This is a genomic window from Marinobacter sp. (assembly GCF_014859525.1).
GTDB lineage: Bacteria > Pseudomonadota > Gammaproteobacteria > Pseudomonadales > Oleiphilaceae > Marinobacter.
The window spans coordinates 1-56,339 of record NZ_JACUUB010000009.1 but is presented as its reverse complement, the minus strand read 5'-3'; the positions used below and the strand labels follow the sequence as shown (position 1 = coordinate 56,339).

Here is a 56,339-nt window from a genome sequence, read left to right as displayed (position 1 = left end):
ATCCGAATTGGCCTGGACTGCGGCTTTGGTGCTTGACGGTTTCAATCCCGGATACTGGGTGCCCATGCTTGAGGCCAGCCTTAACGGCGAGGTAAACAGCGAAGGACAGCTCCAGTCTGAGAGCTTGCCCCGGATGTCTGCAGACTGGAATCTGCAGGGTCAATGGCAGGCACACGAGACCCAGGCCCGCGGTCAAATGACCACCGACGGCAACGACTGGACGCTTGATAACCTGGTACTGGCTGTTGGTGAAAACCGATTGGACGGGCAAGGCCGTTATGGTCGCGAACTGAGTGGTCAGCTGTCTGTGTTGGTGCCTGAACCCGGCATGTTCGCGACCGGCCTGGCGGGAGCCTTGAGCGCTGAATTGACGCTGGGTGGGACCGTCGATGACCCTACTGCCGAACTCGCATTCAATGGCGAAAATCTGCGCTGGCAGGATCTTCTGAATATTGAGAATGTTGATCTGAATGCCAATCTGGCCCGTGGGGGCGTGCTTGGTGCTGCGCTGGATGTCCAGGATATTTACGTTGCAGAACAGCAGCTTGATGCAATAACGCTGAGGCTGGATGGAACGCGCGAGGCGCACCAGTTGTCCTTTAACGCGCGCCACCCTGAAGCCACCGTGCAGATGATTTTTGCCGGCGCCCTCGCCGAGGCTGGTGACGCCTGGCAAGGCGCACTGTCTGAGGGTGAGATTGAGATTCCCGGATCGGGCCAGACCTGGCAGCTGCAGTCCCCTGCGGATCTGTCCTATGGCGATGACGGTGCGGTAAGTTTTGGTGCCCATTGCTGGCGCTGGCAAGACAGTTCGGTATGTGCCGGAGATCAGCAACTGTGGCCAGATACCCGTATTGCCTATCAGATTCGCCAATTCCCGACGCTGGCCCTTGAGCCTCTGTTTCCTGAAACCTTCCGTTGGGATGCCTACCTGGATGCAGATGTAGATCTGTCGCTGACGGATGCTGGCCCGGATGGTCGAATCACTCTGGACGCTGGCGCTGGCACCTTTGAATTTTTGGTATTGGATGATTGGGAGCGCCTGACCCATGAGGCCCTGACCCTGGATGCACGCCTGAAACCACACGTTGCCGAATTTTCGGTAGCGATGCGCGGCCCGGAGCTGGGTGCCTTTGCCGCGGATCTTTCGGTGGATCCGGTGGCGGAAGATCGGCCAATACAGGGCAGTTTCAGTTTGCAGTCTCTGGACCTGGCGTTCGCCGCGGCTTTTGCCGGGCTGGAAGAGATCAGCGGACAGGTAAATGGCGAAGGAGTGCTCTCGGGGCCTTTATTGCGGCCACAGATTACCGGGGAGTTGGCTCTTACCGGCGGGCGTTTTTACGATCCTGGTCTGCCACTACCGATGAATGACGTTGTGTTGGTACTCGAGTTTCTTGGCGACTCCGCCGACATCCGTGGCCGCTGGAAAAGTAATGACCGCAGCAGTGGCGAATTGTCTGGTTTGCTGAACTGGCAGCAGCAGCCAGAGCTTGAGTTGTCGATCACCGGTGACCGGCTGCCCGTCAACTTTGAGCCCTATGCTCGGGTAGAAATAGGTCCGGATCTTACCATCGCCTTCCGGGATGGCGAGCTGTCTGTCTCAGGGCGAGTGGAGGTGCCGCGCGGTGGTATCGAGATTAAAGGCCTTCCGCAAACCGCCGTGTCGTTGTCAGAAGACGAAGTAATCGTTGGTGTTGAAGCGGAGGCGCCCGTTATCCGTCGCATGTTGATGGACGTGACGGTGGTGGTTGGGCAAGATCAGGTTACCTTTGATGCCTTTGGTGTTACCGGTAACCTTGAAGGCACTCTGCGGATTGGCAATGACATGGACACTCGTGGTTCGCTGCAGTTGGTGGACGGCCATTACCAGGCGTTTGGTCAGGAGTTGGAACTTCGTCGGGCAAGAATTCTGTTCGTTGGGGCGCTGACTGAGCCGTACCTGGACATCGAAGCGGTCCGACGAGTGGATTCGGTGGTCGCTGGCATCCGGCTTAGCGGGCCGGCCAGTGCACCGGAAACCGAGGTGTTCTCAGAACCATCGATGCCACAAAGCGATGCTCTGTCTTACGTTATTCTAGGGCGTCCGCCACAAGGCCGTGGCGATGATGGTCAGATGAGTCAGGCGGCACTGTCGTTGGGCCTGACTCAGGCCAGTAGGGTGACCCAGGGTATCGGGGACGAGCTGGGTATTCGCAATCTGACCCTGGAGGCCGAGGGGTCTGGCGATGATGCAGCGGTGGTGGCCAGCGGCTACATTACCGATGAGCTAAGCCTTCGTTATGGCGTCGGTATCTTTGAGCCTATTACTACCGTTGCCTTGCGCTACGATCTGGGTCGGTACTTCTATCTGGAGGCTGCCAGTGGTCTGGCATCCTCCCTCGATATCTTCTACACCCGCGATTTCTGAGGCTGGCGGGGGCCTATTCCAGTTTGAAAGTGGCGTTTACGCTGGCCCGTATTTCCCGCGGACCGACGCTCGACACGGTGTCGCTTCGGGCGGTGGATTCTGCCATCATCAGGGGCATGGGTCGGTGCCCGCCATTGACGTTGAGGGTAACCACGTCGCCACAGGATTTGTCCAGTTGCTGGGCAACAAAGGCGCAGCGGCTACGGGCATCGCTAATGGCCCTGGCCAGCGCCTGCTTTTGCAGGCCTTCTTCATCCGAATGGAAGAACTGGTGCTCGCCCAAGTGGTACTGGAGCCCGACTTTTTGGGCCCGCTCAAGCAGCGGATTCAGTAGCTCAAGATCGTTGATCGAGAAACTGACGGTCTGACTGGCCACGGCCACACGCTCGGGTTGCTGGCTCCGGTCCTGGACGGGTAATGTGCGGGTGTAAAGATTAACGTTGGCATCTGAGTAATTCTCCAGATGATCACGCAGACTCTGAATCGATTCACGCCACTGCTCCATGGTCTCTGCCAGTCGCTGTGAGGCCCTCTCCGGCAGGTTATGCTCCGCGTTTGCCGTGAACTGCAATCGGGCGCTGTCTGGGGCGTACTGCACACTGCCTTCACCGCTAAGGCTGACCTCCCCCGCGACCGCAGTCCAGGGTAAAGCGGACGCTGTCAGCACAGTGGCGACCAGCACCATCGCGTTTCTTGTTTGTGACATGATCATTCTCCTTGATGATTGGCCATGGTTGTCTGGCGCTCCAATCGTTCCAGTTTACGGGCTCGGGCTGCGTGCACAAAGTGGCTGAATATCCGCCTGTGCCCGGCGTGGTACAGCAGATATTCCGGGTGCCATTGCACGCCCATCAGCCATTGGTGCCCCGTGCTCTCTATACCCTGTACAAACAGGTCGTTGTCCAGAGCAGTTACTCTCAGATTCTTTCCCAGCTGTTTGATAGCCTGGCTGTGGATACGATTAGCACCGATGGTCGTGCTGTGCATCAGGCGCCCGATGCGGCTGGTGTGCACCAGTTGAACAGTCTGCAACGGCAGTAGCAGGGGGCGATGCCGGGTATTCATCCGCAGGGGGGTGACGTTTTGGCACAAGGAGCCGCCGTGAAACACATTAATGAACTGGGCGCCACGGCAGATTCCGAGGACAGGAATGGCCAGGTCTTCGGCCCGCTCCAGCAGGCGGTAATCGGTTTCATCCCGCTTGAGGTCGTAGTTTGCGGTTACCTGGGGCTGTTGGCCGTAGCGATGGGGATGAACGTGGGTGCCGCCAGACAACACCAATCCGTCCAGCAGCGAGACGTCGGTCTTTGAGCCGGGTCTAATGTAGTGGGTGTGGGCGCCGTGTAGCCTCAACCCCAGGCTGATCAGGCGGTGTGTAGCACTCCGCCTTGCCGGCCCGCTTATACCAATGGTTAGCCCGGGGGGTTCCAGGGCGTCTTGACGCTCAGACATAACCGTGTTGCTGCAGCCATTGGTTTGTGGTCTCTCGCCACGAATGGGTGAGATTATGAAAGCTGAACTTCTGGGATTCCCGGAACGCCTGTCTCAGTGCTTTCAGGTCGTCTGGGTGGTTGGTGAGTTGCTCAAGCACTACCCAGTCATTCCACACCGTTGAAAAGTGCCACCGTGGGTTGTCAATGTCGCAGTCGGGCAAGCGATAATGCAGGGTGGGCCGGCTCTTGATTCTCGGATCGTCCACATATTCTGCCAGTAAGTCCGCATCAATGTGTGCGAACAGGGGGAGCAGGTCAAGAGCCTTGTTCCTGGTCGGGTTGAAGTGGAGATAGTCGCGCATCAGTGTTTGCATGTCCGGATTGTACTCATCAGCCATAAGCTTCTCAGTATAACGGCTGTTCCAGGGCTCGATGTAGGTGGTGAACTTGCGGCTGATGTCGATCTGGTGTCGCGCCTTGAGCCAGTCATACAGTGCTGCAAAGGCTTGCAGATAGCGCACAAGAGTGTCGGGCTGGAGGTCAGGTAGTTCCGGATTGAGTTGTAGGCCAAACGCAAAATAGATGGCTTCACGGCTACCTTCGGCGCCAAGTTCCCGTAGCTCATCGACAAGGTGTTCAATCAGACCAACCTTCGAAAAGGCCAGGGGAGGCCCCACAATTTCCAGTGGAACAATCTTCTCAGCCGCGAAATCAATCACATCCATGGCGTGATTGCCAAGATCCCGAAGCGATTGCGGCATTCGCTCATCGTCCAGATCAAGATCTTTGATCGGATCAGAGTCGAGTTCGATGGTGAAGGTACCGTCGCTTGTGTCGAGCTTGGTCACGTATCGGGAGGTCAGCTTCGGGGGGGCGTCAAGCAAGCGGGCCGCATGGTCAATCAGCTCATTATAGCCGAGCCCTGACAGTTCAATTTCCACCCCAACCTTTCGTTCTTCGCCTTGGTGATTCTGGAGTCGATCCGGCATCTTGCAACGATCGTTTGAGTTCATAGATTGTTGACATCCTTATAGCTCGAAGAACTTCACCTTATCATAGGACGTGGTCGCCTCTTGTGACCATCAAGAAAAATACTGACGAGCCTTTACACTGGATAAAACACTGTATATAGTCAATTTACTGTATATAAAACCAGGATGCCAAAACCGGAGTAACTGCATGAAGCTGACCGCACGACAGTCCCAGGTGCTGGATATTATCCGGCGGTATGTAGATGAGACCGGCTATCCGCCGACAAGGGCGGAGATCGCCGCTGAACTGGGTTTTCGTTCAGCGAACGCAGCCGAGGAGCATCTGCGCGCCCTGGCGAGAAAAGGTGCAATTGAAATGGTGCCTGGTGCCAGTCGCGGGATACGTCTGCCGGAGGTCGAGCCAGATCCAGGGCTGCCGGTTATCGGGCAGGTAGCGGCGGGCAGCCCGATTTTGGCTCAGGAACACATAGAAGATCATTGCGCCTTGCAACCGGGCTTTTTTTCTCCGTCTGCGGATTATCTGCTTCGGGTCCGGGGCATGAGCATGAAAGACATCGGCATTCTGGACGGCGATTTGCTCGCGGTGCATAGCACTCAGGATGTTCATAACGGGCAGGTTGTGGTGGCCAGGGTTGGTGAAGAGGTTACCGTGAAGAGGTTTAAGCGTGAAGGCTCCAAAGTCTGGTTGATCGCAGAGAACGAGGAATTCGCGCCGATTGAAATTGATCTGACCGAACAAGAATTGTTTATCGAAGGCCTGGGCGTAGGTGTGATCCGTCGATCAGATCTGCACTAACCATCAGACATGCGCACTGCAGGTAGGTGAGTAATGGAACAGTTAAGCTTCAATCAGAACATGGCGTTCCAACCGGCGGCCGTTATTCCGGCTCACGGGATGTCTGCCAGCCATCGGCGAGTCAAGGCTCACCGTTCTGTGTCTGGCACCGCACGTGAAGCGAGCCACTTGTGCGGCAATGTGACAGAGATCATTCTGCCAGAAGGCCAGGCAGACAACGTTCAGCTGCTGTTACCAATGTTGACCCAGCTGAATCAGGAAAAGCGCTGGCTCGCTTTGATCGATCCGCCGCAGTCGCTGGTGGGCAAGTGGCAGAAGATGCACAGCATTGCTGTCACCGAAATACTGGTATTGCGATCAACCCCGGATTTTTCGGCTCAACAACTGGCTGAGCGAGCGCTCGGTGTGGGTACGTGCCATGCGGTGGTGCTTTGGACCAACAAGCTGGCTCGTTCGGCCTTTGAGTCCCTTCAAAAGGCGTCAGCGCAAGGTGACAGTCATGGAGTGGTGCTGCGTCACCGGTAAAGTGAGTCAGTGTAAGGTGTGTTGAGGCTGAGGGTCAGCGTAGTCGTTGTCGTCGTCATCCCAGTCGAGATCGTGGGCGATATTGCCGGCAGCTTCGATGCCCGCAGCGATCATGGACTTGGCGACACTCATCTCCCGATCTTCCATCATTTCCCGGGCTTCTTCCGAGAATGAAATGCGAACCAGCGGTGCAGCGTCGTCGTCAATACGGCGCAGTGCATAGTCGCCGTTGGCAAGTTGTACGATTTCAAAAAACGATGGTGACATTCGTTCAACCTTTGTATTGGTAAATTCGGTATTGCGACAAATTGTGGCTTACCACTCGCTGTGTTGATCTTCGATGCTTTTGGCCAGAGTGGTGATGGCCGTAAGCGTTGTCTGTAAGGCTGCGAAAGAACGATCCGGACCTTGATCGACGGAGATCGCAATGATGTTCTCGTCGGTAACGTTTTTGCGCGTCACGGGCGGCTGGCTCAAGGCTGCCTCCAGTTGATCCAGGTGACACCACCAACTCCCGGGCGTCTCAGACAATTGTTTTAGCAACTGGACTTCGTGCACCTCATACGGAAACAGTGCGCCCAACTCGGCCAGCGAGACCGGCTTTGCCGCCTTATGCTGATGGCAGCGGGCAATCATGATCAGCAGTAATTGACGCGCCCTCAAAATCAGCTCCGTCGCCCCTTGGGACAGCGCTTCTCTCTCTGCGGTAGAGTTCTGGCCGGTGTTCCCGCAGTCCGCATCCGGTCCAAGCTTTGCCAGTAAGGTGTTGGCAAGAAAAAGTTTTTGAGAGACCAGAGAATACCATTGTGATGCCATACGCCACCCGCACTGCCCAAGCTCGTGGAAGATCGATCAGATCAGCCGACGGATACTACCATTTTTTCATGCGGACTTCTCGTCCTGTAATTGCTGGCGCCGCCTGGTCGTGTCACAAGAAAATACAAACATTCGCTTGAAACGGTCGTTTGAAACTGGCAAAAAGGCGTTCAGTTTGGATAAGTTTTGATCGTCTTGTGATCTATTTGGAGGTTTTAAGGATGCGGAACCGGCTAATTGCTGCAATAGCAGCGGCGGTAATGGGGTTTTCCGGCCCGGTTATGGCAAAGGTGTCACCGGCGGAAGCTGAGCGCCTGAAGAATGACCTGACGCCGGTTGGTGCAGAGCGTGCGGGTAATGAGGCGGGGACCATTCCGGCATGGACAGGAGGCCTGTCTAAGCCACCGGCTAACTGGCGTGAAGGTACGGTTGAGGTCAACCCGTTTCCTGAGGATGAAGCGCTGTACGTGATTACCCGGGACAACCTGGATCAGCACCGCGACACATTGTCTGACGGCCATATCCAAATGCTCGAGCAGTACGGTCCTGAGTTTTTTATGCCGGTGTACCAGACGCGTCGCACGGCAGCGTTTCCTGAGCATGTGTATGACAAGTTTTATGAGAATGCGTTAACTGCAGAACTTCTGGAAAACGGCAATGGCGTGCGCAACACCATTATGACCAGCCCGTTTCCGATTCCTGAAAATGGCCTTGAAGCAATCTGGAATCATATCCTCCGGTATCGGGGTGAGGAGTTGTCGTTTCGGAGCGCATCAGCGACGCCGCAGCGCGATGGGTCATTCAATCCGGTGGTCAATAACTACGATTACTTTTTTGCTTACAGCCGGCCCGGCGCCGAGCTCGAAGATATTGATAACAAGATTTTCTACCTGAAAACCGAAACCGTGGCACCGTCCAGTCTGGCTGGCACCCTTACGCTGGTCCACGAAACGCTGGATCAGGTTCGTTCACCGAGGCTGGCCTGGCGTTACGACGCTGGCTCACGTCGCCTTCGTCGCTCACCAAACCTGGCGTATGAAACAGACCTGCCGAATTCGTCGTCTTTGAGATCGGTGGATCAGAAGGATATGTACAACGGCGCACCTAACCAGTACGACTGGGAATTGAAAGGTAAGCGGGAGCTGGTCGTTCCCTACAACGCCTACAACCTTCATGATGAGAGTGTGCGCCCGGGTGATGTTATCCGGCCCAATCACATCAATCAGAGCCTGACCCGTTATGAACTGCACCGGGTATGGGTTGTTGAGGCCAAACGGCGCACCGGTATCAGCCACATTTACGATCGGCGCGTGTACTACATTGATGAGGACAGCTGGCAAATTCTGGCCACGGAAGAGTACAGCGGAGACGGTGAGCTGTGGCGTGTCTCAGAAGCCCATAATATCGTCTATTACAGTGTTCCGGTCTTCTGGACAACCATGGAAATGACGTATGATCTGAAAGCTCAGCGTTATTACATTGATGGTCTGGACAACGGTTATTCAGCTTACAACTTTGAGCCTGGGTTCCGTGGTAACGAATTTACCGCCGCTGCGGCCCGTCGGGCAGCCCGCCGGTAACTGGTCAAACAGGGGCGTTGCCAGCAGAGGGTGACGCCCCTGTTTGAGGGTCTGCCAGGCCAGTAATGTTTCATCCACCTGTGGAGAAGACAACATGGCAGACTCTCAAGCCCTCCTTGAAAGCCTTGATCAACTCAGATCCGAACTCGACCAGGCCCTGGCCGACCAGAACTGGGAGCAGCTGGCAGAGCTTAATGCCCGGGTCAAGCCGGCCATAGAGCCGTTGTTGGATGAGCTGGAAGCCGGGCGAATCGAGCCCGCGCTGATACGTGCCCGGCTCGAAGCCCTGAATGAGTTTGTGGAATCGGCTAACAGGGCCGCCGTAAAAGCCCGGGATGAAGCCCGTGAATCGCTCAAGGGCGTGAACGAAAACCGAAATGCTGCACGTGCCTACGAAAACGTTTCAACAACCCCCCGAAGATAGCGTCATAAAATTGACTCTGGCGCCCATACAGTCTTAAATACCGCACAAATTCCCAAAGAGATTTCCGTGAATGTCCAAAAACAACAAAGTGCTGGTGCTGAGTGAGGACGAATCCAGGCGGAAGGATCTGATTACCATTCTCGAATTTGTCGGTGAAGAGCAGATTGTAGCCGGTGACGAAGCTTTGGCGCTTTTGGAATGTGATGGTGCGTTATCGGTTGGCGATATTGGCGCTGTCGTGATCAACGGTGAAGACGCCGCCGGCGCCTGGCATGTCACCAGTACCTGTAAATTCTTGCAGGGCCTGCCTATTTTGCTGGTTGGTGATCCGCAGCTCAAGGGTGTGTCTGAAGATGACGGCGCCAGGATTATCGCCAGAATGGAGTGGCCGCTTAACTACACCAAATTTGTGGATTCGCTATACCGTGCCCAGATCTACCGCGATCAGTTCAGTCGCAGCAAGGAGCGCGGGCAGCAGCGCGGTGTACAGCTTTTTCGCAGCCTGGTCGGTACCAGTCGTAAAGTGCAGCAGGTACGCCAGTTGATGGAGCAAGTGGCCGATAAAGACGTGAGTGTTCTGATCACGGGGGAGTCGGGTACCGGCAAAGAAGTGGTTGCGCGTAATCTGCATTACCACTCGTCCCGTCGTGACAAGCCTTTTGTGCCGGTCAATTGCGGTGCGATTCCTGCCGAGCTGCTTGAAAGCGAACTGTTTGGTCATGAGAAAGGTGCATTCACGGGCGCCATCACTGCCCGCGTGGGCCGTTTTGAGCTGGCCGAAGGCGGCACGCTATTCCTCGATGAAATCGGAGACATGCCGCTGAATATGCAGGTCAAGATTCTCCGGGTCCTGCAGGAGCGCACGTTTGAGCGGGTGGGCAGTAATCGAACCCAGTCGGCGGATGTCCGGGTGATTGCGGCAACCCACAAGCATCTGGAAGAGATGATTGAGTCTGGCGATTTCCGCGAAGATCTGTATTACCGGCTTAACGTGTTTCCGATTGAAATGCCGGCTTTGCGCGAACGGGTAGAAGATATCCCGTTGCTGATCAACGAGCTGATCTCCCGGATGGAGAAAGAAAAACGGGGCTCCTTGCGGATGAACTCTGCCGCGATCATGAGCCTGTGTCGCCACGACTGGCCAGGCAACGTCCGGGAGCTGGCGAATTTGGTTGAGCGTCTTGCCATCATGCACCCGTATGGGGTGATTGGTGTTCAGGAGCTGCCGAAGAAGTTCCGATATATAGATGACTACGATGAAAATCGCCCGGTGGAAGACAGTGGTATGCCGTCGGCTATGCCCGGCCTGATTGGATTGGATGCACCGGCGTTGCTGCCGGTTAACGGTATCGATCTGAAGGATTATTTGTCCAACCTGGAGAAGCAATTGATTCAGCAAGCGTTGGATGAGGCCAGTGGAGTGGTTGCCAGGGCCGCTGAGAAGCTGCGAATCCGGCGAACCACGCTGGTCGAAAAGGTCCGTAAGTACGGCCTGAGAGACGACTCCGAAGAGAGTTAATGGGTTGCGTTGAATGGCGTCAAAGGTTTGTAACCTGTCACGCCGTTTCTGTTTTTGGGTGACGAAAAGCCGTCACTAATGTTGTTCGATATTTGTTTGTCCATTGAAAATAGTAAGAAAAATTAAGTTGGCACAGTGTTGGCTTAACCAAACCTGAACGAAAGTCCGAAGGTCCGTTCCGGATCCGTCAGGGGGAAGGTTATGAGTCATGCACACATTGTCATGGAATCTGCACATCAGAAGACCGGCGCTAATGCCGCCGCCGATGTGAACGACAAAGTGACGGCTTTGTTTCCGCAACAGGATGACGAGGCGGTCGATTCTGCGCTTGAGTTGTTCAATCGCATGTCCCGGCAAATCACCGACTCTTACCGCACCCTCGAATCCCGCGTTAACCAACTCTCGGGTGAACTGTCCCACGAAACCCATCAGCGTCAGCAAGAACTCGAAGCAAAAGAACAGCTGGCCGACCGCCTGTCGACATTGCTTAAAGCGTTGCCTGCAGGTGTGGTGGTTCTCGATCAACAGGGCGTGGTCAGTCAGTGCAACCCCGCTGCTACAGCGCTTCTGGGCGAGCCTCTGGATGGCGAGCGCTGGGTGGATGTGATTCATCGTTGCTTTTCACCTCGCAGTGATGATGGCCATGAGGTGTCTCTGAAAGATGGTCGGCGCGTCAGTATTGAAATTCGTACCATGGAGAATCAGCCCGGCCAGCTCATCTTGCTGACCGATCTGACCGATACCCGGCAGTTGCAATCCCAGCTGGCACACGCTCAGCGATTATCGGCCATGGGCCGCATGGTGGCTTCGCTGGCTCATCAGATCCGCACGCCGCTGTCTGCGGCTATTTTGTACGGTGGTCATCTCAGTCAGCCAGACCTGGATGAAGAATTACGCCAGCGTTGTGCCTCACGTTTGATGTCGCGGCTTACCCATCTTGAACAGCAAGTCCGGGATATGCTGATTTTTGCCCGCGGAGAGACGCGCCTGGCTGAAGAGTTACCTGCCAGTAAGCTCGTGGCGTCTCTTGAAGCCGCGGTGGAAGGCCTGAAGCCCGCAAACGCCGCCACTGTGGTGCTGGACAACCGAATTGATGAGCGGTGTCGGTTGATGTGCAATCGGGATGCCCTGGTGGGTGCCTGTATGAATTTGGTGAACAACAGCCTGGAAGCCGGTGCCACCGACGTTCGGTTGGAGCTTGAGTCTTCCGAGAAGGGGTTGGGCGTGAGGGTGCAGGACAACGGTCCGGGGTTTTCTGCCGAGGAAGCCGGCAGGATCACCGAAGCCTTTTACACCACTAAGTCGCACGGCACTGGGCTCGGTTTGGCCGTTGTACAGGCCGTGGTTAAAGCCCACAAAGGCCGGTTTTCCATTCTCTCACCGGAGCGGGGCGGGGCGGTCGCAGTCATGCAATTGCCTACCCTGGTCGGCAGACTATAACGAATAGACGTTGGAGGCAGATAGCATGGCTAAGGCCCAGATTCTGATAGTTGAAGACGACCGGGACTTGCGGGATGCGCTGGTGACCACACTGGAGCTGGCGAAGTTCCAGGTGCATGAGGCCGCCAACGGGCAAGAAGCGTTACTGAGCCTGGCACGAAATCCTGTGGACATGGTGGTCAGTGACGTCAATATGCCGGGTATGTCTGGTCATGAATTGCTGGCCGAGGTGCAGCGCCACTACCCGGGACTGCCGATGATGCTGATCACCGCCTATGGCCAGATCAGTCACGCAGTGTCTGCCATGCAATCCGGCGCGATTGACTACCTGGTGAAGCCGTTCGAGCCTCAGGTGCTGGTGGATGCAGTGACCAAGGTGGTCGGCGGCTCCCGCCAGAAATCCAGTGATGAGGCCATCGCGGAAGACCCCATCAGTAAGCGGATGTTCCAGTTGGCGGCTAAAGTCGCCGTCAGTGATTCAACCGTGATGATTTCCGGAGAGAGCGGAACCGGTAAAGAAGTGCTGGCCCGGTATATCCATCAGCAGTCACCGCGTGCCGACCGTCCTTTTGTGGCGATCAATTGCGCAGCTATTCCGGAGAACATGCTGGAGGCGATTTTGTTTGGCCATGAAAAGGGCGCGTTCACCGGTGCGGTTGCGTCATCACCTGGTAAATTTGAGCAAGCCAATGGTGGCACCATTCTGCTGGACGAGATTTCCGAAATGGAACTTGGTCTACAGTCCAAGTTGCTGAGAGTGCTCCAGGAGCGTGAAGTGGAGCGAGTGGGTGGCCGAAAGACGATTTCCCTGGATGTCCGGGTTATCGCCACCACAAACCGGGACCTTGGGCATTATGTCCGTGCAGGCAAGTTCCGTGAAGATCTGTACTACCGACTGACTGTGTTCCCGATGCACTGGCAGCCGTTGCGGGAGCGCCCGCTGGACATTCTGCCGCTGGCAAAATATTTGCTTAAAAAACACTGTCGGAAAATGAAACTGACCGGACTGGCCTTGGCTGATGACGCTCGTAAGGCGCTGATCAGCCACGGTTGGCCGGGCAATGTCAGGGAGCTGGATAACGCCATCCAACGGGCCCTGGTGTTGCAACAGGGTAACGTGATTCATGCCGCGGATCTTTGCCTGGAGCTTGGTATCACCGGCCGTTCGGAACTTGGTGGATCCACTGTGCAGGTGGAATCCCGGCCGGTAACACCTCCGCAGGCAAATTTTGCTGAGCCCTTACACACGCCAGCGGAGGCTTCGGCTGAGTTGCCGGAGGAAGAATTCTGTGAGCCAGGGTCGCTCGGTGATGATCTGCGTCAACAAGAGTTCCGTATCATCATTCAGACGCTCAGGAAAGAACGTGGTCGTCGCAACAGGGCCGCCGAGCAGCTGGGTATCAGTCCCAGAACGCTCCGGTACAAATTGGCTCAGATGCGTGAGGCAGGTATCGATCTTGAGTCTGAACTGGCCATGGCATAGTTCTTGTCTGTTATCGTGCAACATACTCCTTCTGGCACCCTTCGGGGTGTCATTTTTTTTAGCTGCCCTCAATCTCCTCTGCGTTGTCGTCAAATCTCTGGCACCTGAGCGCGCCTGCCGACATTAATAATCTTCAATATATTGAAATAAATAGATAAAACTGTTGTGGCCTGGTGTTTGCTTTATCTCCTGTAAGTACAGATCAAGTGACACCCCATGGGGTAGCCTGGAGAGAAATATGGTTCAGCGTGCCGACATCAACAGTGTTTTGTCTGACATTCGTTCCCTGCGTTCCCAGATGATGCAGAATCAGCGTGTCGAACAGGATCAATCGGTTCGTGGCCGGGTTGACGGACCGCGCACGGTTCAGGAACCCCGGGAAGTCACCAGCTTCAGTGATATGTTGGGCAATGCCGTCAACAGTGTGAATGACGCTCAAAAGCAGGCCAACGACCTGCGAACCGCCTACGACATGGGTGATCCGAATGTCGATATCACCAGGGTTATGATTGCAGCCCAGAAATCTACCGTGTCCTTCGAGGCTCTCACCCAGGTACGTAACCGGGTGGTGCGGGCTTATGAAGACATCATGAATATGCCGATCTGATAACGGAGCACTCGCATGGCAAGCGTACCAGCACAAACCACTGCCTCTGACGTGCCGGCAACCCAGGACACAGGCGCACCCGAAAGCACCAATGCCCTGCTAATGGGGTTCAATCGACTGAACCTGTTACGGCAGGTCGGGCTTATGGTCGGTCTGGCGGCGAGTGTTGCTCTCGGTTTTGCCGTGGTGCTCTGGGCGCAGGAGCCGAATTACCAACCCGTGGTTGGGGATTTGTCGGCCTACAACCCGCAAGACGTTACCAGTATTCTTGACAGCAATGGCATCAAGTACCGGATGGATCAACGCACGGGTGCACTGTTGGTGCCTTCTGATCAGGTTCACAATGCCCGCCTGCGGCTCGCCGCTGAGGGCGTAACCGATCGGAGAACCATCGGTTACGAACTGCTCGATCAGGATCGGGGTCTGGGCACCTCTCAGTTTATGGAAACCATCAGCTATCGCCGTGGCCTGGAAGGCGAGTTGGCCCGAACCATCTCCACCATGCGCGGTGTGCGTAATGCCCGGGTACACCTGGCCATTCCCGAGCGCTCGGTCTTTATTCGGGACGCCCGTGAACCCACCGCATCCGTCTTTCTAGAAGTCTTTGCCGGGCGCAGGCCAGAGCAAGAGCAGATCCGCGCTATTGTCAATCTGGTGGCTGGCAGTGTGCCCATGATGAACCGTGAGCAAGTCACCGTGGTCGATCAGAACGGCAATCTGCTGACAGGAGATGAAGCTCGCGGTGACGTAGACCGGATGAAGGACCAGTACGAATATGCCTCGAGAGTGGAAGAACGACTGACCCGGCGGGTGGCGTCGATGATTTCACCGATCGTTGGTAACGGCCGGTATCGGGCCGAAGTCAGCGCCGATCTTGATTTCTCGGCGGTGGAACGTGCTGAGGAATTGTACAACCCGGATCAGCAGGCTGTGCGCAGTGAGCGTGAGCTGAGTGAGCAACGGGGTGCTGGTGCCAACGGCGGTATTCCGGGTGCGCTTGCCAATCAGCCCCCGGGTAATGCTGTGGTTCCTGAGCAGGTAGGTGCCGGCAACGGAGACGGAGCGCCCGCTGCGCCGCCGGTCAATGTTCGCCGGGAATCTACCCGTAACTATGAGATCGACCGCACCGTGAGTTACACCCGTCAGGAAATGGGCGGCATCAAGCGTGTAACGGTCGCGCTGGCAGTCGATGACATGAGAGTGGTCAATCCGGAAACCGGCGCAGTCACCTTTGAGCCCTGGCCAGAAGCAGAGTTGCAGCGCCTGAGTATGCTGGTGCGTGACGCAGTCGGCTATTCAGCAGCTCGCGGTGACAGTGTGACCGTAATGAACACCGCCTTTGCCCAGGAAGAAGCCCTGGAGTTTGACACACCGGGCTTTTGGGAGCAGCCCTGGTTCTGGGATCTGATGAAGCAGGTGCTGGCTGGTCTGGTTATTCTGATTCTGGTGCTTGGGCTGCTGCGACCGACGTTGAAGAGTCTGTCTGGTGCCGGCAACAGAGATCGTGGCGAAGATTCGGACAGTGGCAGTTATGGCGGGCTTGACGGCATTGAAGGTGGCGATGCACTCAGAGAGGCCATGTCCGCGCAGGATGATCTCCTTTTGCCTGGGGCCACAGACGGCTATGATAGACAGGTGAATGCACTCAAAGGCCTGATTGCAGAAGATCCCGCCAGGGTTGCACAGGTCATGCGCCAATGGGTAAACGTTGATGACTGAAGAGAGCGGCCTGTCGCAAGGGGGTAACGCCCCCAAAAAACCGCAGCGCAAAATTCCGAGAGTGGAACAGGCGGCCATTTTGCTGATGTCTCTGGGCGAGGCTGATGCTGCCGAAATACTCAAGCACATGGGCCCGAAAGAGGTTCAGCGGGTTGGTGTGGCGATGGCCCAGATGCAAGACGTCAGTAAAGATGACGTCACCTACGTTCTCAATCAGTTTGTTGAGGCTGTAGGCGGGCAAACCGGGCTGGGCGTTGGTAACGACGACTACATCCGGGCCATGCTGACCCAGGCCCTGGGCGATGACAAGGCCGCAAGCCTGATCGACCGCATCCTGGTGGGTGGCAACACCACGGGCCTGGATACTCTGAAATGGATGGAGCCCAGAGCGGTGGGCGACATCATCCGCTATGAGCACCCCCAGATTCAGGCCATTGTCATTTCTTACCTTGATCCGGATCAGGCCGCCGAAATTCTGGCAACCCTGGATGATAAAGTCCGGCTTGATGTGATGATGCGGGTTGCCTCACTGGAAAGCATCCAGCCCCAGGCCTTGCAAGAACTCAACGATATTCTGGAGAAACAGTTCTCCGGTGGCTCCGCCGCCCAGACCAGTCGTATTGGCGGTATCAAGCGGGCAGCCGACATCATGAACTTCATGGATCGAGGCATCGAAGGCAATCTGATGGATTCCATCAAAGATATGGACCCGGATCTTGCCTCCACCATTGAAGACCTGATGTTTGTTTTCGATAACCTCAAAGAGGTAGACGATAGAGGCATTCAGGCGCTGCTCAGAGAAGTGTCTTCAGAAGTTCTGGTTGTGGCTCTCAAAGGCTCGGATGAGGCCGTTAAGGACAAAATCTTCAAAAACATGTCGAAGCGGGCAGCAGAGCTTCTGCAAGACGACCTGGAGGCCAAAGGCCCGGTTAAGGTCAGCGAAGTGGAATCAGCCCAGAAGGACATCATCAGCGTGGCAAGGCGCATGGCCGAGGCCGGCGAGATTTCGCTCGGCGGCGCCGGTGAAGAAATGATGTGATGAAAGATTCCGACCAGAACGCCAAGCGCACTCCAAAAGAACAGTTGACCGCGTGGGAACGGTGGGAATTGCCGCTGCTTGATGAGCGCGGCAATCAGGTGATTCATGAGCAAGAGGTAAAGCCTCTGACCGCCGCTGATCTGGAAGAGATCCGACAGGCCGCCAGAGAAGATGGTTTTCAGGAAGGCCGGCAAGCAGGTCACCAGGAAGGCTTTGAGAAAGGCCGTGCTGAGGGCCACAAAGAAGGTTATAGCGCCGGTGAAGCGGAGGGTCGGGAGCAGGGCAGTCAGCGGGCGGCGGAAGAAACTCGCAAGGAACTTGAGTCTCGCACAGACCGCCTCGAACACTTGCTGGGTGAGCTGGTACTGCCGATAAAACGCCATGAGGAAGAGCTGGAAACCGTGCTGGTTAACCTCACAACCGTATTGGCTCGCGCTGTGGTTTACCGGGAGCTGAGCATGGACTCCTCCCAGATCCGACAGGTCGTGCGCAAAGCGCTGGCCGCGCTACCCTCGACCGCCGACAACCTGCGCATTCATATTCATCCAGATGATCTGGAGCCGGTCCGCGAAGTGGCCGAGAGGCTCGAGGTGAGCCCTTCAATTATTGAAGATGACACCGTCTTGCCGGGCGGCTGTCGGGTCGAGTCCCGGCAAAGCCTGGTGGACTACACCGTTGAGAAGCGGTTTCAGCGTGCGGTGCAAGGCATGCTGGAAGAACAGTTGAGTGACAGCCCCAGCGCAGAAACGGAAGAGCTGGACACCCTGATGGGCGAACTGAGTGACTTCCACCGTGATGTCCTGAGCGAATCCGGCATGAACGCCCCGAACACCGCACACCTCGCCTCTGAAGCGCCTGAGGCCAGCCCTGACCAAGCACCAAGCGCACAGGATGAGGACGATGACGTCACGCCTGGCTGATCGCCTGCGGCAGCTGCAGGGTGCCATTGCGGCCGAGCCAACGCCGGAATTGTCTGGCCGCCTGACCCGCATGGTAGGCCTTACCCTTGAGTGCGTTGGCTGCCCCATGGTGGTGGGTGATCGTTGCGTGATTGAAGGCGAAGGCGCCGGCAGTGTGGAAGCGGAAGTGGTCGGTTTTGAAGAAGACAAAGTCTACCTGATGCCGCTGACCGCCATTGAGGGTCTGAAACCCGGTGCCCGGGTGGTGCCCTTGTCGTCGGCCAGCCGGGTACCGGTGGGCCCACAGATGCTTGGCCGGGTAGTGAATGGCGCCGGCGATCCACTCGATGGGAAGGGGCCGTTGCAGGCCGAGGCCCGGGTCCAGTTGACCGGAGACATTATCAATCCGCTCAACCGCGCTCCGGTTCGGCAGTCCATGGACGTCGGTATTCGCGCGATCAATGCGCTGCTGACGGTTGGTCAGGGCCAGCGTCTGGGCCTGTTTGCCGGCAGTGGTGTCGGCAAAAGCATGTTGCTGGGCATGATGACCCGGTTTACCGATGCCGACATCACCGTGGTCGGGCTGATTGGTGAGCGGGGCCGGGAGGTCAAGGAATTCATCGAGGACATCCTGGGCGAAGAAGGCCTGGCCAGGTCGGTGGTGGTGGCGTCTCCGGCCGACGATTCGCCGTTGATGCGCCTGCGCGCGGCCATGTTGACCACCCGCATCGCCGAATATTACCGGGATCAGGGCAAGCGCGTACTGCTGTTGATGGACTCGCTTACCCGTTATGCCCAGGCCCAGCGGGAGATTGCCCTGGCCGTGGGTGAGCCGCCCGCAACCAAGGGTTACCCGCCGTCGGTATTTGCCAAACTGCCCCAGCTTGTTGAGCGCACCGGCAATGGTCGCCCTGGCGGCGGCTCCATCACCGCGTTTTATACCGTCCTGACCGAAGGTGACGATCAGCAGGACCCGATCGCCGACGCCGCTCGGGCCATTCTGGATGGCCATATCGTGCTTTCGCGACGTTTGGCGGAAGAAGGGCACTACCCAGCCATTGACGTGGAGGCATCGATCAGCCGAGTTATGCCGCAGGTCACCGCGCCCGAACATTTTTCCCGCGCGCAGCGCTTCAAACAAGTCTATTCCCGTTACCAGCAAGCCCGGGACCTGATCAGCGTGGGCGCTTATGTCAAAGGCTCGGACCCGGAAACCGATTTTGCCATTCAGCACATCGGCAACATGCGGCAATTCTTGCAACAGGACCTCAACGCCAGTTCGCCGTTGACCGAAAGCATCGCGCAGTTGCTGGAGGTGGTGCCCGAACGTCGCTCCCCGGACCGCTTGAAGTCGGCGGTGCCAGGCGCTGCCGCCGAGCGGGGTGATGGCTGATGTTGCGCTCGACACGGCTGCAGACTGTGCTGAACCTGGAACAGCGTAAAGAACAAGCGGCCATGGAGCGCTTGGGCGAGGCCCGAACGCAGGTCGAAGCCCATCGTGAGCAGGTGGCCAACCTTGAGCGCTACCAGCAGGAATACCGCGACCAGATTCGGGCCAGCCAGCAAGGTGTGGTGCCGGTCACCCGGCTGCAGGCCTGGGCTGCCTTTATTGCCCAGCTGGACCAGGTGATTGTTCAGCAGACTCGCCAGTTAGAGCAGGCCGAGCAGGTGTTCGAGGCCCGCCGCCAGGAGTGGCTGCAGGCCTGGGAGCGCCGCCGGGGCATGGAAAAGTATATCGAGACCTGTCGGCAGCAAGAGCAGCGAGAGCGAGATCTGACTGAGCAAAAGCTGGCGGATGAGGCGGCGGGCCGCGCTTTTGCCCGAAAGCATCGGTAACGGTTTGCGATGATCTGAATCAGATGCAACAGATGCATTTTTTGGTAACTTGGCTATGCTTAATCAGATAAGGCTATACACTGGAAAAGGGGCGTTGCCATGTTGTTTGACGCACAGCTCAGGGAGGTTACGGAATGCCAATAGAAGCGCGCCGGAGTGATGACGGTCAAACCCTGACCATCCGGGTCGAGGGCCGGTTCGATTTCAGCACTCACCAGGCCTTTCGCGATGCCTACGAACACAGTGATCCTGCCATTAACCGCTATGTGGTCGATCTTTCCGATACGACCTACCTCGATAGCTCCGCGCTCGGCATGCTGCTGTTGTTAAGGGATCACGCCGGTGGCGACAGCGCGCGTATTTCCGTCGAGAACTGCAACAGTGATGTCCGCCGCATCCTCGCAATATCCAATTTTGAGCAGCTTTTCAACATCCGCTGAGGTCGGCGGCTTGAAAGTACTGATCGCTGAAGACAGCGACAGTGATCGCCTGATCCTCTCAGCTCTTGTCCGAAGGTTGGGGCATGATGTCTTCGAGGCCAGGGATGGCATTGAAGCAGTAGCGCTATACGCGCAGTTGCAGCCCGATATTGTCTTACTCGATGCGCTGATGCCAAGAATGGATGGCATGGAGGCCGCCAGGCAAATCAAAGCGTTGGCGGGCGAGCGGCTGGTTCCGCTGATTTTTCTGAGCTCTCTCTCGGATGCCAGTGAGCTGGCCCGTTGCCTGGAGGCGGGAGGCGATGACTTTCTGGTCAAGCCATACAACCGCGTTATTCTCGAAGCAAAGATCAATGCCTTCAACCGGATGCGCTCGATGCATCAGGTGCTCTCGGATCAGCGTGACCAGATCCGCCGGCAGAATGAAAGCCTGGTGGAGGAGCAAGAATTAGCACGGCGAGTCTTTGACAACGTTGCTCATACCGGTTGTCTGAATGCGGATAATATCAGCTACCACGCATCTCCTATGTCGGTGTTCAATGGCGACGTGCTGTTTGCCGCGGACAGGCCCGGTGGCGGCACCCTGATTTTTCTCGGGGATTTCATCGGGCATGGTTTGCCGGCTGCTATTGGAGCCATGCCAGTGGCTGAAATTTTCTACGGTATGGCCACAAAAGGATTCGGCGCAGCCGACATCCTGCGGGAGATCAACCGCAAACTGTGCAGGATTCTCCCGGTCGGTATGTTCTGTTGTGGAGCGATGGTAGAGGCAGACTTCAAAATTGGTCAGCTGCGCGCCTGGAACGGCGGCTTGCCTGATGGTTGGCTGGTAAGAGCTAATGGTGAACGCGTTGCCATTCCGTCCAGGCATTTGCCGCTGGGCGTGCAAAATACTGAACAGTTCAGTGCTTCTATGACCGTGCTGCCGGCGGCCCCGGGTGATCAGGTGATCATCATGACCGATGGTTTTCCCGAGTCCAGCAACAGGCAGGGCCAGCAGTTTGGTGAAGCGGGCGTTCGAAAGGTGCTGGAGCAACTTCAGCCGGGCGAAGCGCCCTTTCACGCGTTGATGACCCGCATTCGACAGTTTACCGATAAGCCGGAAGCGACAGACGACATCACGCTGTGCGTTCTGACAATCATTCATCAGGAACAGCACCAGGCTCAGAATGACCGCCTGACAGAATCTGCTCTGGCGGGGCCGGTAGACTGGCACTGTGTCTACGAAGTGAGGGAGCAGACACTGGCGGATTTTAATCCGCTGCCATTGTTGTTGCACATTTGCATGGAAGTGCCGGGCCTGCGCAGAAAGAGCGGAGAGGTCTACACGTTGTTGTCCGAACTTTACAATAATGCATTGGAGCATGGGGTGCTGCAGTTGCCGTCAGAGTGGAAGGCGTCGCCCGACGGCTTTGGTCACTATTATCAGGAGCGAAAACGGCGGCTTTCGCAAACTCGTGGACACTACATCCGCTTTTCTCTGGGCCACCAGCCCACCGAGACCGGTGGCCGGCTACAGGTGGTCTGCGAAGACAGCGGTCCGGGCTTTGATTTCGAACGTTATTTTGAGAAAGTGTCTGACACGGGGTTGCCATCAGGGCCTAAATACGCGGGCCGGGGTCTGGCGATGCTGAGGCGAATGGCCCGGCAACTCCGGGTGCACGGCTGCGGCAATCACGTTGAAATTGTTTATGATTGGGAAGCTGTCGATGGTAATGACAGAGCTCAACCCGGTCATAACGAAACGCAGAGGATCGCTGATGACTGATAAACCACATCTTGATGAAGAAGCGTTGGCGGAACTGCAGGATGTTATGGACGATGAGTTTGATGTACTGATCCAGACCTATCTGGCGGACTCCCGAACCCGTCTGGACAGCCTGTGGCAAACGCTGAACGCCGGGGATGCCGACGGATTCGCCAAATCGGCCCACAGTTTTAAAGGCAGCTGTGTCAACATCGGCGCACCCTGCCTTGGAGCGCTCTGTATGGAGGCTGAGCAGTTAGGCAAGGCTGGAAAGCTGGAGGCCGCCCCCGCCGTTGTTAAGGCCATAGAGGCTGAGTTTTCAGAGGTAAGTGCCCGGCTGACAACGTTTGGTGATGTTTCCTGATGGCTGTTTTGGCATTGCTTTTGCTAATACCCTGATAGAGGCCCCAAAATGGCTGACACAGGTGGATACAGCGGCAAGAGGTTGCCATGCAGCAGACAATTCTCCCTCAGGCGCCAACCCCAGGTGCTCAAAAGGATGTAGCGACAGGCCGGCCCTCCGGTAATCGGGAGGCTGGCGGTGACAGCCGGTTTGATCAGGTCTCCCGTGCCGAGCAGAAGCGCCTGGATCAAAAGCAAGCGGATCGTCAGGACCAGCGCAGGGCAGTGCAGGACAGCCAAAAAGCAACGGCTGCAGAGCAAAAAAGTAACAGAGCCATGGATGATGCCGGGCGGGCAGAGCCGTCCGACAAGGCCGGCGAGCCTGTCAGTCAAGGTAAGGAAACACCACCAGACGCGGGCACCCATGCGCAGGCCGATCCTTCCGACGCTCTGCAGGCAGACCATACGCCAATGACCTTTGCCAGTCTGCAGTCCCTGCTGATGCCCGAAGGCAATGCATTGCCGGATGTTGATGCCGGCGAATTGATGTTGCCCGTCCTGGCGCCTATGGCCGGGATGCCCGGGGCGATGAACGGCCAGTCGCCGCAGCAAAATGCCGGTGGTACCGTTTTGACTCCCGGAACCCAGTTAACGGAATTGCTCGCTGGGGCCGGCTCTGGTGAGAGCTTGCGACCTGTGGACCCAGCGAACCTGCTGACGGCACCGACATTCCAAACCACCCTCGAGCAGGTCGCACAACCTGCACGCCTGGCACCTGAGGCTGCGGTGCCCCTGCGAGGCTATGCCACGTCTGTGGATGTTCCGGTTGGACAGGCAGATTGGGGTGACAAGGTTATGGGCAAGCTCAGTTGGCTGACCGCGCGCAATATGTCAGTGGCGGAGATTCATCTGACACCTCCGGATATGGGCCCTATGGAAATCAAGGTTCGGGTTCAGAATGATCAGGCCACGGTTACCGTGCATGCCGCCAATCCGATCGTTCGGGAGCAACTGGAACTGCATTCGCACCGGCTGCGGGATATGTTGAATGAGCAAGGGTTAGCGTTGAGCCAGTTTGATGTATCCGGTCAGGCGAATCAGCAGCAAGGAGATCAGGATGGCAGCGCCGGTGAGGGCGGGCCAAGTGCAGACGGTGCTCGAATGGCTGGCACCGACGCCGACGAGCATCTGCCAGATCCTGGCAGCCTAGATCTGGGCTGGAAAGGCGAGGTGGATATCTTCGCCTGATCCTGTTCTTTTTCTGATCACTGTTGCCCAACCTTCCAAAGCCCTTTGCCCATCCCTGCCGGCAACGCTAAACTGCGATTCTGAACCGGAGGGGTGGGAGTTCTGGCCCGCCCTTTGCATTATTCCTGAATAGTCAGCTGAAGTTGTTCTGACTGACAAAAAACTGACAAAGCGGACATTATGGCTGAGAACAACGTGGCGCAGGCACCCGCCCCAAAAGGTAAGCTGAAGCTCATTATCATGCTGGTGGTGATCATCGTTCTGGCCATTGCGCTGTCGATCGTTGGAACGCTCTGGTTTTTGGGGGACGGTTTCTCCGGGGGCAGTGATCAGGCGGAAGGGCGCAGTGCTTCAGAGCCGGCCTTTGTTGCCAGTACCTACACGAATCTGGAACGGGCGCTGGTTACCACCGTGCAGGCCCAGGGCCGCCAGCGTTACGTCCAGGTTCATGTTTCTTTTGAAGCGACGGATCCCAAGGCGCTGACGGCGGCGGACACGCATATGCCGCTGATCCGCAGCAAGCTGGTCACGGTGCTTGGGAACAGCGAATTCAATGAGTTACAGACACCTGATGGCCGGGTAGATCTGGCTGAACGGATGCTGGTCACGGTCAATGACGTGTTGATTCAGGAAGGCGAGCCGGAGATCAAGCGCGTACTGTTCAGGAACTTTGTAGTGCAATAAGTACCCGATCGGGTAAACGACTGTCAGGGCAGGATCAGGTATGCAGGATTTATTGTCACAGGACGAAATTGATGCGCTCCTCCACGGTGTGGACGACGGCGACATCGATACCTATGAAGAGGCGGACGAGGGTGGCGTAAAAAATTACGATCTGGCCAGTCAGGACCGCATCGTCCGTGGCCGCATGCCCACGCTTGAGATGATCAACGAGCGGTTTGCTCGCTACACCCGAATCAGCTTGTTCAATCTACTGCGCCGAAATGCTGACGTTTCTACCGGTGGCGTTCAGATCATGAAATTCGGTGAGTACATCCACACCCTGTACGTACCCACCAGCCTTAATCTGTGCAAGGTTCGCCCATTGCGTGGCACGGGCCTGTTTGTTCTGGATGCCAAACTGGTGTTCAAGTTGGTTGATAACTTCTTTGGCGGTGAAGGTCGACACGCCAAGATTGAGGGCCGAGAGTTCACACCCACTGAAACCCGCATTGTTCAGATGGTGCTCAACCAGGTTTTCACCGACATGAAAGAAGCCTGGCATGCGGTTCTGAAAGTCGATTTTGAATACCTCAGTTCCGAAGTAAATCCGGCTATGGCCAACATCGTCAGTCCCAGCGAGGTGGTGGTGGTCAGCACCTTTCACATCGAGCTCGACGGCGGTGGCGGCGAGCTGCATTTTGCTCTGCCCTATTCGATGATTGAGCCCATTCGGGATGTACTTGACGCCGGTGTGCAGAGTGACATTGACGACGTTGACGAGCGCTGGGTAAATGCCTTGCAGGAAGATGTCAAAGAGGTGAACGTGCCGATCAATACCACGGTCTGCCGGCGCCGGATATCGCTCAGAGACATCGCCAAGATGAAAGCCGGTGATGTGATCCCTGTAGAAATGTCGGACTTCCTGACGGTGACGGCGAATGGCATTCCAATTTACAAGGCAACCCTGGGCACCCGAGACGGCAAACTGGCACTGAGAATTCATGAGCGGGCGACAACGCCCAAAGTGAAGAAACAACTGAAGGTGGGACGCAATGGCTGAGGATGATAACAAAGACAAGCAGGAGCTCAGCGAAGACGAAAAGCTGGCTGCTGAATGGGAAGCGGCAATGGAAGAGACCGGCGACTCTGGCGACGGTGATTCCGATGGTCGTGAGGATGAATGGGCTGCTGCTATGGCTGAGGCTGACGCTGACGCCTCTGATGACGACACAGGGCAGAGCGTTCGTACGGCACCGATGGAAGAGTTTGGAGAAGACTCCGGTCGCACTGGCGGCGGGGACGCGCCTGATATTGACGTGATCCTGGATATCCCGGTCACCATCTCGATGGAAGTGGGCAATACCCAGATCCCCATCCGTAATCTTCTGCAGCTGAACCAGGGCTCGGTTATTGAACTGGACCGGTTAGCCGGGGAGCCGTTGGATGTGCTGGTCAATGGCACCCTGATTGCCCACGGCGAAGTTGTTATGGTGAACGAGAAATTTGGCATTCGGTTAACGGATGTCATCAGTCCGGGTGAGCGGATCAAGCGGTTGCAGAAATAACATGCTTCGCATCATGACCTGGGTTTTGCCCGCTGTCGTTGCCGTGCCGGCGTTCGCCGAAGAAGTCGCCGGAGCGCCCGCCCGTGAGTCGGCCCGCAATGCGCCAGACACCGTCGCTACCATCATGAGCCTGGGCGTTGGTTTGTTGGCGGTGATTGCGGTTATCTACGGTTGTGCCTGGTTAATCCGGCGTATGAACGGTATGACCGGCATGAACAACAACGCCATCAAGGTGGTGTCTGTGCTGGCGATTGGTGCCCGGGAACGGATTGCTCTGGTTGAGGTAGGGGGGCAACAGATTCTGTTAGGAATAACACCCTCCACCATTCGTACCTTGCAGGTTTTTGACGAGCCTGTCGTTGATGCCGCCAATCCGCCTTCAAGCGAGTTTGCCCGCCGGTTGCAGGGTATGATCGGCAAATCCTGGTCAGCTCCGGAGAGGAAAGACTAACGTTATGATTCTGGCCACGCTCAAACGCTGTCTGCCCTTATTCCTGCTGTGTCCCGGCTTGTTGTTGGCGCCGGCAGCACTGGCCGATCTTCCGGGTATTCCCGCCTTTACCGTCACCCCCGGAGAGAACGGAACCGAGGAGTATTCGGTCACTCTGCAGATTCTGGCGCTGATGACCGCGCTGACATTTTTGCCGGCCATGTTGATGATGATGACTTCCTTTACCCGAATCATCATCGTATTTTCCATTTTACGACAGGCGCTGGGTCTGCAGGCAACGCCGTCAAACCAGATACTGCTGGGGCTGGCGTTGTTTCTGAGCATCTTTATTATGAAGCCGGTACTGGAAGAGGCAAACGAGGTGGGTTTGCAGCCGTACATGCAAGAGGAGGTCTCCTCGCTCGAAGCGGTGGAATTGGCCAGTCAGCCCTTCCGGCGCTTTATGCTTGAGCAAACCCGCGAATCCGATCTTGCGCTGTTCATGCGGATAGCGGATGTACAATATGAAACGCCTGAGGATGTGTCTTTCTGGGTACTGATGCCGGCGTTTGTGACCAGCGAACTAAAAACAGCCTTCCAGATCGGGTTTATATTGTTTATCCCGTTCCTGATCATCGATATGGTCGTGGCCAGCGTTCTGATGGCCATGGGTATGATGATGCTGTCGCCCATTATCATTTCGCTGCCGTTTAAAATCATGCTCTTTGTTCTGGTGGATGGCTGGGCCCTGATTATGGGCACTCTTGCTGCCAGTTACGGGATATAGGAGGCTCTGAATGACACCTGAGACCGTCATCGACATACTGCGTGAAGCCTTGTGGATGATCGTATTGCTGGCGGCCATCATCATCGGTCCGGGTCTGGTCATTGGTCTGGTGGTCAGCACCTTTCAGGCGGCTACCCAGATTAACGAACAAACCCTCAGCTTTCTGCCGCGCTTTCTGGTCACCTTGACGGTCATCATTGCGTTCGGGCCGTGGATGCTGACCCTTCTGCTGGACCACGCCAATCGCCTGATAACCAGCATTCCTTTCTTGATCGGCTGACGGATGGGGCCGGCGGAGTTCAGTGCGGATCTGATCGGCCAATGGGTCGGGCAGTATCTGTGGCCGCTGTTCCGGTTGGCCAGTTTCTTGATGGTTATCCCCATTTTTGGTACCCAGCTGGTGCCGGCCCGTGTGCGCCTGGGGCTGGCCTTGCTGATGACCGTGCTGATTGCGCCGTTGATTCCGGAAGTTCCGCAGGTGGCGGCCTTCAGCGCCGATGCGGTGGTCATTACCCTGCAACAAATCCTGATCGGTGTTGGGGTGGGCTTTGCGCTGACCGCCCTGTGGCAGCTTTTTGTCATCGCCGGTCAGATGATCGCCATGCAGATGGGCCTTGGTTTTGCCTCCATGATGGATCCGGCCAATGGGGTTAACGTACCGGTGCTGGCTCAGATCTACACCATTACCATCACGCTTTTGTTCCTCGCCATGAACGGGCATCTGGTGGCTTTCGAGGTGTTTATCGAAAGCTTCTACGTTATGCCCATTGGTATGGAAGGTCTCGGTCAGATCGGTGTGTGGGATCTCGCGCACCGGGTAAGCTGGATGTTTGTGTCGGCGATTCTACTGGCACTGCCTGCGGTTACGGCGGTGTTTATCGTCAACATCTCGTTTGGCGTGATGACTCGAGCGGCCCCGCAAATGAATATTTTCGCCTTGGGCTTTCCCATTGGCCTGATTTTTGGATTGTTCTCTATCTGGGTATTGCACGCCAATTTCCTGCCGCATTTTGAGCAGTACACGCGGGAAACGTTTGATTTTATGCGACAGCTGCAAGGGCAACCGTAACCATGGCTGAAGAGAACGACAACAGCCAGGAGAAGACCGAAGAACCGACCCCCCGACGACTTGAAAAGGCTCGGGAGGATGGCCAGACAGCACGTTCCAAAGAATTAGCGACGATGGCCGTGCTGCTGGCCGGTGCCGGTGGCCTGCTGATGTTTGGTGGCAGTCTGGGTGCGGCTCTTGAGGATATCATGCGCGATGCCTTTACGATTGAGCGCGCCGCTATCTATGACACTCGCCACATGAGTGTTCAGCTGATCCTGTCTGCCAAAGCCGCTGCCTTTGCTCTCTCACCCATTCTGATCATGCTGCTGATTGCCGCCATCGCAGGGTCCATTGGCATTGGCGGGTTATTGTTCAGTGCCAAAGCGATCACCCCTAAAGGGAACCGGATGAACCCCATCAAGGGGTTGGGCCGGATGTTTTCAACGCGCTCGCTGGTTGAGCTGGTCAAGGCGATTGCCAAGGTCGGGCTGGTACTGGCGGTGGCGATTCTCATTCTGAATCTGCGGACGGAGGATTTGCTGAGTATTGCTGAAGAGCCGGTAGTGCCGGCCATGGCGCACGTGGTTTGGACGCTGGGCTGGAGTTTTTTGGTTCTGTCTTGTGCGACGATCGTCATTGCTCTGATTGATGTGCCGTTTCAGATTTACGATCATCAGAAGAAGCTGCGAATGACCAAGCAGGAGGTAAAAGACGAGTACAAGGATACGGAGGGCAAGCCGGAGGTCAAAGGCAAGATTCGCCAGTTGCAGCGTGAGATGGCACAGCGCCGGATGATGCAGGATGTGCCGACGGCGGACGTGGTGATTACTAACCCGACTCATTATGCGGTGGCGTTGAAGTACGATCAAATGTCGATGGGCGCGCCGGTGGTGGTGGCCAAGGGTGCAGATGAGATGGCCTTCAAGATTATGGAGGTTGCGCGGGAGCATAAGGTAGAGGTGCTGCGCACGCCGCCGCTGACCCGGGCGGTGTATCACAATTCGGATATTGGTCAGGAAATTCCGGATGGCCTGTATATGGCCATTGCGCAGGTGCTGGCCTATGTGTTTCAGCTGCGCCAGTTCCGCAAGGGCCGTGGTGACAAGCCGGGTATGCCGGACTTTCCGATTCCGCCGGAGATGCGTCGGGATATCTGAGTTGGGAGTTTGTTTTGTTCAAGCCTGTTGACTGGGGTGCACAATGGGCATGAGAGGGCTTTCCAAAAACCGCTACAAGCACCCGCAGGCGGGTCCGGCCAGCAATCGCAGATTGCTGTCGTTCGGCTGCGCATGAAGCTCCGCTCCATACACGCTTGCCTCACCCATGTGCGCTTTTCTCAGGCCATCCCTGGCCTTCGATATTTTTGGAAAGCCCTCTCACGCCCATTGTCTCAGCGTTGGGCGATTCCGCTCAGTCTTCTTTGTGTTCGTAAATCCGCTTGCCCCAGGCTTCCTTGTCGCCGGGAAGGATCAGGTTCAGGCCAATGGCCGCCACCGCACTGAGGGCGATGCCTTCGAGTTGGCCCAGGGCCATGTTGCCGATGCCGAACACCAGGGTGACGCCGACGATGACCAGGTTGCGGGGCTGGGACAGGTCTACCTGGTGGCGGATCAGGGTGTTCAGGCCGACCACGGCGATGGAGCCGAACAGCAGGCACAGGATGCCGCCCATGACCGGCACCGGAATGGTCTGCAGGGCTGCGCCGAACTTGCCCACGAAGGCGAGGACGATGGCGGTGCCGGCGGCCCACCACATGACTTTCGGGTTGAAGTTGCGGGTCAGCATGACGGCCCCGGTAACTTCGGAGTAGGTGGTGTTGGGCGGTCCGCCGAGCAGAGAGGCGGTGCTGGTGGCCAGGCCGTCGCCCAGCAGGGTGCGGTGCAGGCCGGGTTTTTGGAGGTAGTTTTTGCGGGTGACGTTGCCGATGGCCAGCACATCACCGATGTGTTCGATGGCCGGTGCAATCGCGACCGGGATCATGAACAGGATAGCACCCCAGCTAAAGGCGGGCGCGACGAAGTTGGGGACGGCAAACCAGGCGGCTTCCTGCACCGGGGTGGTGTCGACGATGCCGGCAAACCACGACAGGACGTAACCGACGATCACGCCGAACATGATCGGGATCAGGCGGAAGATGCCTTTTGCCCATACTGACATAACGATGGTCACCGAGAGCGAAATCATGGCGATCCAGATCGCGGTGTTGTAGGGGATCAGTTGGACTTCGCCGTCGCCGGTGCGACCGGACGCCATATGGACTGCAACGGACGCCAGGCCAAGACCGATGGTCATAATCACCGGTGCGATGACAACGGGTGGCAGCAGGCGGGTGATAAATCCGGTACCGCGCAGGCGTACGGCACCGGAAAGCACGATGTAGAGAATACCTGCTGCCATCAGGCCGCCGAGGGTTTCTTCGAGGCCAAATCGGCCTTTGGCTGCGATGATCGGCGCGATAAAGGCGAAGGAGGATGCCAGGAAGATGGGGATCTGACCGCCGGTAACGACGTGAAAAATCAGCGTGCCGACACCGGCGGTGAACAGTGCGACGTTGGGGTCCAGCCCGGTGATCAGCGGCATCAGCACCAGTGCGCCGAAGGCCACCAGCAGCATCTGGGAACCCGCCAGCGCTTGCTTCCAGATGGGGTCGTTGGTGTGGTCCTGCATGGTCAGACGTCCTTCTGCTTGGTGCCGAAGATCTTGTCGCCGGCGTCGCCCAGGCCCGGCAGAATGTAGCCCTTCTCGTTCAGGCACTGGTCTACCGAGGCGGTGTAGATCGAAACATCCGGGTGTTTTTCCAGAACCTTTTTGATGCCTTCCGGCGCCGCCACCAGCACCAGTGCGCGTATTTCGGTGCTGCCGGCTTTTTTAAGCAGGTCGATGGTCGAAATCATCGAGCTTCCGGTAGCCAGCATCGGGTCGATAATCAGCGCCATGCGCTGGTCCAGCTCGCCCACCAGCTTTTCCAGATAGGTCTCGGCCTCTAATGTGGTTTCGTTGCGGATCTGGCCAACCACGCTGACCCGGGCCACCGGAATCAGGCTCAGAACGCCGTCGAGCATGCCAAGGCCGGCGCGCAGGATGGGGACGATGGTGATTTTCTTGCCGTGAATCTGTTCCACCGTTACTGGCCCGGCCCAGCCCTCAATGGTTTCTTCCTGCAGCGTGAAGTCTTTGGTGGCCTCGTAGGTCAGCAGGGTGCCAACTTCCTGTGCCAGTTCACGAAAGTTTTTGGTGCTGATGTCAGACCGGCGCATCAGGCCGAGTTTATGGCGGATCAGAGGGTGCTTTACTTCGTGAATGGGCATTGAGGGTCACCTGTGGGTTCAAATGTTCGAGCTTGGATTCTGGCGGATTAAATGGCGCAAGGATACCGTATCCGGGCGCCTGCGTCAGGCACTGGTCAGTCCGGAAATATCAAATTCTGTAAGGTCTGGTACGGATCTTGCGGAGACATCCCATGAAAGGCGCGTTGCGTCAGATTTCCGACCCCGACAAACCAGACAGCACGGCAAAGCGGAGAAGTATCCAGCATGGACAGAGCGTTAGTTCTGAGTAACGTCAAATCCCTGACGCGGGGCAGTATTGGCATTCCTCTGATGTTAATGGGATTGCTGGGCATGATGATCCTGCCCATGCCGGCTTTTCTGCTGGACGTGTTTTTTACGTTCAACATTACCTTGTCTATCGTCATTGTGCTGGTGTGTGTGTATGCGCTCAGGCCAATGGAGTTTGCCTCGTTCCCGACGGTGTTGCTGGTCGCGACTTTGTTGCGACTTGGCCTGAACGTCGCGTCTACCCGGATTGTCTTGCTGAACGGCCACGAGGGCGGGGATGCCGCTGGTAAGGTGATTGAATCCTTTGGTGCCGTGCTGATCGGTGGTAACTACGCCGTTGGCCTGGTGGTGTTCGCCATTCTGATGATCATTAACTTTCTGGTGGTGACCAAAGGCGCCGGCCGTGTCTCTGAAGTCAGTGCCCGCTTTACTCTGGATGCCATGCCCGGCAAGCAGATGGCGATTGATGCGGATCTCAATGCGGGCTTGATCAATCAGGAAGAGGCAAAAAGCCGGCGTTCAGAGATCGCACAGGAAGCCGACTTCTACGGCTCCATGGACGGTGCTTCAAAATTTGTTAAAGGCGACGCCGTTGCCGGCTTGCTGATTCTCGCCATCAACATCATAGGTGGTGTCGCCATTGGTATGGTGCAGCATGGTCTGGATTTTGGTCTGGCCATGGAGCGGTATGCCCTGTTGACCATCGGTGATGGTCTGGTTGCCCAGATTCCGTCGCTCTTGTTGTCAACCTCAGCGGCCATCATGGTGACTCGGGTAACCGCCAGTCAGGATATGGGCGGGCAGATCATTCATCAGATGTTCAATGCGCCCAAGGCCATTGGTATTGCTGGCACCATCCTGATTATTCTTGGTCTGGTTCCGGGTATGCCTCATGTCGCGTTTCTCGGGCTTGGCCTGCTGGCCGTTGGTGCCGCCTGGATGATCTGGAAAAAGCAGCAGCAGACCATTGAAGAAGACGGTGCCTATGCCGGCCGGGCTGGCTTTGCCGGTGCCGCACCAAGGGCGGGTGGCGAGGTTGTTCAGGACCGCGCCGGTGGCGATGGTCATGCTTTGCCGGCGCCGGGCGAAACCCGCGAGTTGGGTTGGGACGACGTCGCGACCGTGGATATTGTGGGTCTGGAAGTTGGCTACCGGTTGATCCCGCTGGTAGATAAGTCGCAAGGTGGGCAATTACTCAGCCGTATTAAAGGTGTCCGCAAAAAGCTGTCACAGGATCTGGGCTTTCTGATGCCGTCGGTGCACATCCGGGACAACCTGGACCTGATGCCGAACGTCTATCGAATTACCCTGATGGGGGTGACCATTGCCGAGGCGGAAATTCACCCGGAGCGGGAGCTGGCCATTGATCCGGGCCAGGTGTTTGGCAAGGTCGAGGGCATTGCCGGCAAAGACCCGGCCTTTGGCCTGGATGCGATCTGGATAGAGCCGGACAAGAAAGATCAGGCGCAAACCCTCGGTTACACAGTGGTAGACGCCAGCACCGTGGTGGCGACCCACCTCAACCAGATCCTGCAGAAGCATGCCCATGAACTGATTGGTCACGAAGAAACCCAGAAGTGGCTGGATCAACTGGAGAAAATCTCGCCCAAGCTGGCCGAAGAGTTGGTGCCCGCATCGGTCTCTATCAGTATTTTGCTCAAGGTTCTGCAAAACCTTCTCAAGGAGGAGGTGCCGATTCGGGATATGCGCTCCATCGCAGAGGCCATCGTCAATGTGCATCCGAAGAGCCAGGACCCGAAATTGCTGACCATGCTGGCCCGGCAATCGCTGCGACGGATGATTGTGCAAAGCATCTGCGGCAACGATGTGGAGATACCGGTGATTACTCTGGATCCGGACCTGGAACAGATATTGCTAAAGTCTGTTCAACAGAGTCAACAATCCGGCGGACAGGATGATATCGGACTGGTGCTTGAGCCCAACATGGTCGAAAAGCTGCAACGCTCCCTTCAGGACAGCGTTCAGCGCCAGGAAATGCTGGGTAAGCCCGCCATCCTGTTGGTTTCAGGGCCGTTACGGCCAGTGCTGGCAAAGTTTGCCAGCTATGGGGTAGAGCGTTTGCACGTGCTCTCGTACCAGGAAATCCCGGATAACAAACAGATCACGATAGTCGCCTCTGTTGGCCAGTAAGGCTTGCAGAGCAACGCGGTCAGCCGGACACGGCTTGCCGGTGGAGGATGAGGCATCATGAAAGTACAACGGTTTTTTGCAAAATCCATGGCCGAGGCCCTGAAGCAGGTCAGTCATGAAATGGGGCCTGATGCTGTTATTTTGTCCAATCGCCGGGTCGATGGGGGCGTCGAGATTGTGACGGCTCTGGATTATGACGAAAATATGGCGCGCCAGCGGCTTGGTGAAAAGGCGGCCGAGGCGACCAATGGCTCCAGACTGGCTGAATTGCAGGCAGACCAGCATCGGCACCTGGAAGAAGAATTGAACCGCTCCCGCAGCCGGATCCGTGAGGTTCGTGAGAAACGTGCCCATACTGGCTCGAAGGACGCGGATTGCCTGTTTGAGTCATCCGGCGATCGTTTGCAGGCGCCCGCAGCCACTGCGTACTCTCCTCAGGGTGGTTATTCCGACGAACTGGCCATGATGAGGGCAGAGATCCACTCCCTTAAAGAGTTGGTCAGCGGGCGCGAACGTGGTTCCGAGCCCGCGGTTGCGGTTAACGCCTCTAATGCTGTTCAGCAGAGGTTGGCCGAGCGACTTCAGGAGTTTGGCCTCGGCACCGAGCTGTCGACATCGGTGTCGCGCCAGCATCGGGCCGGCCGCCTGGAGGATGGCTGGAAGCAGTCGTTGAAAATGCTGGCGACCGGCGTCAGAACCGCCCGGGAGGATTGGCTTGATGCCGGTGGTGTCTATGCCCTGGTTGGCCCCACCGGCTCGGGTAAAACCACCACCATTGGCAAGCTGGCAGCCCGTTATGTGCTTGAGCATGGTTCCGACTCGTTGGCGTTGGTTACCACCGATCGTTACCGTGTCGCCGCCCATGAGCAGTTGTTTGTGTTCGGGCGCATTCTCAACGTGCCGGTCCGGGTGGTCGACGAAAGTCACTCTCTGGACAACATCCTGGATGAGCTTTCTGATCGGCATCTGGTGCTGATCGATACCGCTGGGCTGACCAGTTCAGACCGGGGTTATCAGGAACAGCTGGCAGAGTTGGTGCGCAGCGATCACAATATCCGTACCCATCTGGTGGTGTCTGCTACCAGCCAGCCACGCATTATGAAATCCGTGTGGCATTGCTATAAGATGGCAAATCTTGCCGGCTGCGTTATGACCAAGATTGACGAAGCCCTGACGCTAGGCGAGTCTTTGGGTTTTGTGATGGAAACCGGCTTGCCGGTGGCCTGGTACACAGACGGCCAGAAGATCCCGGAAGACCTGCATCGGGCTGAGGCCGTCCCCCTGGTGCGAATGGGGGTAGAGCGCTTGAAGGCATTGCAGCATGGCCCGGCGGTTGCGGAGAGAGCCTGAGGCTGATGCGCAACAGGCATTTATCCGCCCCGCGCCGACACAAGAACGCAGCAAGAGACTGAAAACAGTATGAGCAAATCACATCCGGTTCAGGTGATTGCCGTTACCGGCGGTAAGGGCGGCGTCGGTAAGAGTAACGTGTCCGTCAATCTTGGTATTGCGCTGGCGCAAAAGGGCCGGCGTGTGGTTTTGCTGGACGCCGATCTTGGTCTCGCCAATGTTGATGTTCTGCTGGGGATCACTGCAAATCGCAACATTCACGATGTATTGAATGGCGAGTGTGATCTCAAGGATGTATTGGTTAACGGTCCCGGTGGTATAAAGATTGTCCCTGCATCGTCGGGCACCCAGCGCATGACCCAGCTAAGCCCTATGGAACATGCCGGGTTGATCAATGCATTCAGCGAGTTGGGCGATCAGATTGACGTGCTGATTGTTGATACGGCAGCGGGTATATCCGAGTCTGTGGTGAGCTTTCTGAGGGCCTCACAGGAGTTATTGTTGGTTGTCTGTGACGAGCCTACGTCCATCACCGATGCCTATGCGCTGATCAAGCTGATGAATCGTGATTACGGCACGGATCGCTTCCGTATTCTTGCAAATCAGGTGCGTAACGAGCAGGAAGGCCGGCATCTGTATGAAAAACTGACCCGTGTCACCGAGCGTTTTCTCGATGTGGCACTACAATACGTGGGTATAGTGCCTTACGACGAGGCCGTGAAGAAAGCGGTGCAGCGACAGAAAGCGGTTCTGGATGCCTATCCTCGAGCAAAAGCCTCGCTGGCCATCCGGGCGCTGGCGGATAAAGTAGACAGCTGGCCGTTGCCGTCCTCTCCCAGGGGGCATCTCGAGTTCTTTGTGGAGCGGCTCGTCGAAGTCTGATCTGAATCCAGTCCTACAAGAAAACCGGATACATGACCTTGGCGAAAAATCTGGGAATCTACCATCAAGCCGGCGCAAAAGGTGCTTCAGCACTCATTGAAGAGCACGCGCCGCTGGTCAAGAAAATAGCCCTTCACCTGATGGCCCGCCTACCGGCCTCGGTTCAGCTCGAAGACCTCATGCAGGCTGGCATGATCGGTTTGCTGGAAGCTGCTCAACGTTATTCCTCAGGCAAAGGTGCCACCTTTGAAACCTATGCGGGCATTCGTATACGCGGCGCCATGGTGGATGAAATTCGCAAGGGTGACTGGGTGCCACGGTCGGTGCACCGCAACGCCCGGCGGATTTCGGCCGCCATCAAAACCGTTGAGGACCGTAACGGGCGAGAGGCACAGGATGCCGACGTGGCCGAAGAGCTGGGTATTGGGCTGCAGGAATACCATGCCGCTCTCGCCGATGCCAACAGCGGTCGACTTTTTAGCCTTGATGAGCTCAATGAATCCGGCGAGCTGCCGATACAAGAAGCAGAGGCCAGCGATAATCCGCTGGATGGCTTTGCGACCGGCGCTTTTCAGAAGAGTCTGGCAGAGGCCATCGAGGCGCTCCCGGAGCGAGAAAAATTGGTGCTGAGTCTGTATTACCAGGAGGAGCTTAACCTCAAGGAGATCGGCGCAGTACTTGGAGTCAGTGAAAGCCGTGTCAGCCAGATTCACAGTCAGGCGGCCCTGCGCCTGAGAGGACGATTGTCCGACTGGCGTGAAGATGACACAGAATAAACGGGGCCAGCCTGGGCGTGTCACAGGCTCCTGTGTAGATTTTGGTAACCGGCGCTTTACAACGCGGCCAAACACCACACAATAAGCGGTTAAAGCGGCGGCCTGCGAGTTTTTAAAAGGCTGAATGAAATCCGGGTGTTACTGACTGGAGGTCCCATTGGACAAGAACATGAAAATTCTCATTGTGGATGACTTTTCCACAATGCGACGAATCATCAAGAACCTGCTCCGTGATCTTGGCTTCACCAATACGGATGAGGCGGATGACGGTAATACAGCACTCCCCATGCTCAGAAGCGGCAAGTACGACTTCCTGGTGACCGACTGGAACATGCCCGGCATGTCAGGGTTTGATCTCCTGAAAGCCGTGCGTGCTGACGACAACCTGAAGAACCTGCCGGTGCTGATGGTCACGGCTGAAGCCAAGCGCGATCAGATCGTGGCGGCGGCCCAGGCCGGCGTAAACGGCTATGTGGTCAAGCCCTTCACGGCGGCCGTTCTGAAGGAAAAGATCGAAAAAATCTTCGAGCGAATCCAGTAACCCTAGGTCGGATGGCTGTCATGAGTGACAACAAAGAAAACCATCAGGGCCTTGATCCGGAAGTGGTCGAAAAACTCCGGCAGCAAAGTTCTGAACTGACCGAAAGCATCAACTCCGGCAATCATGCCCGTGCGATGTCTGTGATCAATGATCTGAGCGAAGTGCGTGATCAGAGCCTTTATCGGGAGGTGGGCCGCCTGACCCGGAGCCTCCACGAGGCGATCCGGAACTTCCAGATAGACCCTCGCAGTGCCGAGCAGAAAGAAGCCTTGTCGAAAATGTCGGACGCGTCAGACCGGCTGGCGTATGTAGTGCAGATGACCGGCCAGGCGGCCAATCGCACCATGGACCTGGTGGAAGAAAGTATGCCGGTGGCGCATACCATGCGTGATGAGGCCAGTGCGCTGCATGAAGAGTGGCAAAGACTGCGACGTCGGGAAATGGCGCCGGCGGAATTCCGGGAGCTTTACGGCCGCATCGATCGATTTCTCGCGGCCTTGACCACCGATTCGGACATGCTTTACAACAATCTGTCGGAAATTCTGCTGGCTCAGGATTTTCAGGATCTTACCGGGCAGGTGATCCAGAAAGTCACCGCCCTGGTTAAAGAAATGGAAGAGAATCTGCTGGGGCTGGTGGTGATGGCTAGCCACGTTGATCAGTTGACCGGCACCGTTCATCAGCTTGATGAAAGGGAAGAATCGGCTGAGCAGGGCGTAGGTCCGCAGATCAAGGCGCAAGAACGGGAAGATGTAGTGTCGGGACAGGACGATGTAGATGATCTTTTGTCCAGTCTCGGTTTCTGAACGATGAAGAGGGTGACGCATGGCCTTTGATGCCGACGAAGAGATCCTGCAGGACTTCCTGGTTGAAGCCGGAGAGATTCTCGAAAAGCTGTCTGAGCAGCTGGTAGATCTGGAGCAACATCCGGACGACAGCGATCTGCTCAATGCCATCTTCCGTGGATTTCACACGGTGAAAGGCGGTGCCGGGTTCCTGCAGTTGGAGGCCCTGGTTAACTGCTGTCACTCTGCAGAAAACGTATTCGATACCCTGCGCAACCACAAACGCAAAGTGACGTCTGAACTCATGGATGTGGTTCTGGAGGCGTTGGATTATGTCAACACCATGTTCGACCAGGTGCGTAATCAGGAAGAGCCCACGCCGGCCCCGGATCAGCTGATTGCCGCGCTGGATCGCCTCGCCTTGCCTGAGTCAGAAGATGCTGCGCCGGTTCAGGCCGAAAGCCAGGTGCAGGCCATGGCTGAAACCCCCGAAACCGGTGGAGATTCTGGTGACATCACAGACGAAGAATTTGAGCAGTTGCTGGATGCCCTTGCCGACAATAAAGATTCGGAGCCTGCACCGAGCGCCCCATCAGAACCGCCTGTCAGCCAGAATGAAAGTTCGGACAGCGATGAGATCTCCGATGACGAGTTCGAAGCTTTGCTCGATCAGCTGCATGGAAAAGGCCAGTTTGCCGGGCCGCCCATCGTAGACAAAGGCGAGAGCGCAGATTCCGGGAACGACAGCTCGAAGAGCGAAGGTTCGGAAGGTGATCCAAACCTGATCACCGATGACGAATTCGAAAACCTTCTTGACGAACTGCACGGCAAGGGCAAAAGCCCGAGTGTATCGGGTACTGAATCAGTGCCGGCGTCTGAACCCAAGGCGAGCAGCAAGCCCCGGCCAGAGCCTGAAAAACCGGCTCCGAAATCAGCCAGCAAACCGGCAGCGCCCGCCGCATCGCCGACTCCGCCCAGAGACTCCGCACCAGTGGCGGAAACAACGGTCAGGGTGGATACCAAGCGTCTCGATGACATCATGAACATGGTGGGAGAGCTGGTACTGGTCCGGAACCGCCTGCAGCGCCTTGGCTCTGAAAGCGAAGATGAACACTTACATAAGGCGGTCGGCAACCTGGATGTAGTGACCACCGATTTACAGGCGGCGGTCATGCAAACCCGCATGCAGCCTATCAAGAAAGTCTTCGGTCGGTTCCCCCGAGTGGTGCGGGATCTGGCCCGTAGCCTCAAGAAAGAAATTAACCTGGTCATGCACGGTGAAGAAACCGACCTGGACAAAAATCTGGTCGAGGCTCTGTCAGACCCATTGGTACACCTGGTGCGAAATTCCGTGGATCATGGCATTGAAGGCCCGGACGTGCGTGAGAAAGCCGGTAAGCCAAGGGCGGGTACCGTGACCCTGTCGGCCGATCAGGAGGGTGATCATATTCTGCTGTCGATCACCGATGATGGCGCCGGCATGGATCCGAATGTCCTGCGCCGTAAAGCGGTGGAGAAGGGCCTGTACGATCAGGATGCTGCCGACCGGCTGACCAATAACGAATGCTTTAACCTGATCTTTGCGGCCGGCTTCTCCACCAAGGAACAGATCTCTGATGTTTCCGGCCGTGGTGTCGGTATGGACGTGGTCAAAACCAAGATCGGCCAGCTCAACGGTCAGATTACCATCGAATCAGAGCAGGGCAAGGGTACCAGTATTATCATCAAGGTGCCGCTCACCCTCGCTATCATGCCGACGCTGATGATCATGCTGGGCGATCAGTCCTTTGCGTTGCCATTGGTGAATGTGGTGGAAATTTTCCATCTGGACCTGACCAAGACCAACATTGTGGACGGTCGCGAATGCATCGTAGTTCGTGACAAGGTGTTCCCGCTTTTCCACGTCAAGCGCTGGTTGATCAAAGGTGCCGCAGCCCAGCAAGAACCAGAAAATGCCCATGTGGTCATCGTTGCCATGGGCACCAAACAGGTAGGCTTTGTGGTGGATCAGCTGGTTGGCCAGGAAGAAGTGGTCATCAAACCCCTGGGCCGTGCACTGCAGGGTACGCCCGGTATGGCTGGAGCTACGATCACGGGTGACGGTCGCATTGCATTGATTATTGATGTGCCCAGCCTTCTGCAACGTTACGGCTAGCGTAGTCTGCAGGGGGCTTTGGTATTGTTTAGGAGAAATGGATGACAGTTTCTGTCCTGGTCGTTGATGATTCGGGCTTTTTTCGCAAACGGCTGACGGAAATCCTGACCGCGTCTGGTCAGATCAAGGTCGTGGGCGTGGCCACCAACGGCCGTGAGGGTGTGGAGCTTGCTGAAAAGCTGCGCCCTGACGTGATTACCATGGACTATGAAATGCCGGTGATGGATGGCATATCCGCAGTCCGCGAAATCATGAAAAAGCACCCGATACCGGTGTTGATGTTTTCCTCGCTGACCTACGAAGGTGCCAGGGTGACCCTGGACGCACTTGAGGCTGGTGCGGTGGATTTTCTGCCCAAAAACTTTGAGGAAATTGCCCGCGATACCAGTCAGCTTCAGAAAATTCTGATTGAGCGAATCCTGGATGTTGCTGGCAGTAAGCCTCGCCATTCCTCGCCGATGCCAGCGCCAGCACCTCGGACCGCTGCGCCAGCGGCGGGCGCTCAGCGGCCGACAGCAGCCCGGCCTCTGGAACGGCCGACGCGGCCAGCGCTTGTTGAGCGGCGCGAGGCACCGGAGCGCCGGAGTGAACTCACAAAAGAAACCGAGGCCCCTAGAAGACCTACCGGAAAAACCGCAGCAAAGCGGTACAGCGTAGTTGCGATCGGGACCTCCACCGGCGGGCCGGTGGCCTTGCAGAAAGTGCTGATTGCGTTGCCTGCCTCTTTCCCGGCGCCGCTGGTGCTTGTCCAGCATATGCCTGCGAGCTTCACCCCGGCCTTTGCCGAACGCCTGAACAAACTGTGCAATATCGAGGTTCGGCAAGCGGAAGATGGCGACATTCTAAAGCCGGGGCTGGCGCTGCTCGCCCCCGGCGGCAAGCAGATGATGGTTGAAAACCGGGGCGGCCAGGGCCGGATCCGGATACTTCCGGGTGATGAGCGGCTCAACTACAAGCCCTGTGCCGACGTCACCTTCGGCTCGCTGGCCCGCAGTTTTCCGGGCAAGACTCTCGGGGTGATTCTCACCGGCATGGGCGCCGACGGCAAGGAAGGTTGCCGGATGATGAAAGAGTCGGGTTCGGTGATCTGGTCCCAGGATGAAAAAACCTCGGTGATCTACGGTATGCCGATGGCCGTAGCCAAGGCCGGCCTGACCGATGAGGTGTTGCCGCTTGAAGAGATTGGCCCCAGGCTGGTTGAAGGCGTGAGCTGATGGATATTCTGAGCCTGCTGGGGATCATCCTCGCGTTTGTCGCGATACTGGGCGGCAACCTGCTGGAAGGCGGGGCGATGGGCTCGCTGTTCAATGCACCCGCCGGGCTGATTGTGGTCGGAGGTACGCTGGCGGCAACCATCCTGCAAACCTCCTGGCCCATGCTCAAGCGCGCGTTGCGCCAGGTGCGCTGGGTGTTCGTGCCGCCCTATATCAGCCTTGAAGACGGCATCGGCAAGGTGATCGACTGGAGCGTGAAAGCCCGTAAGCAAGGGTTACTGGGCCTTGAAGGCCTGGCTGAGCGAGAGCCGGAATCCTTTGCCCGCAAGGGGTTGCAACTGCTGGTCGACGGTGCTGAGCCGGAAGCGATTCGCAGTATCATGGAAGTAGATCTGGAATCCAGGGAGCAGCGTGACCTGGAGGCCTCCCGTATTTATGAGGCCATGGGTGGGTATTCGCCCACCATCGGTATTATCGGGGCCGTCATGGGTTTGATTCAGGTTATGACCAACCTTGAAGATCCCCAGTCCCTGGGCAGCGGTATCGCCACCGCCTTTGTGGCGACCATTTATGGTGTCGCACTGGCTAATCTATTGTTCTTTCCGATTGCAAACAAGCTTCGTAGCATCATCAGAGAACGCACCCGATACGAAGACATGATGATCGATGGCATCATTGCCATTGCCGAGGGTGAAAATCCGAAATCCATCGAGCTGAGGCTGCGGGGCTTTCTGCAGTAATCAGAGGCAGGGCAGTGTATGCGTCGGCGCCGACCACCACAGGACGACCTCCACAACAAAGAGCGTTGGCTGATTTCCTATGCGGATTTCATCACCTTGCTGTTTGCCTTCTTCGTTGTGATGTATTCGGTGTCATCGGTAAATGAGGGCAAGTACAAGGTGCTCTCCGAAACGCTCACAGGAGTGTTTAATGTGCCCCAGCGCTCGGTGCAACCGATTCCTGTCGGGGAGCAAGCGGTGCGCGCTCCGGATCGGCCCAGTGACCATGTCATTGTGCCTCCGGTGACTGAGGCACCCCGTACGCCTGGGCTGGACGCCGCAGGTCGCACTGAAGCCTTGAGAAGCATGGCCGATCAACTGGCCATGGAGTTTGATGAACTGATCAGTCAGGGCGTGGTTAGCCTGGAGTCGAGTGAGCATTGGCTGGAGCTCAATCTTCCTAGCAGTATGCTGTTCAGCAGTGGCGATGCTGAGCCACATTATGATGCCTTTCCGGTTGTTGAAAGGATTGCGATGGTGCTTCGTGACCGGGACAACGCCGTCAAAGTTGAAGGCTTTACCGACGATCAGCCTATCCGCACCAGCCGGTTTCCGTCCAACTGGGAATTATCCACTGCCCGGGCCTCCGCCCTTGCCCGCATGTTGATGATGGAGGGTATCGAGCCGGAGCGCCTGGCCGCTGTTGGCTATGGGCAATATCAACCGGTTGCCCGAAACGATACCGAAGAGGGCCGCCGCCGCAACCGACGGGTAGTCCTGCTGATCTCCCGGGATGCCAGCATTCGCGGAGCCATGCGCTGAAGCGCCAGTGGCAGTTGCGTATGGCCGAACTGGCATGCTTCCTGTATTACATTCTGTTCAGAACTCACAATCGGCAAAGACTTGCCGGAGAGTGAACGAATTCCTCGATCAAGTTTCCGGGTGCCAGGCCGATAGGGTTAATAGCTGCCGGTTGTTTAGTCGGGTTTATCCATGAGTGGAGTAGCAAGAGTGCGTATTTGGGCAGTAGCCAATCAGAAAGGTGGCGTGGGCAAGACGACCTCTGTGGTGACTTTGGGCGGTTTGCTGGCCGAGCGGGGCAAGCGGGTGCTGGTGGTTGATCTGGACCCCCATGGCTCTTTGACCAGCTGGTTCGGTTACGACCCCGACACCCTCGCGCACAGTGTGTTTGATTTGTTTCAGCATCAGGGCAAGGTGCCCGAGGGGCTGCCCGCTCAGTTAATCACGGAAACCAGCCAGAAAGGTTTATCCCTGCTCCCTGCCAGCACAGCGCTGGCCACGCTGGAACGACGGATGATTGGCGTGGAGGGTATGGGGTTGATCATCTCCCGCACGCTGGCCCAGCTCTGGGACGACTTTGATTACGTGATTCTGGATAACACGCCATCCTTGGGCGTGTTGATGGTCAATGCGCTGGCGGCTGCACAGCATCTTATTATTCCGGTTCAGACGGAGTTCCTGGCGATCAAGGGGCTTGAGCGAATGCTCCACACCTTGCAGATGATCATGCGCTCCCAGAAGAACGAATTGTCTTATACCATCGTGCCGACTCTGTACGACCGGCGCACCCAGGCCTCCGTAAAAAGCCTGAATCAGTTGCGTAAAACCTATCAGGATAGCCTGTGGCGTTTTGCCATTCCCGTGGATACCAAGTTTCGGGATGCCAGTCAGGCCGGTGTAACTCCGTCAGCTGTTGATGCCGACACCCACGGCGTTCGAGCCTACCGTCATTTACTGGACGATGTCCTGGCGACAACGGCGACCGCCAGAGGTCGGAAGCATGGCTGACAAAAAAATGACGCAGTTGGCGGCACCAGAAGCGGCGATTGCCAGTTACCTGGATGAATTGCTGCACACAGCGACCAGCACCGCGCTGGAAGAGGCGCCGATGCAGGCAACGCCGGTGGCGAAAACTGAGCCCAAAGCCGAGCCTGTTGTCGCCGAGGTGCAAAAGACGACTCCGGAACCTCTGGCGCAACCGCCCAAGCCGGTGATACGGGAGATCTCGGAGCCGGTCGCCCAAACAGCAGAGGTCAAAGCACCTGATGCGGGCAGTGCAGAGCCACCGACACGCCCGGACTGGTCTGAAAATCCCTTCGAGTGCCTGATCTTTACGGTGGCGGGTTTGCAGCTGGCGGTTCCGTTGGTGCTGTTGGGAGCCATTCACCGTATTGAAGAGGAAATCCGACCAATACCTGGAAGCCCACGCTGGTACATGGGGATTCGCCCGGGCAATGACTACAATCTTCGCGTGGTTGATACCGCCGAGTGGATCATGGCTGGCCGGGTGCCTCCGGCGGCCAGGGATAATTATCGTTTCGTTATTCGCCTGGATGACAGCGAATGGGGCCTGGCTTGTGATGATGTGGCCCAGTCTTTCACTCTGAAGCCAGATCAGGTGCGCTGGCGCACGGCGCGCAGTAAACGCCCGTGGCTGGCCGGGACCGTTATTGACCATATGTGTGCGCTGATCGATGTGGGAACCATGGCCCATCTGCTGGTACGTGCCGAACGGGAGCAACACCTGGATCTGAGCTGATCCGGCCAGGCTCGCGATAAACTGTACAAATTGGTTACTCAAAGAAACCGTGTCAGGCTGGCACGGTTTGTGCCCTTAACTATAGTATTGGGCACTGACGATGAATTTTTGACGATCAGGTTGCCCGCCGGGCAGCCGAGAAGGAGACAGCGTTATGGCATCCCCGAGCGGACAAGTGAATCAGGCCCATGATGATCAGGTGCTGCAGTATGTGACCTTTCGTCTGGATGACGAAACCTATGGCATAAACGTCATGCAGATTCAGGAAGTACTGCGTTACACGGAGATTGCCCCGGTACCGGGTGCCCCGGATTACGTATTGGGGATCATCAATCTGCGGGGCAATGTGGTGACCGTTATTGATACCCGCCGGCGCTTTGGCCTGGCGGACGCAGAAGTGACCGACGCCACCCGGATTGTGGTGATGGAATCTTCCAGTCAGGTCATGGGCATTCTGGTGGATTCGGTGGCCGAGGTGGTCTACCTCAAAGCCAGCGAGATCGAAACCGCACCCAACGTGGGGAACGAGGAAAGTGCCAAGTTCATCCAGGGCGTGTGCAACAAAAACGGCGAGCTGATCATTCTCGTCGAATTCGACAAAATGTTGTCAGACCACGAGTGGGCTGAAATCGCAACACTGTAGAGGCCAGCCTCACACAGTGCTCCCGGTGGACGTCTTTCGTGGTAACAAACAAGGGAGACGTCTGTCATGAGTTTTACTATTCCGTCCTGGCTTCCCTGGAGCCTGACCGCAGTGGCCATTGGCCTGGTGTTGTTACAGAGCATCAGTCACGGTCGTCAGATCAAGGCGCTGCGCTCGTCCCTTAAAGAACGTTGTGACACACTGGGTCGTGAACTCCACGCCACGGCTAGCGGCAGTATGGGGGTAGGGCAGAGACTGGTCGCCAGTGAACGACAGTTGCATGAGCTGCGCAACGCACTGGATGAGATGCGCCAGAACGACCCGCTCAGAATTTCCTATGATGAAGCCGCCCGGCTGGTTGATCTTGGTGCCGATATCGACGATCTTATGAATACCTGCGGGATCTCCCGCCCCGAGGCCGAGCTGGTTTCCGCACTGAAGAAACGTCAGGCGGCCTGATCCGACGATGTTACGGATGCTGCTGAATGAAAAACCTCTATCCGAGGGCCATTGAGGCCCTCAATGCTGTAGACCGCCAGGACTTTGTCTCCGGTGCTGATATTGGCCCTTCCATCACCGGGCATTCCATTCCTCGGGAAGAAACCGTCTATCACCTGCTGGGACTGTGTCCGGAAATAGAACCGGATCATGTGGTTATGCATGTGGGTGGTGGCTCAGGGTATCTTACTGCCGTTCTCGCTGGGTTAGCTCACCGGGTGTTCTATGTTGATCGCAACATGGCCGTCGCTGATAAGGCCCGGCAGCGCTTCTTCAGGAATGGCAACCACAATGTGGATGTAATTGCAGCTTCCGTCGGCGATGACTTGGCCGCGGATGAGTTGTGTGACCTGATTATCTGCACCACGTTTTTGGCCGATCCTTCAGTCTTGGTCACCGCTTTGCGAGAGGGTGGCAAGTTGGTTTGCCTCGAAGGCCGGGCGGGACCGGTGCCCAGTCTTGCGATGTTCCAGCGTAGCGGAACCCGTATCGAAAGACTGAGAACCCTGGGCTGGGTAGACTTCAATCGCAATGCCGAACAGATTCTGATTGACCTCGGCCTGGTTACCGATGCGGTGCTTGCCCAGGCTCGAACAGAAGCCGCCGCCAAGAACGAGCGGGTTCTGGATGTGGTTCGGCGAAAACTGAACCTTGAAGAAATAGACCTTTATCGGTCGCTGGCACAGCAACGCGGCATGATGTTCAACGATGCCGACGAGGTGCTGGGCACTCTTCAGCCGGAACTGTTCCGTCGTTTCTCCCGGACCTTTCTTGATCTGTCGCGGATGATTCCGGTGGCTGAGGAGGATGGCAGCCTGACGGTTGTCACCGATGACCCGGATGCACATACCGACCAGTTGGAACGACTGACACCCAATCATCGCATCACTTGTTTGCTGGTCACGCCAACGGACTTCCGCAGAATCTGGTCTGCGCTGGACCTGACGGTTAAAGGTAGCCGCTTTGTCGCCGAGCACGGTAAAACGGCGCCCCGGCATGACGACACAGGCGCCAAGGATTTGCTTGGTGAAGAGCGGGGCAACAAACACATCAGCCCGTACCTGGTGTCGGTGTATGAGGCTATTCTGCTGGACGCTGTCAGTGAAAAGGCCAGCGACATTCACATTGAGCAATACGAAAACCGGGTTCGTATCCGGCTGCGGGTTGATGGCGATCTGCGCGATTTGCCCCAGTACCAGCTTTCAACCCGAGAGATTCGGGGTGTTATCAATGTCATCAAATTGCGCGCGGAACTGAACATTGCCGAGCGCCGTTTGCCGCAGGGCGGGCGCTCGCGTTTGCAGTTGGGCACCACCTCCTACGATCTGCGGGTTCAGACCCAGCCGTCGTTGCACGGCGAGAACGCCATTATCCGATTGTTGCCCCAAACCGGGCGCGCTATGACCATCGCAGAATTGGGTATGTCGCCGGCCATCGGTTCCCGCTACCAGCGTTTACTCGATAACCCGGCGGGCCTGGTTCTGGTGGTCGGGCCGACCGGGTCGGGTAAGTCGACCACCCTTTACGCTGGCTTGCAGACTCTGGCCGATGACGGACGCCGTAAAGTGATCACGGTGGAAGACCCTATCGAATACTCCATTGATAACATTCAGCAAACCAGGGTGCGCTCGGACATCGGCTTTAGCTTCGCCGATGCCATGCGATCCTTTGTCCGGGAAGATCCGGATGTGATTCTGGTGGGTGAAATTCGCGATCAGGAAACGGCCCTGGAAGCCATTCGGGCATCCCAGACCGGTCACGTGGTGTTGTCCACGTTACACTGCAACGACGCCGTGGATTCGCTGCAGCGCCTTTACGACTTGGGGATTCACCCCAACTCCATTGCCGGAGAGCTACTGGCTGTTATCGCTCAGCGTCTGGCGAAACGAATCTGTCCGCATTGCCGGAAACCGGCCAAACCTGATCCGGCCATTCTGGCAGAGGTGTTTCCCGATGGCGCCCCAGCCGATTTTCATTGCTTTACCGGCGAGGGGTGTGACAAGTGCAATGGCAGGGGCACGCGAGGTCGGGTTGCCATCGTCGAGTACATGGAAGTAGACGCCGACATCCGAAACGCCATCTCCAGTCAGCCGCCGATTGGCGAATTACGTTGGCGCGCCCTCGACGCCGGTCTGATTACCATGCGGGACAGCGCATTGGATCATGTGATTGAAGGCATTATTCCGCTGTCGGAACTTCCGCGCATCCTCCCCCGAGAGCGCATGGCACCGGAAGTTCGTGGTGGCCGCAGGAGTCGCGAATGAAACATAACACACCAAAAGCCCGGTCTGCGCAGCGGGAGCCGGCAGAAGTTACCTACCGCGAAGAACTCGACAAACTGATTTCGATGGATCCGGGCCCGGTGCCACCCGGCTGGCAGATGTCACCACGCGGTGTCGAAAAATTCCTGCTGGGTGATGAGAAACTGGGCATCGAACGCAAGTTTGTGGCGGATCGTGCCATGGTGGTGCGGATTATTATCTCGCTCTGCACCAGCCGAGGTTGCCTGCTGGTGGGTGAGCCGGGTACGGCAAAATCCTGGTTGTCTGAGCTGCTGGCGGCGGCCATCTCTGGCAATTCCACGCTCACCCTGCAAGGGGGTGCCATTAGCCAGGTCAGCCAGCTGCTGTACAGCTGGAACGAGGCCATCCTGCATGCCGAGGGGCCAACCCGCAACGCTCTGGTGCCGACGCCGTTGCTTCGGGGCATGATGGAGGGGCGCCTGGTTCGATTTGAAGAAATCGCACGCTGCCCACAGTCCTTGCAGGACGCCTTGCTCTCGGTGTTGTCAGATCGGGTGGTGGTCATTCCAGAATTGTCAGGCGACGATGGTGTCATTCTGGCGCAAGAAGGCTTCAACCTGGTGGCAACGTCAAACAGCGTAGATGAAGGCGTCCACCGAATGAGCGCTGCCCTCAAGCGACGGATGGCATTTGAGGAAATTCGCCCTATTCGCCATCTGGCCGACGAAGTGGCCGTGGTATTGAGTGAAGTTGCCAAAGCCAACCGGCGCGCAGGTGTCGATGTTGCGATAGAACCGGCGGTGGTTGAGGTGTTGGTCACCTTGTTTCACGAGCTCCGAAACGGCCAGACCCTGGACGGCAGAAGTACCGACCGCCTGGCCGGGGCCGCCCTGTCAACGGCCGAAGCGGTGTCGGTCGCCCATGCGGCAAGTTTGAATGCCTGGTATTACGGCGGTGGGGCGATGACAGTGGAGCATCTTATGCACCACATTATTGGCTCTGCGTTAAAAGATCAGCCGGATGACCGGCGTCGTCTGAAGCACTATTTTGAGACCGCCGTTGCGCCCAGAAAAGGCGACCATTGGCAGCAAGTCTGGGCACTGCGCTCACTGATCAACTGACCGCGCACCGTCTGTGGGCCGGGTATCTTCGGGTGTCCGGCCTCGAATGTGAAAGGCGAAGGCCAGTATCTCTGCAATAACTCTGTAAAGCTCTTCCGGAATTTCCTCATTCAGCGAAAGCCTGGCCAGAATGCCCGCCAGCTCGGCGTTCTCATAAAGCGGGACCTCATGCTCCCTGGCAATTCGAATGATTTCCTCGGCCAGTTCCCAGGTGCCGGTCGCGGTGATCACGGGCGCTCGTTCGCCGTCGTATTTCAAGGCTACGGCTGCCGGTGTATGAGTGTCTGCGCGTTTCTGTGTCATGCCTTGGTGTCTACCAATCGGTGTTCCAGTCGGGTTTGTACCTGCTGTGGACTGCCACGCCGGCAATCGAGCTCTTTTACTTCAAGCCCCAGGTCAGTGAGGCTTTTTCTCAAAAGGGGCAGTTCCTGGTGCACCTGTCTGAGTGTCGTTTGCTTCTCTGCCCAAACCTGAGCGCTAACCGACGGGTATCTGAACGACACGTCGAAGTGCAGCGGGCCCGCTTCATCCAGATCCATGGACAAGGACAGGCGCCACTCACTCATGGCCGACCGCGCAGGGCGACCGGTCGAGTCATCTTGCCGGTATTGCTCCAGTCGGAGCTGGGCGAGCCGGGGTTCCTGTTGGGGGGTTAGCCATGGCAATTCTACCAGCAGTGTGTTGATGGGTGTGCCGGGCTCGGCACCGGCCCTGGCGGTCAGCACCTGGCTGTGTAGCTGGTTTACAGTGATTCGGTTCAACATACCGGCAAGCAGGCGTAAGGTCTGCCCGACCGATGCCGGCTCACTGTTGCTCTGAGCCTGGGCTGAAGTCAGTTGAGGGAACTGAAGGGGTGCTTGCACCAGGTCGTGACTGGATAGTGGTGTTAATCGGTTGAATTGCTCCGGGCCCTGTCCCTGAGTGGTCAGAAGCGCGCTGACAATGCGCGCCAGCGACAGCTTGAGATCGGGCAGGGCGGCGGCGGACAGCCCGGATTGTAACAGCCGTGACTCGGCAAACAGGCCGCTTTCGGATAACCACTGCCTGACTTGCTGGGCCGACCCGTCTGCCTTGCCGGTACCTGGTAACAGGCCGTCTGACTTCATCAGGTTGTTGAGCAGCCCTTGCAAGTTTTCCCGAGCAACCGAGGGCAGTGGCTGTGGCTGGCCCTGTGATGGCAGTTGCCCTGGTTTGGGGTCGGGTTTCAAACCTGTGGTCATGGACTGTAAAAGCTGGGACAGGCCGGTCTGCAGATTCTGTTGCCAGGGCAGACGTTGCGCCAGCGCGCGGGCTATACTGGCATCCTGGCCCGGGGCCAGTTTGCCTATCAGCTGCAATTCATTACCCGCCCGCATCACTTTGATCAGATCACCGACAGACAGCTCTGGCGGCTTTGCGCCGGCGGAAACCGCAAGGCTCTGGCCACGCAACTCCAGAATGAGCTCGTGCCCGCCACCTTTTTGCTGCAGAACTTCGGCTACTCGCGCCAAGGTTGTTTCATTGTTGCTCAGGCGAAGTCGCAACAGTTGCTGCTGGGCCGACGGCTGTGGCTCGGGTCGTTGGCCAGGAGGTGCGTCTTGCCGGACCCTGGAATTGGCCTGAGCGGTGTCAGTCGGGCTCGCGGGGGCACCGGGCGTTTTGATCGGTGGTTGTTCGCCGTTCAGCTTCATTGTCATCGATTTGATGTCCGGCAAGAGTAATCCGGGACCGCTTTCGTTATAATACGGCGCGCTGGCAACGAATGCCTTGAATTCATGTTGGCACGTTCGTGACCTTCGTCCATACATCCGATGCTTGCTGTGCATCCTTCGTGCTGAAACGGGGCCATGATGTCCGAGCCTTTACTGCAGGCAGTTGATCTCGAATGCGAGCGAGATGAGCGCCTGTTGTTCCAAAACCTGTCGTTTTCCATAGTGCCCGGTACGCTGACCCGTGTCGAGGGTCCTAATGGTTCTGGTAAGACTACCCTGTTGCGGATTCTGGCGGGCCTGAGCGATGCCTGGACCGGCCAATTGCTTTGGTGTGGAAGGCCCAGGGCACACGACCGAGAATCCTTTTATCGTAACTCTCTGTACCTTGGCCACCGCCCCGGCATCAAACCGTTATTGACTCCGATGGAGAATCTGCGGGCATTGATGGCTGGTCGTTGCCCGGTGGCTGACGAGGTGCTGGCGCAGGCCTTGGCGGGTACCGGCCTCGCCGGATATGAGAACGTACCTTGTCGTAACCTCTCCGCGGGTCAGCAGCGCAGGGTGGCACTGGCTCGATTGTTGATTGCGGATGAGCCCTTGTGGTTGCTGGATGAAGTGTTTACGGCCATTGATGCAGAAGGCGTCAAAGCGATCGAAGCCTTGCTCCAGCAACGAGTTGAGGAGGGTGGTGCGGTGTTGGTTACCACCCACCATGATCTGCAGTTACCAGGTATGCAACGTATCCTGCTGGGTGGAGGGCAAGCGGATGAGTAGTGCAGGGCGTACGCTCGTCAAACCCATTGAGCAGGGCGTGGGTCCGCTCAGCGCAATGTTGGCTGTGTTTTCCCGGGATGTGCGGGTGGCATTCCGGCAGCGGCAGGATTTGCTGAACCCTCTGTTGTTTTTTGTGATGGTGGTCACTTTGTTCCCTCTTGGTGTTAGCCCGGAAGTGTCATTTCTGCAGCAGTCCGGAGCTGGTATTCTGTGGGTAGCAGCGCTGTTGGCTGTTTTGTTGTCGCTGGATCATTTGTTCCGGCACGATTTTGACGATGGCACACTGGAGCAATTGGTGCTGCAACCGCAGCCTCTGTTCCTGCTGATTTTGGCCAAAACCCTGGCGCACTGGATACTCACCGGGCTGCCACTGGTCCTTTTGGCTCCGGTTCTGGGAGTCATGGTGCACCTGGACGGGAACTCTATTGTGATTTTGTGTCTAACGCTGCTGATCGGTACACCGGTACTCAGTCTGATCGGTTCTATTGGCGCCGCGTTAACACTGGGATTACGATCTGCCGGCGTGCTCTTGTCATTGCTGATTATTCCGCTGTACATTCCCGTGCTGATTTTTGGCACTGGAACCGTAGCCGCGGCTGGAGAAGGGGCATCGGTAGGCGGTTATCTGGCATTGATGGGTGCGTTTCTGGTGCTGGCTTTGACGCTGGCGCCCTTTGCAGCGGCAGCAGCGTTACGGATCAGCATGTCCAATAGCTGACGGCCAGGGCCGTTCTGCTGGACAATTAACAGTTAACACAAAGACGGTGAACAACTGATGTGGCAATGGTTTCACAAATTGGGATCCCCAAAGTGGTTTTTCGGGATCGCAACCCGGTTGATGCCCTGGCTATTGATTGGCGGATTGCTTTTGCTGGCGGCGGGTTTGGTCTGGGGCCTGGCATTCGCGCCCAAGGATTACCTGCAGGGTAACAGTTACCGAATTATTTTTATTCACGTGCCAAGCGCCTTCCTGGCTCAGTCCATCTACATCAGCATGGCAGTGGCAGCGCTGGTTACTCTGGTCTGGCGCATGAAGCTTGCGGATGTCTTTGTCAAGGCCATCGCGCCGGTCGGATTGGTCTTCACCTTTCTTGCTCTGTTTACCGGGGCGGTCTGGGGTAAGCCAACCTGGGGTACCTGGTGGGTTTGGGATGCACGGTTAACCTCCATGCTCATTCTGTTGTTTCTTTATGGTGGTGTCATTGCCCTGGATCGCGCGATCAACGATGAAAAATCCGCTGCCCGGGCCGTGGCTGTGCTGGTGTTGGTGGGGGTGGTGAATATCCCGATTATCAAATACTCCGTAGACTGGTGGAACACCCTTCACCAGCCGGCCACCTTCAAATTGACCGAGAAGCCAACGATGCCCATGGAAATGTGGCTGCCGTTGCTACTCTCGGTGCTGGGCCTCTACCTGCTGTTCGGCTGGCTGACCTGTTTGAGAATGAAGACCGAAATTCTGGTTCGAGAGCAAAGAACCCGGTGGGTTAAAGAACTGGTCCTGGCAGGAGGGAAGTAACCGATGGCATTTGATTCTTTATCAGCATTTATTGTGATGGAAGGCCATGGACCGTACGTGTGGGCCTGTTACGCCGTTTTCGCCGTGCTGCTTGGCGGCATGATGCTGTGGTCGGCCAAGCGCAACCACTCAGTGATCGAAGCCTGCCAGCGCAGATACGAAGCCGACGCAAAGACGTCAGCGCAGCCAAATCGAAACGCATCGGCAACCTTTGCCCGTGTTGAAATTTCTCAGGACTGAAGAGCAGGTAATTCATGCATCCGATTCGTAAAAAACGATTGACCATCGTGTTGTTTCTGGTCGCGGGCCTTGCCATCGCTGTGGGCCTGACCACCTATGCGCTTCGTCAGAACATTAACCTGTTCTACGATCCCAGCGATATTGCCGCCGGTAACGCCCCGGTGGATGTTCGTATTCGTGCCGGTGGTATGGTTGAAGAGGGTAGCGTGATTCGCGATCCGGATAGTCTGAAGGTCGAGTTTCGGGTGACTGATTTCGCGGCCTCGTTGCAGATGGAGTACGTGGGTATACTGCCGGATCTGTTTGCAGAAGGGCAGGGCGTTGTGGCCATGGGCCGGATGAATGCCAACGGCCGCTTCATCGCAGACCAGGTACTGGCAAAGCATGATGAGCAGTACATGCCACCGGAAGTGGCTGAGGCTCTGGAGCGCGCCTCAAGAGGTCAGCACAAGGCTGCCGATCTGGAGAAAGCTGCGGAATCCACCGCGTACTAACCAATTGCACCATTCCCCTGCTGGAGGAACCCGATGTATCCAGAACTCGGACAGCTTGCACTGATCATTGCGCTGTTGCTGGCAGTACTTCTCTCTGTCGTCCCACTGGCTGGCGCTTTGACCGGCCGTGATAGCCTGCAGGCGTTTGCCCGCCCGCTTTCAGCCGGTATGTTTGTGTTTACCGCCTTGTCTTTTGCTGTTCTCACCCATGCCTTCATGGTGGATGACTTCTCGGTCGCCTATGTGGCGCACAACAGTAACAGCATGCTGCCCTGGTATTATAAGTTCAGTGCGGTCTGGGGTGGCCACGAGGGCTCGCTGCTGCTGTGGATCTTGATGTTGGCAGGCTGGACCCTGGCTGTGGCAATTTTCAGTCGCAAACTGCCATCGGTAATGGTGTCCCAGGTCTTGTCTGTGATGGGCATGATCTGCGTCGGTTTCTTCCTGTTCATCGTCATTACCTCTAACCCGTTCGAGCGAATCTTGCCGAACATTCCTGCCGATGGCAGTGATCTGAACCCCTTGCTGCAAGACATCGGCCTGATTCTGCACCCACCCATGCTTTACATGGGGTACGTCGGCTTTTCAGTGGCCTTTGCATTTGCAATTGCAGCGCTGATCAATGGCAAGCTTGACGCTGCCTGGGCTCGCTGGTCTCGGCCCTGGACAACCGTTGCCTGGTCTTTCCTGACGCTGGGTATTGCTCTGGGTAGCTGGTGGGCCTATTACGAACTTGGCTGGGGTGGCTGGTGGTTCTGGGATCCGGTCGAGAACGCCTCTTTGTTGCCCTGGCTGTCTGGAACGGCTCTTATGCACTCGCTGGCGGTGACGGAAAAGCGTGGCGTGTTCAAAAGCTGGACCGTGTTGTTGGCCATTGTTACGTTCTCGTTGAGCCTGTTGGGCGCTTTCCTGGTTCGATCGGGTGTGCTGACCTCAGTACACGCGTTTGCCTCCGATCCGGAGCGGGGCTCTTTCCTGCTGGCGTTATTGGGAATAACCGTGGTCGCCAGCCTTGTGCTGTATGCGTTCCGGGCCCCGGTGGTTCATGTTCGCGCTCGTTATGACACGCTGTCTCGTGAAATCTTTTTACTACTCAACAACGTGTTGCTGGTGGCTGCAACGTTGTTGGTGGCGATAGGCACTTTGTACCCGCTGGTTCTGGACTATCTGAACATGGGCAAGTTGTCGATCGGTGAGCCATTCTTTAATGCCACTTTCAGTCCGATGGCGGTGGCTGCCGGGTTGCTGCTCGGTGCGGGCATTTTCTCGCGCTGGAAAAAAACCGATGGTGGCTGGCTCGCTCGTAAATTGCTGTGGCCATTGGCCGTCAGTGTGATTGCAACCACCGCCGTTATGTTGATATACGGCAGCTTTACGCCCTGGGCCTTTGCCGGCGTATTTGCGGCGGTTTGGGTTACGGTTGCCACCGGTTGGGACCTTTGGGACAAGTCGTCATCCCGCCACGGCCGCTGGCATGGCTTGAAGCGCCAGTCGCGAAGTTATTACGGCATGGTGTTCGGGCATCTTGGCCTGGCCATGGTCATTGCGGGTGCAACCGTGGTGTCTAACTATGGCATTGAGCGGGATGTACGCATGGTGCCGGGCGACACAGCGATGGTGGGTGACTACGAGGTGGTGTTCAAGAGTATCGGCGACCGTCGCGGTGCGAACTTCACCGCCGAATACGGCGTTTTTGACGTCTTCCTCGACGGTAAGCATGTGACGGAGCTGCGCCCCGAGAAGCGCCATTACCTGGTGGGTATGAGTGTGATGACCGAGGCAGATATCGATGCAGGCTTGTTCCGCGACGTGTTTATTGCAATCGGCGAGCGTATTTCCGAAGAAGCCTGGGCCATTCGACTGCAATACAAGCCGCTGGTTCGCTGGCTGTGGCTGGGTTCCCTGGTCATGGCGATTGGTGGCTTCCTGGCGATTGCCGACAAACGCTACAGGATTCGCGTGCGTTCAGAGGCTAAGGTTGCGTCGTCCAATCAAGATGCAGGCACCGCAAGTGGCAAACCCGCAGAGGCCGGGGTATGAAAAGGCTCACACTGTTTCTGCCCCTGATCCTGGCGCTGGGCATCGGTATATTCCTGGCCTCCGGCATTGGCAAAGATCCCACCGAGCTGGAATCTGCGCTGATTGGCAAGCCGGTGCCGGAGTTCACTCTGGAAAACCTGCGTGAGCCCGGTGAATCGCTGGATAGATCCTTGTTTCTTGGCCAGGTGTCGCTGCTCAATGTCTGGGCTGAATGGTGCCCCGCGTGCTGGGATGAGCATGATGACCTTATGTGGCTGGCTAATGAGAAAGGCGTTCGGATTGTCGGGCTCAACTACAAGGACCAGAGAGAGAACGCATTTCGCTTTCTGGGTCGTCTTGGCGATCCCTACCAGACGATCATCTTCGATCCCCGGGGCTCCCTCGGGTTTGATCTTGGGGTCTACGGCGCGCCTGAGACATTCGTGATCGACGCCGAGGGCATTGTGCGGTATCGCCATGTTGGCGTGGTTAATGAACGGGTATGGAAAGAAATCCTGCTACCTGTGGTCAATCGGGCAGAGAGGGACAGCTGATGCGGTTTATGCCGGTTATTCTGATGGCACTTCTGGCGTTTGCCGGTACGGCACAGGCACAGGCA

The 56,339-nt window shown here is 56.9% G+C and carries 58 protein-coding genes (1 of these 58 running past the window's edge); 49 read left to right on the top strand and 9 right to left on the bottom strand.

Features of this window, described 5'->3' with window-relative positions:
- Positions 1-2,407: the 3' portion of a translocation/assembly module TamB domain-containing protein gene (locus IBX51_RS04260; RefSeq protein ID WP_291829019.1), read on the top strand. The gene continues 1,373 nt to the left of window position 1, outside the view; the window shows 2,407 of its 3,780 coding nt (coding positions 1,374-3,780); its start codon lies beyond the left edge, outside the window; the stop codon is at positions 2,405-2,407.
- A 13-nt stretch (positions 2,408-2,420) separates the two neighbouring features.
- On the opposite strand, the gene IBX51_RS04255 is transcribed toward IBX51_RS04260, so the two are convergent.
- The 3 genes from IBX51_RS04255 to IBX51_RS04245 are packed head-to-tail and all read right to left on the bottom strand — an operon-like array spanning position 2,421 to position 4,853.
- Positions 2,421-3,113 carry an SIMPL domain-containing protein gene (locus IBX51_RS04255; RefSeq protein ID WP_291829018.1) on the bottom strand — a complete coding sequence of 231 codons (693 nt, stop codon included), beginning with the start codon at positions 3,111-3,113 and terminating at the stop codon, positions 2,421-2,423.
- 2 nt (positions 3,114-3,115) lie between these two features.
- Complete coding sequence (locus IBX51_RS04250; RefSeq protein ID WP_291829017.1) at positions 3,116-3,859, bottom strand: gamma-glutamyl-gamma-aminobutyrate hydrolase family protein; 744 nt, start codon at positions 3,857-3,859, stop codon at positions 3,116-3,118.
- A complete protein-coding gene (locus IBX51_RS04245; protein ID WP_291829016.1) occupies positions 3,852-4,853 on the bottom strand; it encodes an amidoligase family protein in 1,002 nt (333 codons plus the stop codon). The genes IBX51_RS04250 and IBX51_RS04245 overlap by 8 nt, the downstream gene beginning before the upstream one ends.
- 166 nt (positions 4,854-5,019) lie before the next feature.
- On the opposite strand from IBX51_RS04245, the gene lexA reads away from it, so the two are divergent.
- Both lexA and IBX51_RS04235 read left to right on the top strand, forming a co-directional pair.
- The gene (gene lexA, locus IBX51_RS04240; protein WP_291829015.1) at positions 5,020-5,628 is read left to right on the top strand and encodes a transcriptional repressor LexA; all 609 of its coding nucleotides are present in this window, start codon (positions 5,020-5,022) and stop codon (positions 5,626-5,628) included.
- Between the two features lie 33 nt (positions 5,629-5,661).
- Positions 5,662-6,153, top strand: coding sequence for a SulA-like leucine-rich domain-containing protein (locus IBX51_RS04235; RefSeq protein WP_291829014.1), 492 nt, complete (start codon positions 5,662-5,664; stop codon positions 6,151-6,153).
- Positions 6,154-6,159: 6 nt separating this feature from the next.
- Here the strand turns inward: IBX51_RS04235 and IBX51_RS04230 are convergent, their stop codons facing one another.
- The gene (locus IBX51_RS04230) at positions 6,160-6,420 is read right to left on the bottom strand and encodes a hypothetical protein (protein WP_291829012.1); all 261 of its coding nucleotides are present in this window, start codon (positions 6,418-6,420) and stop codon (positions 6,160-6,162) included.
- Between the two features lie 48 nt (positions 6,421-6,468).
- Positions 6,469-6,969, bottom strand: coding sequence for a DUF6586 family protein (locus IBX51_RS04225; protein ID WP_291829010.1), 501 nt, complete (start codon positions 6,967-6,969; stop codon positions 6,469-6,471).
- Between the two features lie 221 nt (positions 6,970-7,190).
- Here IBX51_RS04225 and IBX51_RS04220 point away from each other — a divergent pair, with 221 nt between their 5' ends.
- The 23 genes from IBX51_RS04220 (at position 7,191) to flhB (ending at position 28,945) form a co-directional block, all read left to right on the top strand.
- The gene (locus tag IBX51_RS04220) at positions 7,191-8,549 is read left to right on the top strand and encodes a DUF1329 domain-containing protein (protein WP_291829008.1); all 1,359 of its coding nucleotides are present in this window, start codon (positions 7,191-7,193) and stop codon (positions 8,547-8,549) included.
- Positions 8,550-8,643: 94 nt separating this feature from the next.
- Positions 8,644-8,973 (top strand): SOS cell division inhibitor, encoded by a 330-nt coding sequence (locus IBX51_RS04215; RefSeq protein ID WP_291829006.1) that lies wholly within the window; start codon positions 8,644-8,646, stop codon positions 8,971-8,973.
- Between the two features lie 70 nt (positions 8,974-9,043).
- Positions 9,044-10,492 (top strand): sigma-54 dependent transcriptional regulator, encoded by a 1,449-nt coding sequence (locus tag IBX51_RS04210; protein WP_291829004.1) that lies wholly within the window; start codon positions 9,044-9,046, stop codon positions 10,490-10,492.
- Positions 10,493-10,693: 201 nt separating this feature from the next.
- Positions 10,694-11,932, top strand: a complete 1,239-nt coding sequence (locus tag IBX51_RS04205) for an ATP-binding protein (protein WP_291829001.1) — start codon at positions 10,694-10,696, stop codon at positions 11,930-11,932.
- Between the two features lie 25 nt (positions 11,933-11,957).
- Positions 11,958-13,415, top strand: a complete 1,458-nt coding sequence (locus IBX51_RS04200; RefSeq protein ID WP_291828999.1) for a sigma-54 dependent transcriptional regulator — start codon at positions 11,958-11,960, stop codon at positions 13,413-13,415.
- A gap of 238 nt (positions 13,416-13,653) precedes the next feature.
- Positions 13,654-14,022, top strand: coding sequence for a flagellar hook-basal body complex protein FliE (fliE, locus tag IBX51_RS04195; protein WP_291828997.1), 369 nt, complete (start codon positions 13,654-13,656; stop codon positions 14,020-14,022).
- Positions 14,023-14,037: 15 nt separating this feature from the next.
- The gene (gene fliF / locus IBX51_RS04190; RefSeq protein ID WP_291828995.1) at positions 14,038-15,741 is read left to right on the top strand and encodes a flagellar basal-body MS-ring/collar protein FliF; all 1,704 of its coding nucleotides are present in this window, start codon (positions 14,038-14,040) and stop codon (positions 15,739-15,741) included.
- Positions 15,734-16,780, top strand: coding sequence for a flagellar motor switch protein FliG (fliG, locus tag IBX51_RS04185; protein ID WP_291828993.1), 1,047 nt, complete (start codon positions 15,734-15,736; stop codon positions 16,778-16,780). The genes fliF and fliG overlap by 8 nt, the downstream gene beginning before the upstream one ends.
- A complete protein-coding gene (locus IBX51_RS04180; RefSeq protein ID WP_291828991.1) occupies positions 16,780-17,700 on the top strand; it encodes a flagellar assembly protein FliH in 921 nt (306 codons plus the stop codon). Before fliG ends, IBX51_RS04180 begins: the two co-directional genes overlap by 1 nt.
- Complete coding sequence (gene fliI / locus IBX51_RS04175; protein WP_291828989.1) at positions 17,681-19,072, top strand: flagellar protein export ATPase FliI; 1,392 nt, start codon at positions 17,681-17,683, stop codon at positions 19,070-19,072. The genes IBX51_RS04180 and fliI overlap by 20 nt, the downstream gene beginning before the upstream one ends.
- The gene (gene fliJ / locus IBX51_RS04170; RefSeq protein WP_291828987.1) at positions 19,072-19,515 is read left to right on the top strand and encodes a flagellar export protein FliJ; all 444 of its coding nucleotides are present in this window, start codon (positions 19,072-19,074) and stop codon (positions 19,513-19,515) included. Before fliI ends, fliJ begins: the two co-directional genes overlap by 1 nt.
- A gap of 134 nt (positions 19,516-19,649) precedes the next feature.
- Entirely contained in the window at positions 19,650-19,955 is a 306-nt protein-coding gene (locus tag IBX51_RS04165; protein WP_291828985.1) for an STAS domain-containing protein, read from the top strand.
- Between the two features lie 10 nt (positions 19,956-19,965).
- Positions 19,966-21,723 (top strand): SpoIIE family protein phosphatase, encoded by a 1,758-nt coding sequence (locus tag IBX51_RS04160; protein WP_291828984.1) that lies wholly within the window; start codon positions 19,966-19,968, stop codon positions 21,721-21,723.
- A complete protein-coding gene (locus tag IBX51_RS04155; RefSeq protein WP_291828982.1) occupies positions 21,716-22,066 on the top strand; it encodes an Hpt domain-containing protein in 351 nt (116 codons plus the stop codon). The genes IBX51_RS04160 and IBX51_RS04155 overlap by 8 nt, the downstream gene beginning before the upstream one ends.
- Positions 22,067-22,152: 86 nt before the next feature.
- Complete coding sequence (locus IBX51_RS04150) at positions 22,153-23,292, top strand: flagellar hook-length control protein FliK (protein WP_291828980.1); 1,140 nt, start codon at positions 22,153-22,155, stop codon at positions 23,290-23,292.
- A gap of 180 nt (positions 23,293-23,472) precedes the next feature.
- Positions 23,473-23,976: a flagellar basal body-associated FliL family protein gene (fliL, locus tag IBX51_RS04145; RefSeq protein ID WP_291828978.1), complete on the top strand. Its 504-nt coding sequence runs from the start codon at positions 23,473-23,475 to the stop codon at positions 23,974-23,976.
- A gap of 40 nt (positions 23,977-24,016) precedes the next feature.
- Positions 24,017-25,015: a flagellar motor switch protein FliM gene (fliM, locus tag IBX51_RS04140; protein WP_291828976.1), complete on the top strand. Its 999-nt coding sequence runs from the start codon at positions 24,017-24,019 to the stop codon at positions 25,013-25,015.
- Positions 25,008-25,520, top strand: coding sequence for a flagellar motor switch protein FliN (gene fliN / locus IBX51_RS04135; RefSeq protein WP_291828974.1), 513 nt, complete (start codon positions 25,008-25,010; stop codon positions 25,518-25,520). The genes fliM and fliN overlap by 8 nt, the downstream gene beginning before the upstream one ends.
- A 1-nt stretch (position 25,521) precedes the next feature.
- Positions 25,522-25,971, top strand: coding sequence for a flagellar biosynthetic protein FliO (fliO, locus tag IBX51_RS04130; RefSeq protein ID WP_291828973.1), 450 nt, complete (start codon positions 25,522-25,524; stop codon positions 25,969-25,971).
- Positions 25,972-25,975: 4 nt separating this feature from the next.
- The gene (gene fliP, locus IBX51_RS04125) at positions 25,976-26,737 is read left to right on the top strand and encodes a flagellar type III secretion system pore protein FliP (RefSeq protein ID WP_291828972.1); all 762 of its coding nucleotides are present in this window, start codon (positions 25,976-25,978) and stop codon (positions 26,735-26,737) included.
- A gap of 10 nt (positions 26,738-26,747) precedes the next feature.
- Positions 26,748-27,017 (top strand): flagellar biosynthesis protein FliQ, encoded by a 270-nt coding sequence (gene fliQ, locus IBX51_RS04120; protein WP_291828971.1) that lies wholly within the window; start codon positions 26,748-26,750, stop codon positions 27,015-27,017.
- Positions 27,018-27,020: 3 nt separating this feature from the next.
- Entirely contained in the window at positions 27,021-27,806 is a 786-nt protein-coding gene (gene fliR / locus IBX51_RS04115) for a flagellar biosynthetic protein FliR (RefSeq protein ID WP_291828970.1), read from the top strand.
- Positions 27,807-27,808: 2 nt separating this feature from the next.
- On the top strand, positions 27,809-28,945 hold the full coding sequence (flhB, locus tag IBX51_RS04110; protein ID WP_291828968.1) for a flagellar biosynthesis protein FlhB: 1,137 nt from the start codon (positions 27,809-27,811) through the stop codon (positions 28,943-28,945).
- Between the two features lie 253 nt (positions 28,946-29,198).
- Here the strand turns inward: flhB and IBX51_RS04105 are convergent, their stop codons facing one another.
- Both IBX51_RS04105 and upp read right to left on the bottom strand, forming a co-directional pair.
- A complete protein-coding gene (locus IBX51_RS04105) occupies positions 29,199-30,455 on the bottom strand; it encodes a uracil-xanthine permease family protein (protein ID WP_291828966.1) in 1,257 nt (418 codons plus the stop codon).
- 2 nt (positions 30,456-30,457) lie between these two features.
- Positions 30,458-31,096 (bottom strand): uracil phosphoribosyltransferase, encoded by a 639-nt coding sequence (gene upp / locus IBX51_RS04100; protein ID WP_291828964.1) that lies wholly within the window; start codon positions 31,094-31,096, stop codon positions 30,458-30,460.
- 225 nt (positions 31,097-31,321) lie between these two features.
- On the opposite strand from upp, the gene flhA reads away from it, so the two are divergent.
- The 16 genes from flhA to IBX51_RS04020 all read left to right on the top strand — a co-directional run bounded on the left by flhA (position 31,322) and on the right by IBX51_RS04020 (position 48,983).
- Positions 31,322-33,496, top strand: a complete 2,175-nt coding sequence (gene flhA / locus IBX51_RS04095; protein ID WP_291828962.1) for a flagellar biosynthesis protein FlhA — start codon at positions 31,322-31,324, stop codon at positions 33,494-33,496.
- A 57-nt stretch (positions 33,497-33,553) separates the two neighbouring features.
- Positions 33,554-34,846 carry a flagellar biosynthesis protein FlhF gene (gene flhF, locus IBX51_RS04090; protein WP_291828961.1) on the top strand — a complete coding sequence of 431 codons (1,293 nt, stop codon included), beginning with the start codon at positions 33,554-33,556 and terminating at the stop codon, positions 34,844-34,846.
- A 69-nt stretch (positions 34,847-34,915) separates the two neighbouring features.
- Entirely contained in the window at positions 34,916-35,728 is an 813-nt protein-coding gene (locus IBX51_RS04085) for a MinD/ParA family protein (protein WP_291828959.1), read from the top strand.
- 32 nt (positions 35,729-35,760) lie between these two features.
- Positions 35,761-36,504 (top strand): RNA polymerase sigma factor FliA, encoded by a 744-nt coding sequence (locus IBX51_RS04080; protein WP_291828957.1) that lies wholly within the window; start codon positions 35,761-35,763, stop codon positions 36,502-36,504.
- A gap of 157 nt (positions 36,505-36,661) precedes the next feature.
- Complete coding sequence (gene cheY, locus IBX51_RS04075; protein WP_291828956.1) at positions 36,662-37,045, top strand: chemotaxis response regulator CheY; 384 nt, start codon at positions 36,662-36,664, stop codon at positions 37,043-37,045.
- A gap of 20 nt (positions 37,046-37,065) precedes the next feature.
- Positions 37,066-37,851: a protein phosphatase CheZ gene (locus tag IBX51_RS04070; protein ID WP_291828955.1), complete on the top strand. Its 786-nt coding sequence runs from the start codon at positions 37,066-37,068 to the stop codon at positions 37,849-37,851.
- Positions 37,852-37,870: 19 nt separating this feature from the next.
- Positions 37,871-39,985, top strand: coding sequence for a chemotaxis protein CheA (locus IBX51_RS04065; protein WP_291828953.1), 2,115 nt, complete (start codon positions 37,871-37,873; stop codon positions 39,983-39,985).
- Between the two features lie 41 nt (positions 39,986-40,026).
- On the top strand, positions 40,027-41,199 hold the full coding sequence (locus tag IBX51_RS04060) for a chemotaxis response regulator protein-glutamate methylesterase (RefSeq protein WP_291828952.1): 1,173 nt from the start codon (positions 40,027-40,029) through the stop codon (positions 41,197-41,199).
- Positions 41,199-41,939 (top strand): flagellar motor protein, encoded by a 741-nt coding sequence (locus IBX51_RS04055; RefSeq protein WP_291828950.1) that lies wholly within the window; start codon positions 41,199-41,201, stop codon positions 41,937-41,939. The genes IBX51_RS04060 and IBX51_RS04055 overlap by 1 nt, the downstream gene beginning before the upstream one ends.
- Before the next feature lie 18 nt (positions 41,940-41,957).
- Positions 41,958-42,740 carry a flagellar motor protein MotD gene (gene motD / locus IBX51_RS04050; RefSeq protein WP_291828948.1) on the top strand — a complete coding sequence of 261 codons (783 nt, stop codon included), beginning with the start codon at positions 41,958-41,960 and terminating at the stop codon, positions 42,738-42,740.
- A 189-nt stretch (positions 42,741-42,929) separates the two neighbouring features.
- Entirely contained in the window at positions 42,930-43,727 is a 798-nt protein-coding gene (locus IBX51_RS04045) for a ParA family protein (RefSeq protein WP_291828946.1), read from the top strand.
- Positions 43,720-44,478: a chemotaxis protein CheW gene (locus IBX51_RS04040; protein WP_291828944.1), complete on the top strand. Its 759-nt coding sequence runs from the start codon at positions 43,720-43,722 to the stop codon at positions 44,476-44,478. Before IBX51_RS04045 ends, IBX51_RS04040 begins: the two co-directional genes overlap by 8 nt.
- Before the next feature lie 154 nt (positions 44,479-44,632).
- Positions 44,633-45,121 carry a chemotaxis protein CheW gene (locus tag IBX51_RS04035; protein ID WP_291828943.1) on the top strand — a complete coding sequence of 163 codons (489 nt, stop codon included), beginning with the start codon at positions 44,633-44,635 and terminating at the stop codon, positions 45,119-45,121.
- A 66-nt stretch (positions 45,122-45,187) separates the two neighbouring features.
- Complete coding sequence (locus tag IBX51_RS04030; RefSeq protein ID WP_291828941.1) at positions 45,188-45,580, top strand: DUF2802 domain-containing protein; 393 nt, start codon at positions 45,188-45,190, stop codon at positions 45,578-45,580.
- Between the two features lie 26 nt (positions 45,581-45,606).
- A complete protein-coding gene (locus IBX51_RS04025; RefSeq protein ID WP_291828939.1) occupies positions 45,607-47,883 on the top strand; it encodes an ATPase, T2SS/T4P/T4SS family in 2,277 nt (758 codons plus the stop codon).
- Complete coding sequence (locus IBX51_RS04020; protein WP_291828937.1) at positions 47,880-48,983, top strand: AAA family ATPase; 1,104 nt, start codon at positions 47,880-47,882, stop codon at positions 48,981-48,983. Before IBX51_RS04025 ends, IBX51_RS04020 begins: the two co-directional genes overlap by 4 nt.
- Here the strand turns inward: IBX51_RS04020 and IBX51_RS04015 are convergent.
- A complete protein-coding gene (locus tag IBX51_RS04015) occupies positions 48,969-49,286 on the bottom strand; it encodes an EscU/YscU/HrcU family type III secretion system export apparatus switch protein (RefSeq protein ID WP_291828936.1) in 318 nt (105 codons plus the stop codon). The two genes, IBX51_RS04020 and IBX51_RS04015, sit on opposite strands and share 15 nt — an antisense overlap.
- Complete coding sequence (locus tag IBX51_RS04010; RefSeq protein WP_291828934.1) at positions 49,283-50,659, bottom strand: flagellar hook-length control protein FliK; 1,377 nt, start codon at positions 50,657-50,659, stop codon at positions 49,283-49,285. Before IBX51_RS04010 ends, IBX51_RS04015 begins: the two co-directional genes overlap by 4 nt.
- A gap of 153 nt (positions 50,660-50,812) precedes the next feature.
- Between IBX51_RS04010 and ccmA the strand changes: the two genes are divergently transcribed.
- Genes ccmA through IBX51_RS03975 form a run of 7 tightly spaced genes read left to right on the top strand, consistent with a single transcriptional unit; the run spans position 50,813 to position 56,274 of the window.
- Positions 50,813-51,448, top strand: coding sequence for a cytochrome c biogenesis heme-transporting ATPase CcmA (ccmA, locus tag IBX51_RS04005; protein WP_291829023.1), 636 nt, complete (start codon positions 50,813-50,815; stop codon positions 51,446-51,448).
- A complete protein-coding gene (gene ccmB / locus IBX51_RS04000) occupies positions 51,441-52,166 on the top strand; it encodes a heme exporter protein CcmB (protein ID WP_291828932.1) in 726 nt (241 codons plus the stop codon). The genes ccmA and ccmB overlap by 8 nt, the downstream gene beginning before the upstream one ends.
- Before the next feature lie 57 nt (positions 52,167-52,223).
- Complete coding sequence (ccmC, locus tag IBX51_RS03995) at positions 52,224-52,967, top strand: heme ABC transporter permease CcmC (RefSeq protein ID WP_291828930.1); 744 nt, start codon at positions 52,224-52,226, stop codon at positions 52,965-52,967.
- 3 nt (positions 52,968-52,970) lie between these two features.
- The gene (ccmD, locus tag IBX51_RS03990) at positions 52,971-53,207 is read left to right on the top strand and encodes a heme exporter protein CcmD (protein ID WP_291828928.1); all 237 of its coding nucleotides are present in this window, start codon (positions 52,971-52,973) and stop codon (positions 53,205-53,207) included.
- A 14-nt stretch (positions 53,208-53,221) separates the two neighbouring features.
- A complete protein-coding gene (gene ccmE / locus IBX51_RS03985; protein ID WP_291828926.1) occupies positions 53,222-53,701 on the top strand; it encodes a cytochrome c maturation protein CcmE in 480 nt (159 codons plus the stop codon).
- 33 nt (positions 53,702-53,734) lie between these two features.
- Positions 53,735-55,741, top strand: coding sequence for a heme lyase CcmF/NrfE family subunit (locus tag IBX51_RS03980; protein WP_291828924.1), 2,007 nt, complete (start codon positions 53,735-53,737; stop codon positions 55,739-55,741).
- Complete coding sequence (locus IBX51_RS03975) at positions 55,738-56,274, top strand: DsbE family thiol:disulfide interchange protein (protein ID WP_291828922.1); 537 nt, start codon at positions 55,738-55,740, stop codon at positions 56,272-56,274. Before IBX51_RS03980 ends, IBX51_RS03975 begins: the two co-directional genes overlap by 4 nt.
- Positions 56,275-56,339 lie beyond the last annotated feature (65 nt).

Coding starts and splice junctions, on each gene's coding strand:
- IBX51_RS04255 (WP_291829018.1), bottom strand. CDS start 3,113: ATGTCACAAACAAGAAACGCGATGGTGCTGGTCGCCACTGTGCTGACA.
- IBX51_RS04250 (WP_291829017.1), bottom strand. CDS start 3,859: ATGTCTGAGCGTCAAGACGCCCTGGAACCCCCCGGGCTAACCATTGGT.
- IBX51_RS04245 (WP_291829016.1), bottom strand. CDS start 4,853: ATGAACTCAAACGATCGTTGCAAGATGCCGGATCGACTCCAGAATCAC.
- lexA (WP_291829015.1), top strand. CDS start 5,020: ATGAAGCTGACCGCACGACAGTCCCAGGTGCTGGATATTATCCGGCGG.
- IBX51_RS04235 (WP_291829014.1), top strand. CDS start 5,662: ATGGAACAGTTAAGCTTCAATCAGAACATGGCGTTCCAACCGGCGGCC.
- IBX51_RS04230 (WP_291829012.1), bottom strand. CDS start 6,420: ATGTCACCATCGTTTTTTGAAATCGTACAACTTGCCAACGGCGACTAT.
- IBX51_RS04225 (WP_291829010.1), bottom strand. CDS start 6,969: ATGGCATCACAATGGTATTCTCTGGTCTCTCAAAAACTTTTTCTTGCC.
- IBX51_RS04220 (WP_291829008.1), top strand. CDS start 7,191: ATGCGGAACCGGCTAATTGCTGCAATAGCAGCGGCGGTAATGGGGTTT.
- IBX51_RS04215 (WP_291829006.1), top strand. CDS start 8,644: ATGGCAGACTCTCAAGCCCTCCTTGAAAGCCTTGATCAACTCAGATCC.
- IBX51_RS04210 (WP_291829004.1), top strand. CDS start 9,044: ATGTCCAAAAACAACAAAGTGCTGGTGCTGAGTGAGGACGAATCCAGG.
- IBX51_RS04205 (WP_291829001.1), top strand. CDS start 10,694: ATGAGTCATGCACACATTGTCATGGAATCTGCACATCAGAAGACCGGC.
- IBX51_RS04200 (WP_291828999.1), top strand. CDS start 11,958: ATGGCTAAGGCCCAGATTCTGATAGTTGAAGACGACCGGGACTTGCGG.
- fliE (WP_291828997.1), top strand. CDS start 13,654: ATGGTTCAGCGTGCCGACATCAACAGTGTTTTGTCTGACATTCGTTCC.
- fliF (WP_291828995.1), top strand. CDS start 14,038: ATGGCAAGCGTACCAGCACAAACCACTGCCTCTGACGTGCCGGCAACC.
- fliG (WP_291828993.1), top strand. CDS start 15,734: ATGACTGAAGAGAGCGGCCTGTCGCAAGGGGGTAACGCCCCCAAAAAA.
- IBX51_RS04180 (WP_291828991.1), top strand. CDS start 16,780: ATGAAAGATTCCGACCAGAACGCCAAGCGCACTCCAAAAGAACAGTTG.
- fliI (WP_291828989.1), top strand. CDS start 17,681: ATGACGTCACGCCTGGCTGATCGCCTGCGGCAGCTGCAGGGTGCCATT.
- fliJ (WP_291828987.1), top strand. CDS start 19,072: ATGTTGCGCTCGACACGGCTGCAGACTGTGCTGAACCTGGAACAGCGT.
- IBX51_RS04165 (WP_291828985.1), top strand. CDS start 19,650: ATGCCAATAGAAGCGCGCCGGAGTGATGACGGTCAAACCCTGACCATC.
- IBX51_RS04155 (WP_291828982.1), top strand. CDS start 21,716: ATGACTGATAAACCACATCTTGATGAAGAAGCGTTGGCGGAACTGCAG.
- IBX51_RS04150 (WP_291828980.1), top strand. CDS start 22,153: ATGCAGCAGACAATTCTCCCTCAGGCGCCAACCCCAGGTGCTCAAAAG.
- fliL (WP_291828978.1), top strand. CDS start 23,473: ATGGCTGAGAACAACGTGGCGCAGGCACCCGCCCCAAAAGGTAAGCTG.
- fliM (WP_291828976.1), top strand. CDS start 24,017: ATGCAGGATTTATTGTCACAGGACGAAATTGATGCGCTCCTCCACGGT.
- fliN (WP_291828974.1), top strand. CDS start 25,008: ATGGCTGAGGATGATAACAAAGACAAGCAGGAGCTCAGCGAAGACGAA.
- fliO (WP_291828973.1), top strand. CDS start 25,522: ATGCTTCGCATCATGACCTGGGTTTTGCCCGCTGTCGTTGCCGTGCCG.
- fliP (WP_291828972.1), top strand. CDS start 25,976: ATGATTCTGGCCACGCTCAAACGCTGTCTGCCCTTATTCCTGCTGTGT.
- fliQ (WP_291828971.1), top strand. CDS start 26,748: ATGACACCTGAGACCGTCATCGACATACTGCGTGAAGCCTTGTGGATG.
- fliR (WP_291828970.1), top strand. CDS start 27,021: ATGGGGCCGGCGGAGTTCAGTGCGGATCTGATCGGCCAATGGGTCGGG.
- flhB (WP_291828968.1), top strand. CDS start 27,809: ATGGCTGAAGAGAACGACAACAGCCAGGAGAAGACCGAAGAACCGACC.
- IBX51_RS04105 (WP_291828966.1), bottom strand. CDS start 30,455: ATGCAGGACCACACCAACGACCCCATCTGGAAGCAAGCGCTGGCGGGT.
- upp (WP_291828964.1), bottom strand. CDS start 31,096: ATGCCCATTCACGAAGTAAAGCACCCTCTGATCCGCCATAAACTCGGC.
- flhA (WP_291828962.1), top strand. CDS start 31,322: ATGGACAGAGCGTTAGTTCTGAGTAACGTCAAATCCCTGACGCGGGGC.
- flhF (WP_291828961.1), top strand. CDS start 33,554: ATGAAAGTACAACGGTTTTTTGCAAAATCCATGGCCGAGGCCCTGAAG.
- IBX51_RS04085 (WP_291828959.1), top strand. CDS start 34,916: ATGAGCAAATCACATCCGGTTCAGGTGATTGCCGTTACCGGCGGTAAG.
- IBX51_RS04080 (WP_291828957.1), top strand. CDS start 35,761: ATGACCTTGGCGAAAAATCTGGGAATCTACCATCAAGCCGGCGCAAAA.
- IBX51_RS04070 (WP_291828955.1), top strand. CDS start 37,066: ATGAGTGACAACAAAGAAAACCATCAGGGCCTTGATCCGGAAGTGGTC.
- IBX51_RS04065 (WP_291828953.1), top strand. CDS start 37,871: ATGGCCTTTGATGCCGACGAAGAGATCCTGCAGGACTTCCTGGTTGAA.
- IBX51_RS04060 (WP_291828952.1), top strand. CDS start 40,027: ATGACAGTTTCTGTCCTGGTCGTTGATGATTCGGGCTTTTTTCGCAAA.
- IBX51_RS04055 (WP_291828950.1), top strand. CDS start 41,199: ATGGATATTCTGAGCCTGCTGGGGATCATCCTCGCGTTTGTCGCGATA.
- motD (WP_291828948.1), top strand. CDS start 41,958: ATGCGTCGGCGCCGACCACCACAGGACGACCTCCACAACAAAGAGCGT.
- IBX51_RS04040 (WP_291828944.1), top strand. CDS start 43,720: ATGGCTGACAAAAAAATGACGCAGTTGGCGGCACCAGAAGCGGCGATT.
- IBX51_RS04035 (WP_291828943.1), top strand. CDS start 44,633: ATGGCATCCCCGAGCGGACAAGTGAATCAGGCCCATGATGATCAGGTG.
- IBX51_RS04030 (WP_291828941.1), top strand. CDS start 45,188: ATGAGTTTTACTATTCCGTCCTGGCTTCCCTGGAGCCTGACCGCAGTG.
- IBX51_RS04025 (WP_291828939.1), top strand. CDS start 45,607: ATGAAAAACCTCTATCCGAGGGCCATTGAGGCCCTCAATGCTGTAGAC.
- IBX51_RS04020 (WP_291828937.1), top strand. CDS start 47,880: ATGAAACATAACACACCAAAAGCCCGGTCTGCGCAGCGGGAGCCGGCA.
- IBX51_RS04015 (WP_291828936.1), bottom strand. CDS start 49,286: ATGACACAGAAACGCGCAGACACTCATACACCGGCAGCCGTAGCCTTG.
- IBX51_RS04010 (WP_291828934.1), bottom strand. CDS start 50,659: ATGACAATGAAGCTGAACGGCGAACAACCACCGATCAAAACGCCCGGT.
- ccmA (WP_291829023.1), top strand. CDS start 50,813: ATGTCCGAGCCTTTACTGCAGGCAGTTGATCTCGAATGCGAGCGAGAT.
- ccmB (WP_291828932.1), top strand. CDS start 51,441: ATGAGTAGTGCAGGGCGTACGCTCGTCAAACCCATTGAGCAGGGCGTG.
- ccmC (WP_291828930.1), top strand. CDS start 52,224: ATGTGGCAATGGTTTCACAAATTGGGATCCCCAAAGTGGTTTTTCGGG.
- ccmD (WP_291828928.1), top strand. CDS start 52,971: ATGGCATTTGATTCTTTATCAGCATTTATTGTGATGGAAGGCCATGGA.
- ccmE (WP_291828926.1), top strand. CDS start 53,222: ATGCATCCGATTCGTAAAAAACGATTGACCATCGTGTTGTTTCTGGTC.
- IBX51_RS03980 (WP_291828924.1), top strand. CDS start 53,735: ATGTATCCAGAACTCGGACAGCTTGCACTGATCATTGCGCTGTTGCTG.
- IBX51_RS03975 (WP_291828922.1), top strand. CDS start 55,738: ATGAAAAGGCTCACACTGTTTCTGCCCCTGATCCTGGCGCTGGGCATC.